60 protein-coding genes and 2 tRNA genes (1 of these 62 running past the window's edge) are annotated in these 54,404 nt (G+C 59.1%); 49 read left to right on the top strand and 13 right to left on the bottom strand.

Annotated elements, in window-relative coordinates; all coding sequences use genetic code 11:
* Both H9646_RS15055 and H9646_RS15050 read left to right on the top strand, forming a co-directional pair.
* Nucleotides 1–521, top strand: the 3' portion of a protein-coding gene (locus H9646_RS15055) for a transglutaminase-like cysteine peptidase (RefSeq protein ID WP_191724283.1). Its footprint begins 106 nt before the window's first position; only the last 521 of its 627 coding nucleotides appear in the window; the start codon falls outside the window, past its left edge; the stop codon is at nucleotides 519–521.
* Nucleotides 522–616: 95 nt separating this feature from the next.
* The gene (locus H9646_RS15050) at nucleotides 617–2,578 is read left to right on the top strand and encodes a bifunctional diguanylate cyclase/phosphodiesterase (protein WP_191724198.1); all 1,962 of its coding nucleotides are present in this window, start codon (nucleotides 617–619) and stop codon (nucleotides 2,576–2,578) included.
* Between the two features lie 217 nt (nucleotides 2,579–2,795).
* Here the strand turns inward: H9646_RS15050 and H9646_RS15045 are convergent, their stop codons facing one another.
* The 9 genes from H9646_RS15045 to H9646_RS15005 form a co-directional block, all read right to left on the bottom strand.
* Nucleotides 2,796–3,791 (bottom strand): Bug family tripartite tricarboxylate transporter substrate binding protein, encoded by a 996-nt coding sequence (locus H9646_RS15045; RefSeq protein ID WP_191724197.1) that lies wholly within the window; start codon nucleotides 3,789–3,791, stop codon nucleotides 2,796–2,798.
* 167 nt (nucleotides 3,792–3,958) lie between these two features.
* Entirely contained in the window at nucleotides 3,959–4,243 is a 285-nt protein-coding gene (gene catC, locus H9646_RS15040; protein WP_191724196.1) for a muconolactone Delta-isomerase, read from the bottom strand.
* 49 nt (nucleotides 4,244–4,292) lie between these two features.
* Complete coding sequence (locus H9646_RS15035) at nucleotides 4,293–5,633, bottom strand: short-chain fatty acid transporter (RefSeq protein WP_191724195.1); 1,341 nt, start codon at nucleotides 5,631–5,633, stop codon at nucleotides 4,293–4,295.
* 87 nt (nucleotides 5,634–5,720) lie between these two features.
* Nucleotides 5,721–6,461, bottom strand: coding sequence for an SDR family oxidoreductase (locus H9646_RS15030; RefSeq protein WP_191724194.1), 741 nt, complete (start codon nucleotides 6,459–6,461; stop codon nucleotides 5,721–5,723).
* 20 nt (nucleotides 6,462–6,481) lie between these two features.
* Complete coding sequence (locus H9646_RS15025; protein ID WP_191724193.1) at nucleotides 6,482–6,778, bottom strand: YciI family protein; 297 nt, start codon at nucleotides 6,776–6,778, stop codon at nucleotides 6,482–6,484.
* Between the two features lie 41 nt (nucleotides 6,779–6,819).
* Nucleotides 6,820–7,881: a cyclase family protein gene (locus H9646_RS15020; RefSeq protein WP_191724192.1), complete on the bottom strand. Its 1,062-nt coding sequence runs from the start codon at nucleotides 7,879–7,881 to the stop codon at nucleotides 6,820–6,822.
* 77 nt (nucleotides 7,882–7,958) lie between these two features.
* Entirely contained in the window at nucleotides 7,959–8,756 is a 798-nt protein-coding gene (gene pcaD, locus H9646_RS15015; RefSeq protein WP_191724191.1) for a 3-oxoadipate enol-lactonase, read from the bottom strand.
* A 21-nt stretch (nucleotides 8,757–8,777) separates the two neighbouring features.
* Entirely contained in the window at nucleotides 8,778–9,989 is a 1,212-nt protein-coding gene (pcaF, locus tag H9646_RS15010; protein WP_191724190.1) for a 3-oxoadipyl-CoA thiolase, read from the bottom strand.
* A 104-nt stretch (nucleotides 9,990–10,093) separates the two neighbouring features.
* Complete coding sequence (locus H9646_RS15005) at nucleotides 10,094–10,747, bottom strand: 3-oxoacid CoA-transferase subunit B (protein ID WP_191724189.1); 654 nt, start codon at nucleotides 10,745–10,747, stop codon at nucleotides 10,094–10,096.
* Here H9646_RS15005 and H9646_RS18600 point away from each other — a divergent pair.
* The gene (locus tag H9646_RS18600) at nucleotides 10,746–10,874 is read left to right on the top strand and encodes a hypothetical protein (protein WP_263598958.1); all 129 of its coding nucleotides are present in this window, start codon (nucleotides 10,746–10,748) and stop codon (nucleotides 10,872–10,874) included. The two genes, H9646_RS15005 and H9646_RS18600, sit on opposite strands and share 2 nt — an antisense overlap.
* 22 nt (nucleotides 10,875–10,896) lie before the next feature.
* Here the strand turns inward: H9646_RS18600 and H9646_RS15000 are convergent, their stop codons facing one another.
* Nucleotides 10,897–11,598, bottom strand: a complete 702-nt coding sequence (locus H9646_RS15000) for a 3-oxoacid CoA-transferase subunit A (RefSeq protein ID WP_191724188.1) — start codon at nucleotides 11,596–11,598, stop codon at nucleotides 10,897–10,899.
* Nucleotides 11,599–11,689: 91 nt separating this feature from the next.
* Here H9646_RS15000 and H9646_RS14995 point away from each other — a divergent pair, with 91 nt between their 5' ends.
* From H9646_RS14995 to H9646_RS14980, 4 genes are all read left to right on the top strand, one after another.
* Nucleotides 11,690–12,547 carry an IclR family transcriptional regulator domain-containing protein gene (locus H9646_RS14995; RefSeq protein WP_191724187.1) on the top strand — a complete coding sequence of 286 codons (858 nt, stop codon included), beginning with the start codon at nucleotides 11,690–11,692 and terminating at the stop codon, nucleotides 12,545–12,547.
* An 87-nt stretch (nucleotides 12,548–12,634) separates the two neighbouring features.
* Entirely contained in the window at nucleotides 12,635–13,339 is a 705-nt protein-coding gene (locus H9646_RS14990; protein WP_191724186.1) for a transposase, read from the top strand.
* A gap of 214 nt (nucleotides 13,340–13,553) precedes the next feature.
* Nucleotides 13,554–18,287 carry a glutamate synthase-related protein gene (locus tag H9646_RS14985; protein WP_191724185.1) on the top strand — a complete coding sequence of 1,578 codons (4,734 nt, stop codon included), beginning with the start codon at nucleotides 13,554–13,556 and terminating at the stop codon, nucleotides 18,285–18,287.
* A gap of 80 nt (nucleotides 18,288–18,367) precedes the next feature.
* Nucleotides 18,368–19,843 (top strand): glutamate synthase subunit beta, encoded by a 1,476-nt coding sequence (locus H9646_RS14980; RefSeq protein WP_191724184.1) that lies wholly within the window; start codon nucleotides 18,368–18,370, stop codon nucleotides 19,841–19,843.
* Nucleotides 19,844–20,242: 399 nt separating this feature from the next.
* Here H9646_RS14980 and H9646_RS14975 read toward each other — a convergent pair whose 3' ends face one another.
* Entirely contained in the window at nucleotides 20,243–20,665 is a 423-nt protein-coding gene (locus H9646_RS14975; protein ID WP_191724183.1) for a DUF3293 domain-containing protein, read from the bottom strand.
* 187 nt (nucleotides 20,666–20,852) lie between these two features.
* On the opposite strand from H9646_RS14975, the gene H9646_RS14970 reads away from it, so the two are divergent.
* From H9646_RS14970 to tatC, 32 genes are all read left to right on the top strand, one after another.
* Nucleotides 20,853–21,656 (top strand): amino acid ABC transporter substrate-binding protein, encoded by an 804-nt coding sequence (locus H9646_RS14970; protein WP_191724182.1) that lies wholly within the window; start codon nucleotides 20,853–20,855, stop codon nucleotides 21,654–21,656.
* Between the two features lie 139 nt (nucleotides 21,657–21,795).
* On the top strand, nucleotides 21,796–22,449 hold the full coding sequence (locus H9646_RS14965; RefSeq protein ID WP_191724181.1) for an amino acid ABC transporter permease: 654 nt from the start codon (nucleotides 21,796–21,798) through the stop codon (nucleotides 22,447–22,449).
* The gene (locus H9646_RS14960; RefSeq protein ID WP_304515599.1) at nucleotides 22,430–23,206 is read left to right on the top strand and encodes an amino acid ABC transporter ATP-binding protein; all 777 of its coding nucleotides are present in this window, start codon (nucleotides 22,430–22,432) and stop codon (nucleotides 23,204–23,206) included. Before H9646_RS14965 ends, H9646_RS14960 begins: the two co-directional genes overlap by 20 nt.
* A gap of 212 nt (nucleotides 23,207–23,418) precedes the next feature.
* Entirely contained in the window at nucleotides 23,419–24,225 is an 807-nt protein-coding gene (locus H9646_RS14955; protein WP_191724180.1) for an ABC transporter ATP-binding protein, read from the top strand.
* Nucleotides 24,222–24,998: a lipid asymmetry maintenance ABC transporter permease subunit MlaE gene (gene mlaE, locus H9646_RS14950; protein ID WP_191724179.1), complete on the top strand. Its 777-nt coding sequence runs from the start codon at nucleotides 24,222–24,224 to the stop codon at nucleotides 24,996–24,998. Before H9646_RS14955 ends, mlaE begins: the two co-directional genes overlap by 4 nt.
* Nucleotides 24,999–25,028: 30 nt before the next feature.
* Nucleotides 25,029–25,508, top strand: coding sequence for an outer membrane lipid asymmetry maintenance protein MlaD (gene mlaD, locus H9646_RS14945; protein ID WP_191724178.1), 480 nt, complete (start codon nucleotides 25,029–25,031; stop codon nucleotides 25,506–25,508).
* A gap of 23 nt (nucleotides 25,509–25,531) precedes the next feature.
* Entirely contained in the window at nucleotides 25,532–26,281 is a 750-nt protein-coding gene (locus H9646_RS14940; protein ID WP_370551175.1) for an MlaA family lipoprotein, read from the top strand.
* Between the two features lie 42 nt (nucleotides 26,282–26,323).
* Nucleotides 26,324–26,968: an MlaC/ttg2D family ABC transporter substrate-binding protein gene (locus H9646_RS14935; protein WP_225214231.1), complete on the top strand. Its 645-nt coding sequence runs from the start codon at nucleotides 26,324–26,326 to the stop codon at nucleotides 26,966–26,968.
* 9 nt (nucleotides 26,969–26,977) lie between these two features.
* On the top strand, nucleotides 26,978–27,277 hold the full coding sequence (locus H9646_RS14930) for an STAS domain-containing protein (RefSeq protein WP_191724176.1): 300 nt from the start codon (nucleotides 26,978–26,980) through the stop codon (nucleotides 27,275–27,277).
* A gap of 57 nt (nucleotides 27,278–27,334) precedes the next feature.
* Nucleotides 27,335–28,240, top strand: coding sequence for an ABC transporter ATP-binding protein (locus H9646_RS14925; protein WP_191724175.1), 906 nt, complete (start codon nucleotides 27,335–27,337; stop codon nucleotides 28,238–28,240).
* An 11-nt stretch (nucleotides 28,241–28,251) separates the two neighbouring features.
* Entirely contained in the window at nucleotides 28,252–29,007 is a 756-nt protein-coding gene (locus tag H9646_RS14920; RefSeq protein WP_191724280.1) for an ABC transporter permease, read from the top strand.
* 67 nt (nucleotides 29,008–29,074) lie between these two features.
* Nucleotides 29,075–29,317, top strand: a complete 243-nt coding sequence (locus H9646_RS14915) for a BolA family protein (protein ID WP_191724174.1) — start codon at nucleotides 29,075–29,077, stop codon at nucleotides 29,315–29,317.
* Nucleotides 29,318–29,403: 86 nt separating this feature from the next.
* On the top strand, nucleotides 29,404–30,672 hold the full coding sequence (gene murA, locus H9646_RS14910) for a UDP-N-acetylglucosamine 1-carboxyvinyltransferase (protein WP_191724173.1): 1,269 nt from the start codon (nucleotides 29,404–29,406) through the stop codon (nucleotides 30,670–30,672).
* Entirely contained in the window at nucleotides 30,669–31,319 is a 651-nt protein-coding gene (hisG, locus tag H9646_RS14905; RefSeq protein WP_191724172.1) for an ATP phosphoribosyltransferase, read from the top strand. The genes murA and hisG overlap by 4 nt, the downstream gene beginning before the upstream one ends.
* 30 nt (nucleotides 31,320–31,349) lie before the next feature.
* The gene (gene hisD / locus H9646_RS14900) at nucleotides 31,350–32,666 is read left to right on the top strand and encodes a histidinol dehydrogenase (RefSeq protein WP_191724171.1); all 1,317 of its coding nucleotides are present in this window, start codon (nucleotides 31,350–31,352) and stop codon (nucleotides 32,664–32,666) included.
* A gap of 162 nt (nucleotides 32,667–32,828) precedes the next feature.
* The gene (locus H9646_RS14895; protein ID WP_191724170.1) at nucleotides 32,829–33,701 is read left to right on the top strand and encodes a hypothetical protein; all 873 of its coding nucleotides are present in this window, start codon (nucleotides 32,829–32,831) and stop codon (nucleotides 33,699–33,701) included.
* Nucleotides 33,702–33,804: 103 nt separating this feature from the next.
* Nucleotides 33,805–34,083: a hypothetical protein gene (locus H9646_RS14890; protein ID WP_191724169.1), complete on the top strand. Its 279-nt coding sequence runs from the start codon at nucleotides 33,805–33,807 to the stop codon at nucleotides 34,081–34,083.
* A complete protein-coding gene (locus H9646_RS14885; protein ID WP_191724168.1) occupies nucleotides 34,080–34,523 on the top strand; it encodes a PIN domain-containing protein in 444 nt (147 codons plus the stop codon). Before H9646_RS14890 ends, H9646_RS14885 begins: the two co-directional genes overlap by 4 nt.
* A 54-nt stretch (nucleotides 34,524–34,577) precedes the next feature.
* Complete coding sequence (hisC, locus tag H9646_RS14880) at nucleotides 34,578–35,699, top strand: histidinol-phosphate transaminase (protein WP_191724167.1); 1,122 nt, start codon at nucleotides 34,578–34,580, stop codon at nucleotides 35,697–35,699.
* Entirely contained in the window at nucleotides 35,696–36,334 is a 639-nt protein-coding gene (hisB, locus tag H9646_RS14875) for an imidazoleglycerol-phosphate dehydratase HisB (protein ID WP_191724166.1), read from the top strand. The genes hisC and hisB overlap by 4 nt, the downstream gene beginning before the upstream one ends.
* Nucleotides 36,335–36,417: 83 nt before the next feature.
* Nucleotides 36,418–37,086: an imidazole glycerol phosphate synthase subunit HisH gene (gene hisH / locus H9646_RS14870; RefSeq protein WP_191724165.1), complete on the top strand. Its 669-nt coding sequence runs from the start codon at nucleotides 36,418–36,420 to the stop codon at nucleotides 37,084–37,086.
* Between the two features lie 71 nt (nucleotides 37,087–37,157).
* Nucleotides 37,158–37,925, top strand: a complete 768-nt coding sequence (hisA, locus tag H9646_RS14865; RefSeq protein ID WP_191724164.1) for a 1-(5-phosphoribosyl)-5-[(5-phosphoribosylamino)methylideneamino]imidazole-4-carboxamide isomerase — start codon at nucleotides 37,158–37,160, stop codon at nucleotides 37,923–37,925.
* Entirely contained in the window at nucleotides 37,922–38,773 is an 852-nt protein-coding gene (locus tag H9646_RS14860) for a D-hexose-6-phosphate mutarotase (RefSeq protein WP_191724163.1), read from the top strand. Before hisA ends, H9646_RS14860 begins: the two co-directional genes overlap by 4 nt.
* A gap of 48 nt (nucleotides 38,774–38,821) precedes the next feature.
* Nucleotides 38,822–39,622, top strand: a complete 801-nt coding sequence (gene hisF, locus H9646_RS14855) for an imidazole glycerol phosphate synthase subunit HisF (RefSeq protein ID WP_191724162.1) — start codon at nucleotides 38,822–38,824, stop codon at nucleotides 39,620–39,622.
* A 222-nt stretch (nucleotides 39,623–39,844) separates the two neighbouring features.
* The gene (gene hisI / locus H9646_RS14850) at nucleotides 39,845–40,234 is read left to right on the top strand and encodes a phosphoribosyl-AMP cyclohydrolase (protein WP_191724161.1); all 390 of its coding nucleotides are present in this window, start codon (nucleotides 39,845–39,847) and stop codon (nucleotides 40,232–40,234) included.
* Between the two features lie 4 nt (nucleotides 40,235–40,238).
* A complete protein-coding gene (locus tag H9646_RS14845; protein ID WP_191724160.1) occupies nucleotides 40,239–40,634 on the top strand; it encodes a phosphoribosyl-ATP diphosphatase in 396 nt (131 codons plus the stop codon).
* Complete coding sequence (locus H9646_RS14840) at nucleotides 40,631–41,023, top strand: DUF4870 family protein (protein ID WP_191724159.1); 393 nt, start codon at nucleotides 40,631–40,633, stop codon at nucleotides 41,021–41,023. The genes H9646_RS14845 and H9646_RS14840 overlap by 4 nt, the downstream gene beginning before the upstream one ends.
* 18 nt (nucleotides 41,024–41,041) lie before the next feature.
* Nucleotides 41,042–42,079, top strand: a complete 1,038-nt coding sequence (locus H9646_RS14835; protein ID WP_191724158.1) for a patatin-like phospholipase family protein — start codon at nucleotides 41,042–41,044, stop codon at nucleotides 42,077–42,079.
* A gap of 57 nt (nucleotides 42,080–42,136) precedes the next feature.
* Nucleotides 42,137–42,514, top strand: coding sequence for a histidine triad nucleotide-binding protein (locus H9646_RS14830; protein ID WP_191724157.1), 378 nt, complete (start codon nucleotides 42,137–42,139; stop codon nucleotides 42,512–42,514).
* 104 nt (nucleotides 42,515–42,618) lie between these two features.
* Complete coding sequence (tatA, locus tag H9646_RS14825) at nucleotides 42,619–42,855, top strand: Sec-independent protein translocase subunit TatA (RefSeq protein ID WP_191724156.1); 237 nt, start codon at nucleotides 42,619–42,621, stop codon at nucleotides 42,853–42,855.
* Between the two features lie 40 nt (nucleotides 42,856–42,895).
* Nucleotides 42,896–43,390 carry a Sec-independent protein translocase protein TatB gene (gene tatB / locus H9646_RS14820; protein ID WP_191724155.1) on the top strand — a complete coding sequence of 165 codons (495 nt, stop codon included), beginning with the start codon at nucleotides 42,896–42,898 and terminating at the stop codon, nucleotides 43,388–43,390.
* Nucleotides 43,391–43,493: 103 nt separating this feature from the next.
* Entirely contained in the window at nucleotides 43,494–44,282 is a 789-nt protein-coding gene (tatC, locus tag H9646_RS14815; RefSeq protein ID WP_191724154.1) for a twin-arginine translocase subunit TatC, read from the top strand.
* Between the two features lie 298 nt (nucleotides 44,283–44,580).
* Here the strand turns inward: tatC and H9646_RS14810 are convergent, their stop codons facing one another.
* On the bottom strand, nucleotides 44,581–45,729 hold the full coding sequence (locus H9646_RS14810; RefSeq protein WP_191724153.1) for a S1C family serine protease: 1,149 nt from the start codon (nucleotides 45,727–45,729) through the stop codon (nucleotides 44,581–44,583).
* A 369-nt stretch (nucleotides 45,730–46,098) separates the two neighbouring features.
* On the opposite strand from H9646_RS14810, the gene H9646_RS14805 reads away from it, so the two are divergent.
* From H9646_RS14805 to pdxA, 3 genes are all read left to right on the top strand, one after another.
* Nucleotides 46,099–47,427, top strand: a complete 1,329-nt coding sequence (locus tag H9646_RS14805) for an MFS transporter (protein ID WP_191724152.1) — start codon at nucleotides 46,099–46,101, stop codon at nucleotides 47,425–47,427.
* Between the two features lie 99 nt (nucleotides 47,428–47,526).
* The gene (locus tag H9646_RS14800) at nucleotides 47,527–48,276 is read left to right on the top strand and encodes a Nif3-like dinuclear metal center hexameric protein (protein WP_191724151.1); all 750 of its coding nucleotides are present in this window, start codon (nucleotides 47,527–47,529) and stop codon (nucleotides 48,274–48,276) included.
* Between the two features lie 48 nt (nucleotides 48,277–48,324).
* Complete coding sequence (gene pdxA / locus H9646_RS14795) at nucleotides 48,325–49,374, top strand: 4-hydroxythreonine-4-phosphate dehydrogenase PdxA (protein WP_191724150.1); 1,050 nt, start codon at nucleotides 48,325–48,327, stop codon at nucleotides 49,372–49,374.
* A gap of 77 nt (nucleotides 49,375–49,451) precedes the next feature.
* Here the strand turns inward: pdxA and mscL are convergent, their stop codons facing one another.
* Nucleotides 49,452–49,880, bottom strand: a complete 429-nt coding sequence (gene mscL, locus H9646_RS14790; RefSeq protein WP_191724149.1) for a large conductance mechanosensitive channel protein MscL — start codon at nucleotides 49,878–49,880, stop codon at nucleotides 49,452–49,454.
* A 147-nt stretch (nucleotides 49,881–50,027) separates the two neighbouring features.
* On the opposite strand from mscL, the gene petA reads away from it, so the two are divergent.
* From petA to H9646_RS14755, 7 genes are all read left to right on the top strand, one after another.
* A complete protein-coding gene (petA, locus tag H9646_RS14785) occupies nucleotides 50,028–50,624 on the top strand; it encodes a ubiquinol-cytochrome c reductase iron-sulfur subunit (protein WP_191724148.1) in 597 nt (198 codons plus the stop codon).
* A gap of 15 nt (nucleotides 50,625–50,639) precedes the next feature.
* The gene (locus H9646_RS14780; RefSeq protein ID WP_191724147.1) at nucleotides 50,640–52,055 is read left to right on the top strand and encodes a cytochrome b; all 1,416 of its coding nucleotides are present in this window, start codon (nucleotides 50,640–50,642) and stop codon (nucleotides 52,053–52,055) included.
* 17 nt (nucleotides 52,056–52,072) lie between these two features.
* Entirely contained in the window at nucleotides 52,073–52,831 is a 759-nt protein-coding gene (locus H9646_RS14775; protein WP_191724146.1) for a cytochrome c1, read from the top strand.
* Nucleotides 52,832–52,938: 107 nt separating this feature from the next.
* Complete coding sequence (locus tag H9646_RS14770) at nucleotides 52,939–53,550, top strand: glutathione S-transferase N-terminal domain-containing protein (RefSeq protein ID WP_054067369.1); 612 nt, start codon at nucleotides 52,939–52,941, stop codon at nucleotides 53,548–53,550.
* Between the two features lie 49 nt (nucleotides 53,551–53,599).
* A complete protein-coding gene (locus H9646_RS14765; protein ID WP_191724145.1) occupies nucleotides 53,600–54,139 on the top strand; it encodes a ClpXP protease specificity-enhancing factor in 540 nt (179 codons plus the stop codon).
* A 49-nt stretch (nucleotides 54,140–54,188) separates the two neighbouring features.
* Nucleotides 54,189–54,264: transfer RNA gene (locus tag H9646_RS14760), tRNA-Thr, on the top strand.
* A 65-nt stretch (nucleotides 54,265–54,329) separates the two neighbouring features.
* A tRNA-Thr gene (locus H9646_RS14755) sits at nucleotides 54,330–54,402 on the top strand.
* The last annotated feature ends 2 nt before the right edge of the window (nucleotides 54,403–54,404 follow it).

Below are 54,404 nucleotides of genomic sequence, written 5' to 3'. Positions count from 1 at the left end.
CGTGGCTGGATATGCTTAAAGCACAGTCGGGGCTTTCTGTTGCGCAGCAAGTGCAGGCAGTCAATGATTTCTGGAATCAGCAATTGATGGCATCCGAAGACATGCTGATTTGGAAAGAGGCCGATTACTGGGCCACGCCTTTAGAGAGCCTTGGCAAGGGGGCCGGGGACTGTGAAGACTTTGTGATTGGCAAGTTCTTTTCACTGACGCATCTGGGTGTACCTCCTCAGCAGATGCGGCTGATTTATGTGCGTGCACGTATCGGCGGGATGGGCAGCACGCAAAGCATTGCGCACATGGTTCTGGGCTTTTATGCAACCCCGCAGGCTGATCCGCAGGTGCTGGACAACCTGGTCAGCAGCATTCAGCTGGCCAGCCAGCGCACAGATTTAAGCCCTGTGTTCAGCTTCAATACGCAGGGTATCTATGTTCGGGGGGAGCGTTCTGCCCCCTCAGACCGTATCAATCGCTGGCAAGATTTGCTGCAAAAAATGCGAAAAGAAGGGTCGGATGCATTATGAAAAAGCAATCCACAACTCCAAAGTGGCCGTGCAATCGAGCTGCATGTTCATGCACGATGTACGGTGCCGGCGTATTTTCTGAAAGGCACTAAGCCATGTCGTTACTCAAACAGCTTTTACTGAGTGTGTCAGTGGCGGTGGTCGGTATTTTGCTGGGCACACTGGCTTTCAGCATTGGTGGCGCGCGCAGCTACCTGTCGGAGCAATTGCAAAATCAGAGCGAGAACGCTGCCTCTTCGCTGGCTTTGTCGCTGTCTCAGCCTGCGGCCCAAGACCCGGTCACGCGGGAGTTGCTGATGGCTGCCTTGTTTGATACGGGACAGTTTTCCGCCATTCGGTTGCTAGGGCCTGATGAAAAAACACTGTTTGAGCGTGAGAAAAAAACACTGGATGTAGCAGGCCGCGCACCAGAGTGGTTTGCGCGTTTGCTGCCTTTGCCCAAGCCTGTGGCTGAGCGTTCCATCAGTGATGGCTGGCGGCAAGTGGGCACGCTGAGTGTGGCGGTAGACAACCGTTTTGCGATGGACGATTTGTGGTCAAGCAGCAGCAAGATGACAGCCCTGATTGTGGTGGCTGGCGCGGTGTGGGCGTGCTTTGTGGGCATGTTGCTGCGCTGGTTCCGGCGCGTATTGCATGACGAAGTGGAGGCGCAGGTGCAGAGCATTGGCACCAGCCAGTCCCAGGATGCAAAGGTAGGTGCTTCGCGGGTGGCCGAGCTGGCCTCAGTGTCTCACGCCATTGAAGATGCACGCGTGCGTGTCACCCAGGCTTCCAATGCGCAGACACAGCGCATTGAAAGTCTGGAGCTGGAGACCAACAGTGACCCCGTCACGCAGTTGCCCAACCGTAAATACTTCGTCAACGAGCTGCAAAAAGCGCTGCAGACCAGTGTGGATGCACAAGGGCACGTGCTGATCATGCGCCAGCGCGACCTGCAGGCAATGAACAGCAGCCATTCTCGCGAGCAGGTGGATGCCTGGCTGAGCAGCGTGTGGCAGCAGGTGCGGAAATTACTGGCTGACAACGCACAAGTGCCTGCGCAGCTGGCACGCCTGAATGGCAGTGATTTTGCGGTGCTGCTGCCTGGAAATCTGGGGCCTGAAGGCATGCACATGGTGCAAAAGCTGCGCCATTTGCTGCAGTCGCAAAGCATGGCTTTGAACGATACCCAATGGTCGCGCGGCGCGTTTGCGCTGACGGCCTACACCGCCGCAGACAGCGTGACCGATGTGCTCTCGCGTCTGGATCAGGGCGTGATGCAGGCTGAAAGTGCAGGCCATGGCGATGTGGAATATGCCGAGCAGGCACCCTACCCTGGCGCGGTGATTGCAGGCGAGGGCCGCTGGCAGCAACTGCTGGGCAAGGCCTTGCAGGCCCCAAGGCAGTTGCAGATTGCAGTGCAAGCCTTTACCAGTGCCTCGCTGATAGGCACTGATGTACGACACGAAGCCTCGCTGGAGCTGCATGAGGACGATGGCCGTGTGCTGGGCGGGCCGCTGTTTTTGCCAGCGGTCGTGCGTCTGGGAATGTCGGGCGATTACGATTTGCAGGCCGTCTCGCTGGGCTTGCAGTGGCTGGCCCAGCATGCTGGGCAGGTGCTGATTGTGCGGGTGTCAGTGCCTTCTTTGGAGCAGGACGATTTTGTGCCGCGCATGCAAGCTTTGCTGCACTCGCCGCAGATCCAGATGCTGGGTACGGCAGTGGAACAACTGGTGCTGGAGCTGGATGCCCATGCGCTGGAGGTCATGCCCGCGCGCGTTGCCGAGTTTTGCGCGGCCACTGCGCAGGTGCATGTCGGGGTGGGGCTGCGCAGGCTGGATCAGGCCCCCAAGGCTTTGCTGCAATTGCCCAGCTTGCCTTTGCGCTATGTGAAGCTGGGTGGCTTTTTTGCCGAGCAGTCTTTGCACAACACGGGCGTGCGCCATTTGATGGAGGCCATGATCAGCACAGCCCAGGCGCAAGCTGCGCAGGTGTACATCACCGATGCCGTGGCCCCCGAGGCGGCATCGTGGCTGCGCATCAAGGGCGCGAGCTTGCCAGCACCGCCAGCCTTTTGAGTGAATCCCTGACGGGCAGTGACAGAAGTGAAAAATATAGCTGTCAACGCTTGTGTATGCTTGTTTTTAGATACTTTTATATCTAAAAACAAGTATGGGTAAGCGCTGATAGCTATAAATTATGGGTATGTTCATAAAAAAACGCCGACCGCATTCAGCGCATCGGCGTATTAAACAGGAGAGATAACGACAGCAGCGTTAACTGCTGGACGGGCGCTTAGATCTCTGCGCCAGACTCTTTGACAACCTTGCCCCACTTGACGGCTTCAGCCTTGATGAAGGCATCGAATTCGGCAGGGGTGTCGATCACCACTTCGCCACCCTGGTCGCCAATCTTCTTGATCACGGCGGGGTCCTTGAGCACCTTGGCCAGCGAGGCATGCAGCTTGCTCAGCACGGGGGCTGGGGTGCCAGCCGGAGCCCACAGGCCAAACCATGAGGTGGCTTCGTAACCGGGCACGCCCGCTTCTGCAATAGTGGGCACGTTAGGCAGCTCGGGCGAGCGCTTGGCGGTGGTCACTGCAATAGGGCGCAGCTTGCCAGAGCGCACGTGCTGAATGGCCGAAGGCATGTTGTCAAACATGATGCCAATCTGGTTGCCCAGCAAATCGGTCACAGCGGGTGCGCTGCCCTTGTAGGGAACGTGCACCATGTCCACCTTGGCCATGGACTTGAACAGCTCGCCAGACAGGTGGATGGAGCTGCCGCTGCCCGAGGAGCCAAAGTTGACCATGCCAGGGTTGGCTTTGGCGTAAGTGATCAGCTCTTGTACGGTTTTGTACGGCTGGCTGGGGTGTGCAACCAGCAAGTTGGGCACGTTGGCCACGCGGCTCAGAGGCGCGAAGTCCTTGATCGGGTCAAAGGGCATTTTCTTGTACAGGGCCGCGTTGATGGCGTGTGTGCCAACGGTGCCCATGAACAAGGTGTAGCCATCCGCGGGCGCGCGCGCTGCGGCCTGGCCGCCGATGTTGCCACCCGCACCAGGGCGGTTGTCAATGATGACGCTTTGGCCCAGTTCGGTACCCAGCGCCTGCCCGACGATGCGGGCCAGAATGTCTGTAGTGCCACCTGCCGAGAAGGGAACAATGATGTTGATGGGTTTGTTGGGGAAAGTCTGGGCAGCGGCAGGGGCAATGCCTGTGACGGCCAAGGCAGCGGCGGCCAGCGCCTTCAAACCATTGCGGCGTGAAAAATTGCGGGTGAAATCCAACATCAGAGTCTCCTAAAAACAGATGCCATTAAGCGAAAGCACCTGCCGTGCACACGGCAGTGCGTGTGCGCTTGATAGTCCGGGCAGGTGTGGTGAGCGGGCATGCGTGGCCCGGTCATCCTGAGAGAAAAAGGTCTGGGCGCAAGCACCCAGCCTGTGAGCGTGTGCTGTTATTCCTGCACGATGGAGGAAGGGTGGTTGGCCAGCGGCGTGACCTTGATCTGCATGTACGGGAACAGGGGCAGGCTGCTGAGCATGGTGTGCAGCTCATCGTTGCTGGCGGCGTCAAAAATGCTGACGTTGGCGTATTCGCCCACCACACGCCACAGGTGGCGCCACTTGCCTTCGCGCTGCAGCTTTTGTGAATATTCTTTTTCTTCCAGCTTGATTTTGGCAACCAGATCGGCGTCCAGCGACTGGGGAATCTGAACGATCATTTCAACCATGAACAACATGTGTATTACTCCTGCGTGAGAAAGATAGGGTGTGAGGTCAGGCCGGGCTTTACAGGTGCGGCCAGATGATCATGGTGGCCGCATAAATGGCGCCCACCAGCATCATGGAGACCACGGTGTAGCCCATGATGTCTTTGAGCTTGAGCTTGGACAGCGCCAGAGCGGGCAAGATCCAGAAGGGCTGCACCAGATCGTTCCAGCCGTTGCCCAGCATGACGGACATGGCGGTCTGTGCCTGCGATGCGCCCAGTGTGGTTGCCGCATCGATCATGAAGGGGCCTTGCAGCACCCAGTGGCCGCCACCCGAAGGGGCAAAGAAGTTGATGACGAAAGAGCTGATCAGGCCCCACAGCGGCAGGGTGTCTGCGCTGGAGATGCTGACGAAGACGTGGGCAATCGATTCCACCAGACCCGAGCCATGCATGATGGCCATGATGCCGGCATAAAACGGGAACTGCAGGATGATGCCGCCGATGGTTCTGACGCCTTCGTTGACTTTTTCCACGTACTGCATGGGGGTCTTGAGCAGCAGCACACCCAGGAACAGGATGAAGAAGTTGATCATGTTCAGATCAAGGTTGCCGCCGTTGTAAAAGTGCAGGCCCACGTAGCCCATGCCGCACAGGCCAATCAGCAGGCTGAGCGCGCGGCTGTTGTTCAGGCGCGAGGCCAGGGTTTTTTCATCACCCAGCAGATCGCCGGCTCCAGCGGCAGGCTTGCTGTCTTGTGCGGCGGTGACGGGGTCCAGTTCCACCACTTTTTCACCTTGCTTGGGGTGCATGGCTGCATTGAGCAAAGGCAGAGCAATCAACACGGCCAGGCTGGTCAGCAAGATGGGCAGCGAGAAGATGGTTTCTGTCAGGGGAATCAGCCCCATGGTGCCTTCAAAGGAATGGCCTTTGGTGGAGATCAGCACCGGAATGGTGGCGGAAAAACCCAGGCTGTACATCGTGAAGCCGGTGTAGGCCGAGGCAATGATCAGCGGGTAGTGCACGCCCTTGACTTTGAGCGCCAGCTTGCGCGCCATGATGCCGCCAATGACCAGGCCAAAGCCCCAGTTCAGGTAGCTGCCCACGCAGCCCACGATGGTGGCCACGATGATGGCCTGGCGTGGCGTGTGCACATGGCTGGCAATCTTGTCCATGAAGCGATTGACGATAGGTGCTGCAGCCAGCACATAGCCCATCACCAAGATGACAGCCATCTGGGTGGTAAAGCCCAGCAAGCTCCAAAAACCCTTGCCCCAGTCCTGCACCACCAGATTCACGGGGCGGCTTTCCACGGCAAAGGCCAGCACCATGGTCAGCAGGGTGAGCATGATCGCGAAGACGAACGGGTCGGGCAGATACTTGCGCATCAGCTCCGTGAAGAACGCGGTGATTTTTGACATGGCGTTGGGCCTTGTTGTGTGAGATGTTTGTCAGAGAGTGCTAGCGCAGGCCCATATCAGGCGGGCCTGCGATAACGGTGAGAAAACTTAGACGCTGGCGACACCCACGGTCATGCCACCGCAGACGTACAGCACCTGACCGGTGACGAAACCGCTGCGCTCGTCCAGCATGTAAGACACGGTATGGGCCACGTCTTCGGGAGTGCCCACGCGCTTGACGGGCACCGACTGAATGATTTTTTGCGTGCGCGGTGCATCAGGCGGGTTGGCCTTGTCGAACAAGGCGGTGCGGATGGGGCCCGGGCCAATGGCATTGGCCGTAATGCCGTATTGGCCCAGCTCCAGCGCCCACACGCGGGTCATGCCGATCAGCCCCGCCTTGCTGGCGGCATAGGCAGTACGCAGGTCTTTGCCCAGCGCGGCGCGCGAGGACATGTTCACGATGCGTCCAAAGCCTGCAGCCTGCATGCCGGGCAGCAGCGCCTGCATGCATTGCAGGGCGCAGCGCAGGTTCAGGGACATGGCCAAGTCGAACTCGGCCAGCGTTTGCGATGCCGCGTCGTTGGGCACGACCACGCCAACGTTGTTGATCAGGCGCGTGATGGGGCCACCACGCAAAGCTTCGTTCAGCGCGCGGGCGGTATCTTGTATGTCGCTCAGGTCGGCCTGAATGGCGCCGGGAATGTGCTCGACCACGCGGTCGATGATGATGGGCTCATAGCCATCGTCGCGGCAGCGCTGGGCAGCAGCGGCACCGATGCCGGCGCCACCACCGGTGATCAGAACCCGGGGGCGAGAGACGGCAGGTGTGTGCGTAGAAGAAGTCATGGTGGGGTCTTGTGAGGAGTTCAGAGGCAGCATTTGCCGGCCAGATAGGCCTTGCGCCAGCGGGTGATGGAGACGTTGGCAAACAGCCCCGCCTGAAAGAAAGGGTCGGCTTCGATAAATTCCTGCGCGGCTTGCCGGGTGTCGAGATCGACCACGTACAGGCCGCCACCGAGGTCCTTGCCGTCGTCATCGAGCTTGGCGCCGCAGGCCAGCAGCAGGTGCTGGTGGGCAGTCAAAAAGTCCAGATGCGCGGGGCGATGGGCCTGACGCACCGCCTGGTGCTCGGGCTTGTCAAAGGTTTCGATGATGTAGGGCATGGTGGTGTCAGCAGTAGGGGCAGTGGGCAGCAGCGGGCGGACTAGACGGTGGCGATGGGCGTGACCGGTGAGGCCACCGCGCCGGGCAGGTGCAGCGGAGGAGCCGTCAGCAAGAAGTGATGGCGGTGGTGCTCGCGCAGCCATTGCGCCAGCGGCGTCAGGTGCCACAGCTCGCCCAGATGTACGCCCAGCTTGAACAGGCAGTGCTCATGCAAAGGCAGGGCAGCGCAGCACGCCGCGCCAGGTTTTGCCGGGTGTGCCTCCACGGCATAGTTGTCGGCGGCAATGGCGGCAATCTGGCTGTCGGTGATCCACTGCAGCAGCCTGTCGTCACGGCCATCCAGAACGGCACAGCTGTTGTTCAGTACTTCGGGGTCAGGCTGCTTGTGCATCTCCAGCACGCGCTGGGCGAAGCCGGTATGCAGGCACAGAATGTCGCCCGCTTCAATCTCAACGCGGTCGGTGTCGATCACGCGCTGCAGCTCGTCGTAGCCGATCAGCGTGCGGGCATCGCCGAAGTGGGCACGCAAGTCCAGCATCACGCCGCGCCCTTGCACGCCGTTGCGTGCCATGCCTTCAATACCCAGTGCCTTGGCGCAGCTGGTGCTGGCCGAGTCATCCAGACGCTCGGGAATGCCGGTGCCCTTGATGTCAGCCGGGCCAACGATGTCGATGCCTGCTGCAAAGCCGTTGTAGTACAGCGCTTCGGGCAGGCCATCGCCATTGGCGTCAAACAGGGCGCCAACGTGGGCCAGACCATCCCATTGCGTGGAGTACTGCAGCGACAAAATCGCCATGTCATCTGACAGCACATCGGTGCGTCCGGGCTCCAGGGTCTGAAGCAGGCAGTTGAAATTGACCAGCCCTTTGCGCTGCAGGGGGCGCAGCACCGGGGGCTTGCGGTTGGGGTTGAGCGCACTGCCACCCGGATAGTCCAGCGGCAGGCTCAGGGAAAAGCGCAGGCCTTCATGCACCTGTGCCACACCCTGACGCACCTTTTCAGGGGTGAGCAGGTTCAGGCGCCCCAGCTGGTCGTTCTCGCCAAAGTCTCCCCAGGTGGAGCCTTCAGGGCGCTGTTGCCAGCGTGGATTGGATGCAGTCATGCTTGTCTCTCCCATGCTCCGGTCTGCTCCTTGGCCTGTGGCTGGAGTCTTGTTGTGGACCGGTGTGTGCAAAACGGTCAGTGCTGTTTCAGGAATCCGGTCAGTGCCTGCTCGAAGGCCGCGGGGGCCTCCAGGTTGGACAGGTGCGAGGCGGGCACCGTGGCCAGTACCGAGCCCGCAATGGCTGCTTGCATTGCCTGCGCGTCGGCCACCGTGGTGACGGGGTCGTGTTCGCCAGCAATCAGCAAGACCGGGGTCGTGATGCCCGAGATGGCACTGCGCAGGTCTTCCTTGGCCAGCGCCTGGCAGCAACTGGCATAGCCTTCGGGGCTGATGCCGGCTATCCAGCCTTGGGCGGTTTGCACCATGGCAGGCTGCGCAGCGGCAAAGGTTTCAGTGAACCAGCGGCTGGGCGAAGATGCTGCCAGCGCCTGCATGGCCGCCGTACCTTGGGCACGCACCATGGCAGCGCGCTCCAGCCACGCAGATTCCACGCCAATCTTGGCAGCACTGTTGGCCACCGTGATGCTGCGCATGCGCGCAGGAGCATTCACCCCCAGCCACAGGCCGGTGAGACCACCCATGGAGATGCCGCAAAAATGGGTCTGCTCAATGTGCAGGGCATCCAAAATGGCCAGTACATCCTGACCCAGCTGCGCAAAGCTGTAGGGGCCGGGGTTGCACACGCTGCCACCGTGGCCACGGGTGTCGTAGCGCAGCACGCGCCAATTGGCAGACAGGGCGCTGGCCTGTGCGTCCCACATCTCCAGGGTCGTGCCCAGAGAGTTGGAGAGCACCAGAACCGGTGCGTCGGCGGGGCCTTGCAGGTCGATGCGGAATGTGCCTGTGGCGGTGTGCAGGGTGGTGGTGCTCATGTCAAACGCTCGCTGCAGTCTTTAAACTTTTTCCAGAATCACGGCAATGCCCTGGCCCACGCCAATGCACATGGTGCACAGTGCGTAGCGCCCGCCCAGCGTGTGCAGCTGGTTGACGGCCGTGGTTGCCAGGCGCGCACCCGATGCGCCCAGTGGGTGGCCCAGTGCAATGGCACCGCCCCACTGGTTGACGCGGGCGTCGTCATCGGCAATACCCAGATCGCGCAGCACGGCCAGGCCTTGTGCGGCGAAGGCTTCGTTCAGCTCAATCACATCCATGTCGGCCAGCGTCAGACCGGTCTGGGCCAGCACCTTGCGCACGGCGGGGGCTGGGCCAAAACCCATGATGCGCGGGGCAACGCCCGCAGTGGCCATGCCCACGACGCGTGCACGGGGCACCAGGTTGTATTGCTGGGCGGCTTCTTCGTTGGCCAGCAGCAGGGCGCAAGCGCCGTCGTTCACGCCGGAGGCATTGCCTGCGGTGACGCTGCCGTCAGGGCGTACCACGCCTTTGAGCTTGGTCAGCGCTTCCAGCGTGGTGGCGCGGGGGTGCTCGTCCTGGCTGACGATGATGGCGTCGCCCTTTTTCTGGGCAATGCTGACGTTGACGATTTCCTTGGCCAGATAACCGGCCGCAATCGCGGCAGCGGCTTTTTGCTGCGAAGCCAGCGCCATGCGGTCTTGCGCGGCACGTTCAATCTTGAAGTCGTCGGCCACGTTCTCGGCGGTTTCGGGCATGGAGTCCACACCGTATTGCGCCTTCATCAGCTTGTTCACAAAGCGCCAGCCGATGGTTGTGTCGTACACCGCGTTGTTGCGGCTGAACGCCGACTCTGCCTTGGGCATGACAAAAGGGGCGCGGCTCATGGATTCCACGCCACCGGCAATCATCAGGCGGGCTTCACCCGACTTGATGGCGCGCGCTGCAGTGCCTACGGCATCCAGACCCGAGCCGCACAGGCGGTTGATGGTGGCGCCGGGTACTTCAATCGGCAGGCCCGCCAGCAGGCTGGACATGCGCGCTACGTTGCGGTTGTCTTCACCAGCCTGGTTGGCGCAGCCGTACAGCACGTCAGCCACTGCGCTCCAGTCCACACCGGGGTTGCGTTCCATCAGTGCCTTGATGGGCAGTGCGCCCAGATCGTCGGCACGCACGCTGGACAGCGCGCCGCCGTAGCGGCCAAAGGGGGTACGGATCGCGTCGCAGATGAAAGCTTGGGGTGCAGTGCTCATGGTGGTGTCTCCGGTGACAGCGGTGCTGTATAAATTAAGAGCTGCCAGCGCTTTATTCATAAGCGCCAGTGGCTGATTGGTCTTGTATTTAAGGCGCGTGTGCTTCAGGCGCTGGCTGGTGCAATGGGCAGGCCCACAATGCTTTCCAGTGCAGCGTGCGTCAGGCCTTCGACGGTGTCGATCAGGCGCAGGCCCTGAGGCGTGCATTCCAGCGTGCACAGGTCGGTGTAGATGCGCTTGACGCAGGCCAGACCGGTCAAGGGGTAGGTGCAGGCCGAGACGACTTTGCACTCGCCCGTCTTGCTCACCAGATCCATCATCACCCAGGTCGATTTGGCGCCTACGGCCAGATCCATGGCACCGCCCACTGCGGGGATGGCACCGGGCTCGCCCGTGCTCCAGTTGGCCAGATCGCCGTTGGCAGACACCTGAAATGCGCCCAGCACGCAGATGTCCAGATGGCCGCCGCGCATCATGGCAAAGCTGTCAGCGTGGTGGAAATAGCTGCCACCGGGCAGTAGGGTGACGGGCTGCTTGCCGGCATTGGTCAGGTCGTAATCTTCCAGACCTTTGGCGGGGGCCGGGCCCATGCCGAGGATGCCGTTTTCTGAGTGCAGCACCACTTCGCGGTCAGCCGGAATGTGGTTGGCCACCAAAGTGGGCTGGCCAATGCCCAAATTGACATAGGCACCGTCGAAGATGTCCCGGGCCACGCGGGCAGCCAGTTCATCTTTGGTTCTTTTTTGATAGTTGCTCATGCTGGTATCTCCTGCATATTCAGTTGCCCGTGGCGCTGTACGCCATGAACAACCCGTGAAACTGGCGCGGCCCAAGTCACAAACACCGCGCAAGGGCCGCCCCGCCGCGCTGGTGTGTTCCCCCTGACAGGGGGAAGGCGCGCAGCGCCTCAGGGGGTGGCTTTGAAGCCTCCAGCCTGGGTGGCGACACGGGGCACTTTGACAACTTGGCTGACATAGATGCCGGGGGTGACGATGGCCTCGGGGTCCATCTCGCCCAGCTCCACCAGCTCATGCACGGTGGCAATCGTGGTCTTGGCGGCCATGGCACACACGGGGCCAAAGTTGCGCGCAGACATGCGGTAATTCAGGTTGCCCCAGCGGTCGCCCTGCTCGGCCTTGATCAGTGCCACATCGCCGTAGATGGGGTACTCCAGCACATAGTGCTTGCCATTGATCTCGCGGGTTTCCTTGCCTGCGGCCAGTTCGGTGCCGTAGGCGGTGGGGCAGAAAAAGGCACCAATGCCAGCACCGGCAGCGCGCATGCGCTCGGCCAGATTGCCTTGGGGCACCAGCTCCAGTTCAATTTTTCCGGCGCGGTACAGCTCATCAAACACCCAGCTATCGACCTGACGTGGAAAGCTGCAGATGATTTTGCGCACCTGCCCGCTCTTGAGCAGCGCAGCCAGACCGGTGTCGCCGTTGCCCGCGTTGTTGTTGACCACTGTGAGGTCACGCGCGCCGTGGGCGATCAGGCCGTCGATCAGCTCAATCGGGTTGCCTGAAGTGCCGAAGCCACCGATCAATACGGTGGCGCCATCTTGAATGCCAGACAGCGCCTGAGCGACGCTATCGGCGATTTTGTTGATCATGTATTGTCTCCATGCCGGACAGAGAGGCCAGAGCGGAATGTGCTCTGATAAAATGTTCGCTATAAGAACATTTGTTCGCTAAGAGAATTATATGGACGAGAAATTGAAAAAAGCGGCTGTAGAAACCACATCAGGGAAAACCCCAAGAGATGAAAAGAACGGGGAAACATCCACAGAAACCAAGCCCGGCGACAGTTATGTGCAGTCGTTTGCGCGGGGTCTGGAGGTGATTCGTTCGTTCAATGCCGAATCGGCGTCACAGACGCTCAGTGAAGTGGCGACCAAGACTGGATTGACCCGCGCGGGGGCGCGGCGCATCTTGCTTACGCTGCAGACGCTGGGCTATGTGCACAGCGATGGCAAGTACTTTGAGCTGGCCCCGCGCATTCTGGATCTGGGTTTTGCGTACCTGAGCTCACAGCCCCTGTGGAACCTGGCAACCCCGCTGATGGAGACGCTGGCCGAGACCTTGCAGGAGTCGTGCTCTGCCGGGGTGCTGGACGAGCTGGATGTGGTGTACGTGGCGCGGGTGCACACCCATAAAATCATGAGCACCAATCTGGGTGTGGGTTCTCGTTTGCCTGCATTCTGGACATCCATGGGCCGGGTCTTGCTGGCGGGTTTGCCGCAAGACCAGCTGCTGGCACTGCTGGCCACCTGCCCGCGCGTGGCATATACGCGCTACACGCAGCTGGAAGACCACGCCCTGCTGGCAGCCATTGACCAAGTACGCACACAGGGCTGGGCATTGATGAACCAGGAGCTGGAAGAGGGCCTGATTTCGGTGGCAGCGCCCCTGTTCAATGCCAAAGGCAATGTGGTGGCCGCCATCAACGTGTCAGGCCAGGCCAACCGTACCAACGCCCAGGAGATGCAGGCGCGCATCCTGCCGCATTTGCTGCGCACGGCGCAGGAAGTGTCGCAACTGTTGCGCACCGCACGGCGTTAATGCTCGGTGTCTATAACGGACGCAAGCTGAATCGATAATGGCTGCGCAGCGCCGCTGGAGCTGCCGCTTTTTGAGGGATCACTGCGCATGGCCCGTTTGCCCCGTCTGACATTGCCCGGTCTGCCGCACTACGTGGTGCAGCGTGGCAATAACCTACAGCCCATTTTTATGGACGGGCAGGACTATGCCTGCATGAAAGACCTGTTGCGGGAGATGGGGCGACGCTGTGGCGTGGTGCTGCATGGCTTCATCTTGCTGCCCAATCAGATGCATTTGCTGGTAACGCCAGAGACTGCCGAAAGCCTGCCGCAGTTCATGCAGTCCGTGGGGCGCACCTATGTGCGCACCTTTAACAACCGGCATGCACGCAGCGGCACCTTGTGGGAAGGGCGCTATCGCGCCACGGTGCTGGAAGCGCAAGCCTGGCTGCTGCCCGCCATGGTGGTGCTGGAAAGCCAGGCGGTCGAGCAAGGTTTGGCGGCGCGTGCGGTGGACTATGCCTGGAGCAGTGCGCGACACAACGCAGGGGTGCAAGTCGACGGGCTGCTGCGCCTGCATGCCGCGTACTGGAGCTTGGGCGATACCCCTTTTTCGCGCGAGGCAGCCTACGCCCACTTGCTAACCCGCGGGGCTAGCGAGGAGGTGAGCGAAGTGGTGCTGGGTGCGGCGCTCAAGGGCTGGGTGCTGGGTTCTGAGAGCTTTATACAGAGCCTGCAATTGCAGACCGAGCGCCGGCTTTCGCGCCAAAAGGCAGGCCGTCCGGTGGCATCGCCACCGATAAAAACCGAATAAGTCTCTTGGTTTTAAGCACTGATTTGGTGCTTTTTTTGCGCCCATTTTTCAGGCGCGTTGTTTTTATTGGGTTTTTAAATATGTCCCTAATTAATCTTTTGTTTGTTTTTGGTGCGTATAAATTGGTATCTGACCCTAATTAAATTTTCTTGCATAGGTTGATGCCGCATCGTAATCTTGCCTTCCCTGCGATAGAAATTAGAGGAATAGCGCCATGACTACGGCTGCCGAAATTACATACCTCCAAGAAAACGGTTTGTACGCCAAGAGCAATGAGCACGATGCTTGCGGTTTGGGCTTTGTGGCCCACATCAAGGGCGAAAAACGCCATGACATCGTCTTGGGCGCGCTCAAGATCCTTGAAAACATCGACCACCGCGGTGCGGTAGGTGCCGACCCCTTGATGGGTGACGGTGCAGGTATCCTGATTCAGATTCCGGACCAGCTCTACCGTGAAGAGATGGCCAAGCAGGGGGTGGAGCTGCCACCAGCTGGCGAATACGGCGTGGGCATGGTGTTTTTGCCCAAAGAACACGCTTCGCGTCTGGCGTGTGAGCAAGAGATGGAGCGCGCTATCAAGGCCGAAGGCCAGGTGCTGCTGGGCTGGCGCGATGTGCCCGTGAACCGCGATATGCCCATGTCGCCCACGGTGCGCGAGAAAGAGCCCATCCTGCGCCAGGTGTTCATTGGCCGTGGCAATGATGTGATTGTGCAGGACGCGCTGGAGCGCAAGCTGTATGTCATCCGCAAGACCGCCAGCGGCGCGATTCAGAACCTGGGGCTCAAGCACTCCAAGGAATACTACGTGCCCAGCATGAGCAGCCGTACCGTGGTGTACAAGGGCTTGCTGCTGGCTGATCAAGTGGGTGTTTACTACCTGGATTTGGCTGACCAGCGTTGCGTGTCTGCCATCGGTCTGGTGCACCAGCGCTTCTCTACCAATACCTTCCCAGAGTGGCCACTGGCCCACCCCTACCGCTATGTGGCGCACAACGGTGAAATCAACACCGTGCGTGGCAACTACAACTGGATGGTGGCGCGCGAAGGCGTGATGGCCTCTCCGGTGCTGGGTGAGGATCTGCAAAAGCTCTACCCCATCAGCTTTGCGGGCCAGTCAGATACGGCGACTTTCGACAACTGTCTGGAGTTGCTGACCATGGCGGGCTACCCCATCAGTCAGGCCGTGATGATGATGATCCCCGAGCCCTGGGAGCAGCACGAATCCATGGACGAACGCCGCCGCGCGTTTTATGAATACCACGCCGCCATGATGGAGCCGTGGGACGGCCCGGCCTCGCTGGTGTTTACCGATGGCCGCCAGATTGGTGCCACGCTGGACCGCAACGGCCTGCGCCCTTCACGCTATGTGGTGACAGAAGACGATCTGGTCATCCTGGCATCAGAAGCGGGTGTGCTGCCCATTCCCGACAGCAAGATTGTGCGCAAGTGGCGTCTGCAGCCCGGCAAGATGCTGCTGATCGATCTGGAGCAGGGCCGCATGATTGAAGACGATGAGCTCAAGGCCAACATCGTCAACACCAAGCCTTACAAGCAGTGGATTGAAAACCTGCGCATCAAGCTCGATCAGGTGGAAGTGCCTGCCGATTTTGTGGCACCCGCCAAGCCTGAACTGACACTGCTGGAGCGCCAGCAGGCGTTTGGCTTTACCCAGGAAGACATCAAGTTCCTGCTGGCCCCCATGGCCAAGAATGGCGAAGAGGGCGTGGGCTCCATGGGCAATGACAGCCCGCTGGCCGTGCTGTCCAGCAAGAACAAGCCGCTGTACAACTACTTTCGCCAGATGTTCGCGCAGGTGACCAACCCGCCGATTGACCCTATCCGCGAAGCCATTGTGATGTCGCTGGTGTCCTTTGTGGGCCCCAAGCCCAACCTGCTGGACATCAACCAGGTCAACCCTCCCATGCGTCTGGAGCTGCAGCAGCCCATCCTTGACTTTGAGGGCATGGCCAAGCTGCGCCAGATTGAAAAGTACACCCACGGCAAGTTCAAGAGCGCCACCATCGACATCACCTACCCGCTGGCGTGGGGCCGTGAAGGCGTGGAAGCCAAGCTGGCCTCGCTGTGTGCACAGGCGGTGGACGAAATCAAGGGCGGTGCCAACATCCTGATCGTCAGTGACCGCAATGTGAGCGCAACGCAGGTGGCCATTCCCGCGTTGCTGGCCATGTCGGCCATTCACCAGCATCTGGTGCGCGAAGGCTTGCGCACCACCACTGGCCTGGTGGTGGAGACGGGCACCGCCCGTGAAATTCACCACTTTGCCGTGCTGGCGGGCTACGGCGCTGAAGCCGTGCACCCCTATCTGGCCATGGAAACACTGGCCGACATGCACCAGGATCTGGGCGCAGATCTGTCGGCAGAAAAAGCCATCTATCACTACGTGAAGGCGATCGGCAAGGGGCTGTCCAAGATCATGTCCAAGATGGGCGTGTCGACCTACATGTCGTACTGCGGCGCACAGCTGTTTGAAGGCGTGGGCTTGAACACGGCCACCGTGGACAAGTACTTCACCGGCACGGCCAGCCGTGTGGAAGGTATCGGCGTGTTTGAAATTGCCGAAGAAACCATCCGCAACCACGTGGCCGCCTTCAGTGACGACCCGGTGCTGGAAACCATGCTGGACGCTGGCGGTGAATACGCCTGGCGCACCCGTGGCGAAGAGCACATGTGGACCCCTGACGCCATTGCCAAGCTGCAGCACTCGACCCGTTCGGGCAGCTTCAATACGTACAAGGAATACGCGCAGATCATCAACGACCAGACCAAGCGCCACATGACGCTGCGCGGGTTGTTCGAGTTCAAGTGCGATCCCGCCACCGCCATTGCCGTGGATGAAGTGGAAACTGCGGCGGAGATCGTCAAGCGCTTTGCCACGGGTGCCATGTCGCTGGGTTCGATCTCCACCGAAGCCCATGCCACGCTGGCTGTGGCCATGAACCGCATTGGCGGCAAGAGCAATACCGGCGAAGGCGGCGAAGACCCCAAGCGCTATCGCAACGAACTCAAGGGCATCCCGATCACCAAGGGTGAGACGCTGGCGTCCATCATTGGCAAAGAACAGGTCGAATCCGACATCCAGCTGCTGGAAGGTGACAGCCTGCGCTCCAAGATCAAGCAAGTGGCATCGGGCCGCTTTGGCGTGACGGCGGAGTACCTGGTGTCATCCGATCAAATCCAGATCAAGATGGCCCAGGGTGCCAAGCCCGGTGAAGGTGGACAGCTGCCCGGCGGCAAGGTGTCCGAGTACATCGGCATGCAGCGTTACTCGGTGCCCGGAGTGGGCCTGATTTCGCCACCTCCCCACCACGACATTTACTCGATCGAGGATCTGGCCCAACTGATCCACGACCTGAAGAACGTGGCCCCCCACGCTGACATCTCCGTCAAGCTGGTGTCTGAGGTGGGTGTGGGAACGATTGCCGCAGGCGTGGCCAAGTGCAAGAGTGACCACGTGGTCATTGCAGGGCACGACGGCGGCACGGGCGCATCGCCACTGTCGTCCATCAAGCACGCTGGTGGCCCTTGGGAAATCGGTCTGGCAGAAACCCAGCAGACACTGGTGCTCAACCGTTTGCGCGGTCGTATCCGTGTGCAGGCTGACGGCCAGATGAAAACCGGCCGCGACGTGGTGATTGGTGCGCTGCTGGGTGCTGATGAGTTCGGTTTTGCCACCGCCCCGCTGGTGGTGGAAGGCTGCATCATGATGCGCAAATGCCACCTCAACACCTGCCCTGTGGGCGTGGCCACGCAAGACCCCACACTGCGCGCCAAGTTCACCGGCAAGCCCGAGCATGTGGTCAATTACTTCTTCTTCATCGCGGAAGAAGTGCGCCAGATCATGGCCCAGCTGGGTATTCGCAAGTTTGACGACCTGATCGGCCGTACCGACCTGCTTGACACCCGCAAGGGCGTGGAGCACTGGAAAGCGCAGGGCCTGGATTTCAGCCGCCTGTTTGCGCAGCCCAACGTGCCTGCCGATGTGCCGCGCTTTCACGTCTCCAGCCAGGACCACCTGCTGGACAAGGCGCTGGATGTGAAGCTCATCGAGCGCTGCCAGCCTGCCATTCACCATGGCGAGAAGGTGCGCATCATGGAAGTGGCCAAGAACGTCAACCGCTCCGTGGGGGCCATGCTCTCTGGCGCGGTCACCAAGGCGCACCCCGAAGGGTTGCCGGACGACTCCATCCGCATCCACTTTGAAGGCACAGGCGGCCAGTCGTTTGGCGCTTTCCTGTGCAAGGGCATCACGCTCAATATCACCGGCGAGGCCAACGACTACACCGGCAAGGGGCTGTCTGGTGGCCGCGTCATCGTGCGCCCCAGCCATGAGTTCCGTGGCGTCTCCACTGCCAACACCATCGTGGGCAATACGGTGATGTTTGGCGCCACCCGCGGCGAGGCCTTCTTCTCTGGTGTCGCGGGCGAGCGCTTCGCGGTGCGCCTGTCAGGTGCTACGGCGGTGGTCGAAGGTGTGGGTGACCACGGCTGCGAGTACATGACCGGCGGTACCGTGGTGGTGCTGGGCAAGACAGGCCGCAACTTTGCGGCAGGCATGAGCGGTGGCGTGGCCTATGTGTACGACGAAGACGGCAAGTTTGCCGAGCGTTGCAACACGGCCAGCGTCAGGCTGGAAAAAGTGCTGCCTCATGACGAGTTCACTGCCAGCGTCTCGCGTGGCATCTGGCATAACGATCACAGCGATGACCAGCAACTGCGCGCACTGGTAGAGGCGCACAGCCGCTGGACAGGTTCGCCCCGTGCCCGTGATTTGCTGGACAACTGGGGCGCAGCCCGTGCCAAGTTCGTGAAGGTATTTCCCACCGAGTACCAGCGTGCGCTCGGCGAGATCTATGAACGCAAGCAAAAGGAAAAGCAAGCCGCGAAAGCGCCAGCAGCTCCTCACAAAGAAGCAGTAGCCGCTAAGTAAATCCACAAGGCCTCAGACGGTGGCGCGGCCCAGCCCGCCACCGGCACTGCCCGCGAACACAGATTGAAGGAATACACACCATGGGAAAGACCACCGGTTTTATGGAATACGAGCGCATCGAAGAAGGCTATCTGCCTGTCGCTGAGCGCTTGAAAAACTACAAAGAGTTCGTCATCGCCCTGACGCCTGAGCAGGCCAAGATTCAGGGTGCCCGCTGCATGGATTGCGGCACCCCGTTTTGTAACAGCGGCTGCCCCATCAACAACGTCATTCCAGACTTCAACGATCTGGTCTATCAGGGCGATTGGGCCAATGCCATCAAGGTGCTGCACAGCACCAACAACTTCCCCGAGTTCACGGGCCGCATCTGCCCCGCACCCTGCGAAGCCGCCTGCGTGGCCAACATTGACGATGCGCCCATTGGCATCAAGTCGATTGAGCACGCCATCATTGACCGTGCCTGGGATGAAGGCTGGGTCAAGCCGCAGTTGCCCAGGACGGTGACGGGCAAAAAAGTAGCCGTGGTGGGTGCCGGTCCTGCAGGCCTGGCAGCGGCCCAGCAACTGGTGCGCGCCGGGCATGACGTGACCCTGTTTGAAAAGAACGACCAGGTGGGCGGTCTGCTGCGCTACGGCATTCCTGACTTCAAGCTGGACAAGGCCAACATCGACCGCCGTGTGGCGCAACTGGTGGCTGAAGGCCTGAAAATTCGCACCGGCGTGCTGGTGGCGGGCAAAGATGGCCTGGGTGCTGACAGCAAGGTCACCAACTGGGCCACCGAAACCATCGCCCCTGAAACCCTGATGGCCGAGTTTGATGCCGTGCTGCTGACCGGCGGGGCCGAGCAGTCGCGCGATTTGCCTGTGCCCGGCCGTGAACTCAAGGGCGTGCACTTTGCAATGGAGTTTTTGCCCCAGCAAAACAAGGTCACGCGCGACGGTAAGCTCAAAGGCCAGATTCGAGCCGATGGCAAGCACGTGGTGGTCATTGGCGGTGGCGACACCGGCTCTGACTGCGTGGGCACCTCCAACCGCCACGGTGCGGTCAGCGTGACCCAGCTGGAGCTGATGCCCATGCCGCCCGAGCAAGAGAACAAGCCATTGGTGTGGCCGTACTGGCCGCTGAAGATGCGCACCTCGTCCAGCCACAAAGAGGGTTGCGAGCGCGAATTTGCCATTGGCACCAAGGAATTCATTGGTGAAAAGGGCCAGCTGACTGCCGTGAAGACGGTGCGCCTGCAGTGGCAAGACGGCAAGATGACCGAAGTGCCCGGTTCCGAGCAGACCATCAAGGCGGATCTGGTGTTCTTGGCCATGGGTTTTGTCTCTCCGGTGCAAACCGTACTGGATGCCTTTGGTGTGGACAAAGACCAGCGCGGCAACGTCAAGGCTTCGACCGATTTCACAGGCGGCTATGCCACCAGCGTGAACAAGCTGTTTGCGGCAGGCGACATTCGCCGGGGCCAAAGTCTGGTGGTCTGGGCCATCCGCGAAGGCCGTCAGGCTGCCCGTGCGGTTGATGAGTTCTTGATGGGTGCTTCCACACTGCCTCGTTAAGACCCGTCAGCGCCACCCTTGCCACGTCGCTGATTCGCAGCCTGTGTGCAACGCAAATCAAAGATCGGCTGGGCGTTGCTGGTGGTTTCAAGTACGCCCCACACCGCCCTGAATGCATCGTTTTTGGGCTGGCAGTGCGCGCAACGGCTCGCCCCTGTTGCTTGTCGCAGGGTGTGTGCCCCGTGCCAATGCGCGATGGGTGGCGGCGCGAGAACCACGCTGGGCAGGGGGTGTTCATCACCTCTGCAAAAAAGGGCACCCTCGGGTGCCCTTTGTGCTGGGTGAAATGAATACAGCCGCAGCAGAATTAAAAAATGAGCTACTGGCGATTTAGCTGTATAGCTTTCAGATACTTTTATATCTGAAAGCTATGTGTAGTAAGCGATGGTAGCTATTTTTTTATCGAAGCAGTATCAATTGCGGCACCATGTCTGCACCGCAGTGCACCACAGCGTTCTGATTCCATTGCTGGCCCCAGGCATGGGCGGTGGATGCTTGCATGCCCCACACCAGCACACTGTCTTCCCCGGGCCAATTGCCCAGCGGGTCGTGACCACATCCGTCCAGCCACGACCATCCTGCGCGCTGCAAGGCCTGACGCAGCTGCACCATGCGCCGTTCGTTCAAATGGTCTGGCAGCAGCTCGCCCAGAGGGTTGCAGGCCGTCAGGTAGGTGGCGCACTGCACAGCGTGGCGCTGGTAGTAAGGTGCCAAAGCAGGCTGCACCTGCCCCAGTTGTAAAAACCAGTCGCAGTCACGCAATCGGTACTGGGTGGTTTGGTAGGCCTGCAGCAGAGGCTCGGGTAAAACGGTTTCAGCCATGGCAAGTGTGTCGAAATTGCGCAGGCACGTGGTTTGCATGCGAGGTTATGGTCCAGACAGGTGGCAACTGGTGCTTGTCTGAGTGACAATAACGGATTCGGCCAGTGCGGCATACAGGACTGCGGGTTTCCCCGTGCAAAGACTGTGCCCGTGGTCAAACCGGTTTTTCCACCTCAACTTTGAAGCCATGAAAAAACGTACTCTCCTCGCATCGCTGGCCCTTACCGCCATCCTCGCTGCATGCGGCAAGTCTGAGCCCGCAGCCACTGCAACCGCCCCTGCAGCCGCTGCACCTGTTGCCGTGACCAAGATTGTGGTGGGCCTGGATGACAACTTCCCGCCCATGGGCTTTCGCGACGAGAAAAACGAGTTGGTCGGCTTTGACATTGACATGGCCCGCGAAGCCACCAAGCGTCTGGGCCTGGAAGTGCAGTTCAAGCCCATTGACTGGAGCGCCAAGGAAGCGGAACTCAATGGCAAGCGCATTGACGTGCTGTGGAATGGCCTGACCATTTTGGAGTCGCGCAAGCAGCACATTGCTTTCACCGACCCCTACATGGCCAACCGCCAAATCATCATTGTCAAAGCTGGCTCTGACATCAAGGACAAAGCAGGTCTGGCAGGCAAGGTGGTGGGCGTGCAAGAGTCTTCTTCCGCCGTGGATGCCATGAAGAAAGAGGAAGCAGTCTTCAATTCCTTCAAGGAATTCAAGCAGTTTGGTGACAACATCACCGCTTTGATGGATCTGGAAACAGGCCGTCTGGATGCCGTGGTGGTCGACGAAGTGGTGGGCCGCTTCCACGTTGCCAAGAAGGCAGACACTTACACCGTGCTGGAAGAGAACTTCGGCACCGAAGATTACGGCGTGGGCTTCCGCAAGGACGATACCGAGCTGCTGGGCAAAATGAACCAGGCCCTCAAGGACATGAAGGCCGATGGCGCAGCTGCTGAAATTTCCAAGAAATGGTTCGGTGAAAACATTGTCAAGTAAGCTTCGCGCTTGACCATACACCGGCGTGGCCCGCCTTGGCCCGCCGGTGTTTTTTTGTTGGTACAGCCTGTTGCTGTACTGCGGGGCGCTTTAGATGCCTGCGACACCCGTTCAAGCGGTCGCGCTGAAGGCTTGTTTCATGGATTACGTTATTTCCCTTCTGGGGCCGCTGTCGCATGGCGCAGTGGTCACCCTCAAGCTCTTTGCCATCACGTTGGTGCTGTCCATTCCGCTGGGTCTGGTGCTGGCGCTCGTGCGTCTGTCCCGTTTTGCGGGGTTGCGCGCTTTGGTGGGGGGCTATATCTGGCTGATGCGGGGCACACCGCTGATGCTGCAGATGCTGTTCATCTACTTTGCACTGCCCTTTGTGCCTGTCATTGGCGTGCGGTTTGACGACTTTCCTGCCGCCATCGTGGCGTTTACGCTCAATTACGCCGCCTACTTTGCTGAAATTTTCCGTGCTGGCATCCAGTCGATCGACCGGGGGCAGTACGAAGGTGCCAAGGTGCTGGGTCTGTCTTACACCCAGACCATGCGCCGCATTGTGATTCCGCAGGTGTGGCCGCGCATTTTGCCGCCGCTGTCCAACGAGACCATCACGCTGGTCAAGGACACCTCCCTGATCTACGTGCTGGCCCTCAATGACCTGCTGCGCGCCGCGCGCGGCATTGTCCAGCGCGACTTTACGACCACGCCTTTCATAGTGGCCGCTGCTTTCTATTTAGTGATGACCCTGGTGCTGACCTGGGGCTTCCAGTATCTTGAGAAACGTTATGCCAAGTACGACGCCTGATGTGATGATCTCCGCCCAGGCCATCCACAAGGCTTTTGGCGGCAATGAAGTGCTGCGCGGTGTATCGCTGGACCTGATGCGTGGCGAAGTGGTGGCCGTGATTGGCCCCTCCGGCTCGGGCAAGAGCACGTTCTTGCGCTGCCTGAACCACCTGGAGACGATCGACAGCGGCACCGTCATTGTCGAGGGCGAAGTGCTGGCGCAAAACGATGCATCAGGCAAAGCACAGTACGTCTCGGATGCGCAGATTCGCAAAATCGGACACAAGATGGGCATGGTGTTTCAGTCCTTCAATCTGTTTCCGCACCTCACCGTGCTGGAAAACATCATTGAAGCGCCCATGCTGGTGCAGAAGATCAAGCGCAGCGAGATCGTGCCCAAGGCCGAGGCTCTGCTCAAGAAAGTCGGCCTGCTGGAAAAGCGCGATGCCTATCCCAACCGTCTGTCCGGCGGGCAAAAGCAGCGCGTGGCGATTGCCCGTGCGCTGGCCATGGATCCGGACATCATGCTGTTTGATGAGCCCACCTCGGCGCTCGACCCAGAACTTACTGGCGAAGTGCTGCGCACCATGCGCGAGCTGGCACAGGACCGCATGACCATGCTGGTGGTGACCCATGAAATGGGCTTTGCCCGCGAGGTGGCCAACCGCGTGATCTTTATGGATGGCGGCAACATTGTCGAGCAGGCGACAGCCGAAGCCTTCTTTGCCAATCCGCAGCACGAGCGCACGCAGGCCTTCCTGCAAAACATGTTGTAAAAATGCTGCGACCGCGGTTGCGCGTTTTTGAGCTCAATTGGGTCTGGATGTCTGTTAAATAAGCACTTATAGCTATATTTTTCGGCAGCATGCACATCAGATGCGAAGGTAAACATACAGTTGTGTATGTTTATCTGCGCAGATAAGGGGCGCAAAGCAGGGCTTGTCTGCACAATAGTGCTTTCCCTCGATTTTTTTGAAATTTGCAACGCATGAGTATTCCTGCCCCTTTTGTGGAGCTGCGCAACGTTAGCTTTGGCTATGGTGAACGCACCATCTTGCGCGATGTCTCCCTGCAGGTGCCGCGTGGCAAGGTTACGGCGTTGATGGGCGCCTCTGGCGGTGGCAAGACGACCGTGTTGCGCCTGATTGGCGGGCAAGAGCGTGCGCAGCAAGGTCAGGTGCTGGTCAATGGCCAGGATGTGGGGCACATGGGTGCGCAGCAACTGTATGCCATGCGCCGGCGAATGGGCATGCTGTTTCAGTTTGGCGCCTTGTTTACGGACATGAGCGTGCTGGATAACGTCGCTTTTCCCTTGCGAGAGCACACCAAGCTGCCCGAAGACATGGTGCGCGACATCGTGCTCATGAAACTGCATGCCGTTGGGCTGCGTGGCGCGCGCGATTTGATGCCCAGTCAGGTCTCCGGCGGCATGGCACGCCGCGTTGCGCTGGCACGCGCTATTGCACTGGACCCTGAATTGGTGATGTATGACGAGCCCTTTGCAGGCCTGGACCCAATTTCTTTAGGCACGGCTGCGCGCTTGATCCGAACGCTCAATGATGCTTTGGGCCTGACCAGTATCTTGGTCTCTCACGATGTGGAAGAAACGCTCCATGTTGCCGATCACGTCGTGATTTTGGGGGCAGGCGGCATTGCCGCGCAGGGCACGCCTGACGAAGTGCGCCAGAACCCAGATCCTCTGGTGCAGCAATTTATTCATGCGCGTCCACAGGGGCCGGTGCCGTTTCACTATCCAGCCCCCAGCCTGGAGCAAGATTTCGGAGGTCACGCATGAAAGCAGTGGCTGCATTGGGACTGTGGACTCGCCAGCAACTGGCAGCCCTGGGGCAGGCAACTCACCTGTTTTTGCGCTTGCTGGGCATGCTCCCCGCAACGCTGGCACGCCTGCGCCTGCTGGGCGATCAAATCCACTTTCTGGGCAATTACTCGCTGGCCATCATTGCAGTTTCCGGCTTGTTCGTTGGCTTTGTATTGAGCTTGCAGGGTTATTACACCTTGCAGCGCTATGGCTCGGCCGAGGCGCTGGGCCTGCTGGTGGCTCTGTCGCTGCTGCGTGAGCTGGGCCCTGTGGTGACGGCGTTGCTGTTTGCTGGCCGTGCAGGTACCGCTTTGACGGCTGAAATCGGTTTGATGAAAGCAGGTGAGCAGCTGTCGGCCATGGAGATGATGGCCGTAGACCCTGTCAAGCGCATTCTGGCGCCCCGTTTCTGGGCTGGTTTTATCGTGATGCCATTGCTGGCAGCCGTATTCAGTGCCGTAGGCGTCATCGGAGGCTGGCTGGTGGGCGTGGTGATGATCGGGGTCGACGGTGGTGCCTTTTGGGGGCAGATGCAATCTGGCGTTGACTGGTGGTATGACCTCGGCAATGGTGTGATCAAGAGCGTGGTGTTTGGTGTGGCGGTCACCTTTGTGGCGCTTTACCAGGGTTTTACTGCCAAGCCCACCCCTGAAGGTGTTTCGCGTGCCACCACACGCACGGTGGTGGTGGCTTCGCTGGCGGTGCTGGCGCTGGACTTCTTGCTCACAGCTTCGATGTTCAGCATCTGAGGCGCACAGGTTTCAACAAGGAATTTTGTTATGCAGGCATCTAAAAACGACGTATGGGTCGGCCTCTTCGTATTGATTGGTGCTGCTGCACTGGTATTTCTGGCATTGCAGTCGGCTAATTTGCTGAGCTTGAGCTTTCAGGAAAACTACAAGATCAGCGCCCGGTTTGACAATATTGGCGGGCTTAAGCCCAAGGCAGCGGTCAAGAGCGCAGGGGTCGTGGTGGGGCGCGTGGAGGACATCACGTTTGATGACACTACTTTTCAGGCCACCGTACACATGGCGATGGAAAAGCGCTACGCCTTTCCCAAGGACAGCTCCCTCAAAATATTGACCAGTGGCCTGCTGGGCGACCAGTACATTGGTATTGAAGCCGGTGCAGACGATGTCAATTTGGCCGAAGGTGATCGCATTACGGCGACCCAGTCGGCCGTGGTGCTGGAAAATTTGATTGGTCAATTTCTCTATAGCAAAGCCGAAGACGGTGGCGCTGCAGAGGCATCGAAGTAACCACCAGCGATCAGGTAGACCCCATGATTAAAAAAAATATGCTTATTGCCTTGAGTGCCCGCAGGGCTGGTTCTGCGCTTTTGCTGGTCACTGGCATGGCGCTGGTCGGCTGTGCATCGACACAGGCGACAAACCCCCAAGACCCCTACGAGGGCTATAACCGCGCCATGACGTCGTTCAACGACTCCATGGACGATGCCGTCTTGAAGCCGGTAGCTACGGCCTACCAGACGGTGACACCCCGGCCGTTACGCACGGGCGTCAGTAATTTTTTCGGCAACCTGGGCGATCTGTGGTCCATGGTGAACCATGCCCTGCAAGGCAATGGCGAGAAAACGTACAACCACATGGTGCGTTTTACGACCAACACCGTGCTCGGCCTGGGTGGTTTGCTCGATATCGCGACAGAGATGCAGGTGGCGCGCGACAAGCAGGACTTTGGCCTGACTCTGGCGACCTGGGGCGTCAAGCCCGGGCCTTATCTGGTGCTGCCTTTCTTGGGCCCATCTACGCTGCGTGACACCGTCGCTTTGCCTGCTGACTGGTGGGGGCATCCTATGGACAGCATGCACCCCGTTTCGCATCGCAATACTTTGCTGGGTCTGCGGTTGGTAAATACACGTGCCAACTTGCTCAATGCGACCGATACGCTGGATGCCGCATCGCTGGATCGCTATGCATTGATGCGGGATTTGTACTTGAAGCAGCGTGATCCCGCCAGCCGCCAGCAAAATGATGACAACGCGGGTCGTGTTGAGAGCTTTGACGACTAAGCCGCATAGCCAAGACACGCAGTTTTGGTGCAAAAGGAAATGATGATGATGCAACGACGCACACTGGCCACACTGCTGGCTGCTAGCGCTACCCTGTGGTTGGCCGCTCCTGCATGGGCGCAGACTGCTGCCATCGAGGCGCCTGATGCCTTGGTCAAGCGCCTGTCGACGGACATTTTGGAAACGATCAAGGCCGATCCTGAGCTGCGTAACGGCAATATCACACGTATCTCTCAGGTGGTTGACACCACCGTGATGCCCTATGTGAATTTTCGACGCATGACATCAGCGGCGGTGGGGCCGCAGTGGCGCCAGGCAACGCCTGCGCAGCGCGAACGCTTGCAGCAGGAGTTCAAGCTCATGCTGATTCGGACCTACGCAGGTGCCTTGAAGCAGGTCAGCGATCAACGCATCGTCGTCAAGCCACTGCGTGCAGCGCCGGGCGACACGGACGTGCTGGTGCGGACCGAGGTTCATGGCAAGGGCGAACCTGTCCAGCTGGACTTCCGCCTGGAAAACGCCAGCGGCACAGGCTGGAAAATTTACAATCTGAACGTGCTGGGCGTGTGGATGGTAGAAACCTACCGTACCCAATTCGCGCAAGAGCTCAACAAAGGCGGTATTGACGGCTTGATCAATGCCCTGAGCAGCCGCACCATCGCGGCTGATGCCAAGGCCGGCAAGTAAAGCGACAGCATGAGCCACACCATTGCACTTCCTTCCGTATTGACTGCACAGGTCGTGGAAACGGTTCAGACGCAGTTAGTGCGCAGCATGCAGGCCGCACCGCAGGGGCAGGGCATTGTGCTGCAAGCCTCGGGTGTGCAGTCGTTTGACTCCGCTGGTTTGGCTTTGCTGCTTGCCTGCCGCCGTGCAGCGCAGGCACAGGGCCGAGTGCTGCGGGTGCAAGGCTGGACACCGAGCTTGCAGTCGCTGGCGCAGGTGTATGGCGTGATGCCTTTGCTGGATCCAGAGGCCGCCGCTGCGGTCATGTAACTGTCGCAAGCCCGTGGCGCAGGACGGGTGACCGCAGGGCTTTAGAATGTCACGCTCATGCCAGCCGTCTCTATCCAATCCCTCTCCAAAACCTACGCAACCTCCAACGGCGGTTTTCAAGCCCTCAATAACGTGAGCTTGGACATTGCTGAAGGCGAGTTTTTTGGTTTGCTAGGCCCCAATGGGGCCGGTAAAACCACGCTGATCAGTATTTTGGCGGGGCTGTCCAAGGCCACTTCGGGCCGCATTACGGTCATGGGCAAAGATGTGCACAGCGATTTTGCGGCTGCACGCAAGCAGTTGGGTGTGGTGCCGCAGGAGCTGGTGTTTGATCCGTTTTTCAATGTGCGTGAAACCCTGCGCTTGCAGTCGGGCTACTTCGGCGTCAAGAACAACGATGCATGGATTGACGAATTGCTGGAAAGTCTGGGCTTGGCCGATAAGGCGCAGGCCAATATGCGCCAGCTTTCAGGGGGCATGAAACGCCGCGTGCTGGTGGCGCAGGCGCTGGTGCATAAACCTCCAATTATTGTGCTGGATGAACCGACTGCCGGTGTCGATGTGGAGTTGCGACAAACGCTGTGGCACTTCATTGCCAAGCTCAACAAGCAGGGACACACAGTCTTGCTGACCACCCATTACCTCGAAGAGGCCGAAGCTTTGTGCAACCGCATTGCCATGCTCAAGCACGGGAGTGTGGTGGCGCTGGATGACACGTCCAATCTGCTGAAGACGGCTTCATCCAACGTGCTGCAATTCAAGACCGACCAGGCGCTGCCAGAAACACTGGCGCCCGTGGCCCGTGTGACCGGGCGTGTGGTGCAATTGCCAGCCCAGGGTCCGCACGATATCGAGTTTTTTTTGGCGACGCTGCGCGAAGCGGGCGTGGTGATGGAAGACATGGAAATTCGCCGTGCCGATCTGGAAGATGTGTTCTTGCAAGTCATGAAGGGGGCTGCATGATGTTCCCCCAGATGAAAGGCTGGACCTCGCTGTTCTATAAAGAAATTCTGCGTTTCTGGAAGGTGAGCTTTCAGACCGTGGCCGCCCCCGTGATGACGGCGGTGCTCTACCTGCTGATCTTTGGTCATGTGCTGCAAGACCATGTGCAGGTATTTGAAGGGGTGGGCTATACCGCCTTTCTGGTGCCGGGACTGGTGATGATGAGCGTGCTGCAAAACGCGTTTGCCAATAGCTCCTCCAGCCTGGTGCAAAGCAAGATCATGGGCAGCGTGGTATTCATCCTGCTCACGCCGCTGTCGCACTGGGCGTGGTTTTGCGCCTATGTCGGCTCATCGGTGGTTCGTGGTTTGGTGGTTGGGCTGGGTGTCTATATCGTGACCCTGTTCTTTACTGCGCCTGTGGCAGTCGCACCGCTGTGGATTGTGGTGTTTGCCGTCCTGGGTGCTGCGCTGCTGGGCACGCTGGGTCTGATTGCCGGCCTGTGGGCCGATAAATTTGACCAGATGGCAGCTTTCCAGAATTTCCTGATCATGCCCATGACGTTTCTGTCGGGCGTGTTCTATTCCATTCAATCCCTGCCGCCGTTCTGGCAGCAGGTCAGCCACCTGAATCCGTTTTTCTACATGATCGACGGCTTCCGGTATGGCTTCTTCGGCCAAAGCGATATTTCTCCCTGGGTGAGCCTGGGTATCGTCGGCGCAGCGTGGCTGGCCGTGAGCGCACTGGCTATCCACTTGCTGCGCATTGGCTACAAAATTCGCCATTGATGTGGCGTGCCTTTTTGGGGCGCGCTGCTTTTGACCGCAGCGCTTGCACTGCGGCACTGAGAAAACTATGACTGCTGATCAACTCCAATCCATCATCCGCGCAGGGCTGAACTGCGAGCATCTGGCCGTTGAGGGTGATGGCCGCCATTGGTATGCCACCATCGTTTCTGCGGAGTTCGAAGGCAAGCGCTTGCTGGCGCGCCAGCGGCTGGTGTATGCCACCATGGGTGAGCGCATCAAGACCGACGAGGTGCATGCCCTGTCCATGAAAACCTTCACTCCGGCAGAATGGTCTGCCAAGACTGAATAAGTCTTAAAAATAGATAGCTGTTAGCGCTTGACTCACAAGGAGTTGAGCGTGATTTCATTTAAATTTAGATTCAAGGCTCCAGCGCCATGGACAAACTCCTCATTCGCGGCGGTCGCCCTTTGCACGGCGAAGTGCTGATTTCTGGCGCCAAGAACGCCGCATTGCCAGAGCTGTGCGCAGCGCTGCTGTCTGCGCAGCCGGTCACGCTGCACAACGTTCCCCGTCTGCAAGACGTTGCCACCATGCTCAAGCTCATTCGCAACATGGGTGTGACGGCCGAGCGTGATGACAACGGCACGGTGACCTTGAACGCGGGTGCGCTGAACAACCCCGAAGCTCCGTACGAACTGGTCAAGACCATGCGCGCCTCGGTGCTGGCGCTGGGGCCGTTGCTGGCCCGTTTTGGCCATGCCAAGGTATCGTTGCCCGGTGGCTGTGCGATTGGTTCACGCCCAGTGGATCAGCACATCAAGGGTCTGCAGGCCATGGGGGCTGTCATTACCGTGGAAAACGGTTACATGAATGCCAGCCTGCCTGAGGGCTGGAAACGCCTGAAAGGCGCGCACATCACCACCGACATGGTGACTGTGACCGGCACCGAGAACTTCCTGATGGCCGCAGCGCTGGCCGAAGGCGAGACGGTGCTGGAAAACGCAGCCATGGAGCCCGAGATCACCGATCTGGCCGAAATGCTCATCAAGATGGGCGCCAGGATATCTGGCCACGGCACCAGCCGCATCACGATTGAGGGTGTAGAGGCCCTGCATGGCTGTGAGCATGCCGTGGTGGCTGACCGTATTGAAGCCGGTACGTTCCTGTGTGCGGTGGCAGCAACGGGTGGCGAGGCATTTTTGCGCCATGGCCGGGCAGACCATTTGAGCGCGGTCATCGACAAGTTGCTGGAAGCCGGTGCGCAGGTGCAGACCGAAGAGGGTGGCATCCGCGTGCGCAGCCAGGGCCGCTTGAAGGCGCAGAGCTTTCGCACCACGGAATACCCGGGCTTTCCCACCGACATGCAGGCGCAATTCATGGCGCTCAATCTGGTGGCCGAAGGCCCCAGCATGGTCACAGAAACCATTTTTGAAAACCGCTTCATGCACGTCAATGAAATGATGCGCCTGGGCGCGCGCATCACTACCGATGGCCGCGTGGCCACGGTAGAAGGTGGCGCACCGCTGTCGGGTGCCACCGTCATGGCGACCGACCTGCGCGCCTCTGCCAGCCTGGTGATTGCAGGGTTGGTGGCCAAGGGTGAAACCCTGGTGGATCGTATCTACCACCTTGACCGTGGTTACGACCGCATGGAAGCCAAGCTGCGCGGTTTGGGGGCGGACATTGAAAGAGTCTCGCAATGAGCATCACCATTGCCCTGTCCAAGGGCCGCATATTTGAAGAGACCGTTCCTTTGCTGGCTGCTGCAGGCATTGAAGTCACGGAAGACGTGGACAAATCGCGCAAGCTGATTTTTGACACTACCAACCCCGAAGTGCGCGTGGTGCTGGTGCGTGCTTCGGATGTGCCCGTGTACGTGCAGTACGGCGGTGCAGACCTGGGCGTTTCGGGTTCTGACTCGCTGATCGAGCACGGTGGCCAGGGCCTGTACCAGCCGCTGGACTTGCAGATTGCCAAATGCCGCGTGAGCGTGGCCGTGCGCAATGGCTTTGACTACGCACACGCCGTCAAGCAGGGCGCACGCCTGAAGGTGGCCACCAAGTACACAACGATTGCGCGTGAGTTTTTCGCCAACAAGGGCGTGCACGTGGACATGATCAAGCTGTACGGCTCGATGGAGCTGGCACCGCTGACGGGCATGGCCGATGCCATCGTCGATCTGGTGTCCACCGGCAACACGCTCAGAGCCAATGATCTGGTGGAGGTGGAGCCCATCATCGACATCAGCTCGCGACTGGTGGTCAATCAGGCTTCGCTCAAGCTCAAGCAAAAACCGCTGCGCCACATCATTGATGCGTTTGCGCAGGCTGTGGCCGCCAAGAACAACTAATTTTCTCCCACTGTTGAAGCAGTAAACACTATGGAAATCGCAGCAACCCCCCTTCGTCTGTCCACCGCGGATGCCAATTTCGAACATGATTTTGCGCAACGCCTGCATTGGTCAGCCGATACGGATGCGGCGATTGAGCAGCGCGTGGCCGATATCCTGGCCGATGTGCAGTCCCGTGGTGATGCTGCGGTGCTGGAGTACACGGCCCGCTTTGACGGGCTGGATGCGCCCAGCATGCAGGCGCTGGAGCTGACGCAGACAGAGTTGAAGGCTGCTTTTGACAGCCTGGGCGCTGCACAAAAGCATGCACTGCAAGCGGCCGCGCAACGTGTGCGCACCTACCACGAGGCGCAAAAGAAAGCCAACGGCGAAAGCTGGAGCTACCGTGACGAAGACGGCACCCTGCTGGGCCAGAAGGTGACGCCGCTGGACCGCGTAGGCATTTACGTGCCCGGTGGCAAGGCCGCATATCCCAGCAGCGTGCTGATGAACGCCATTCCAGCCCATGTGGCAGGTGTGCCCGAAATCATCATGGTGGTGCCCACGCCCAAGGGTGAAAAAAATCCGCTGGTGCTGGCGGCTGCCTATGTGGCGGGCGTGCACCGTGCATTCACCATTGGTGGGGCGCAGGCTGTAGCGGCTCTGGCCTATGGCACGGCCACTGTGCCCAAGGTGGACAAGATCACTGGTCCCGGTAACGCCTATGTGGCCAGCGCCAAGAAGCGCGTTTTTGGCATGGTGGGCATTGACATGATTGCCGGGCCGTCTGAAATTTTGGTGCTGGCAGATGGCACCACGCCCCCCGACTGGGTGGCGATGGATTTGTTCAGCCAGGCCGAGCATGACGAGCTGGCGCAGTCCATCTTGCTGTGTCCTGATGCTGCCTATATTGACGCCGTGCAGCAATCGATTGACCGTCTGCTGCCCGAAATGCCGCGCAAGGACATCATCGCCAAAAGCCTCAACGACCGGGGTGCACTGATTTTGACGCGCGACATGCAAGAGGCCTGTGCCATCTCCAACCGCATTGCACCCGAGCATCTGGAAGTCTCCAGCAATGATCCTCACCGGTGGGAGCCCAGCCTCAAGCATGCAGGGGCCATTTTTCTGGGTGCCTACACCAGTGAATCGCTGGGCGACTACTGCGCAGGCCCCAACCACGTGCTGCCTACTAGCGGCACGGCGCGCTTCTCGTCGCCTTTGGGGGTGTACGACTTCCAGAAACGCTCCAGCATCATTGAAGTGAGTGAAGCAGGTGCGCAGGTGCTGGGCAAGATCGCAGCCGAGCTGGCCTACGGCGAAGGCCTGCAAGGTCACGCCCGTGCAGCAGAAATGCGCCTGAAGTAAGGCGTGCCGCTGTCACTCCAGCCGCGCTCTTGAGCGCGGTTTTTTGATGGCGGGAGTCAATTAAGTGCAACCAAGTGTGGCCAGGTGGTGAATTCTGCGCAATTTGTTGAACACTGCGCACATGCCTTGGCAGCTTGCCAGGGCCCAGTAGCAGGAGGCAGCATGGTGTTGAGTTTGAGAAAGAACGTGTTCGGTCGCACCCAGCGGTGGTGTGTGGTGGGGTTCGTGTTGGGGGCTTTGCTGGGGTGTGCACCCACCATGCAGGCAGGGCGGTCTTCTGACGCAGTGAACGAGTCTTCCAGCGCCGCGACGTCTGCGCAGCAGGTACAGCGCAGTTCGCAAACCGCTGAACGCCGGCTGGCACCGCCCGCCCGTGCCTCGGCTTCTACGCTGGGCACGCAATGGGGCGAGGGGCGTGAATCCGCAGTGCGCTATGTGCCCGCCGAGCGGGTGACGCAGCAGCCGCAAGAACTGCGCCAAATTGCCTACACCGATCTGGCGAGCATTCAGCAGGCGCTGGGCCGCCGCGCCAACCAGCAACTGAATATTTTGCTGGCGGGCGGCAAAGTGGAGTGGTCGGTACTGGGCGAGCAGGAGCAAGCCTTGCCCATTTACAGCACGCGCGGTGCGCAGGACTACCGTGTAGCGGGCAAGCAAGGTGAGCGTTATGAGCTGCAGTTTGTCAATCGCAGCCAGACCCGTTATGAGGTGGTGGCCACCGTAGATGGTCTGGATGTGCTCGGTGGCCGCACCGGCAGTCAGGCAGCTGGGGGCTACATTCTGGAGCCAGGTCAGACCATGCGCATTGATGGCTTTCGCAAAAGCGCCAGTGAAGTAGCGGCCTTTCGCTTTGCCAGCAAACCCCAGGCCTATGCCGCCAACACGCCTGCGGGCGATGCGCGCAATCTGGGCGCGATGGGTGTTGCCTTGTTTGAGCTCAAGCCCACGGCACCAACACAGGCTCCCGCAGGGCCACAGGCTTTCCCGGCAGACGCAGGCAGCACGATTTATGCGCCGCCACCGGCCTACCGCTGAATCCACGCGACGCGTTTGCCCGCATCTGGACGGGAGCATGCGGAAGGCATAAATCTGGCTACACGAACTTCGTGCAACACGAAATTCGTGTAGACTAGTCCGCATGAAGAACGTCACTATCACCGTCGAAGACAGCGTGCTTGAATGGGCACGCATCGAGGCAGCGCGCCGGGGCACCAGTGTCTCGCGCATGCTGGGTGACTTTATGGCCGAGATGCAGCGCCGCGAAGATACGTATGAACGCGCCTATCTGGCGTGGCGCACCGATGAGCGCACCTGGCAAGCGGGGGGGGGCGCATCGTCCACAAAAAACGCAGCGCGCAGTGCCGCGGGCAAGCGTGCTGCAGGCCCCAAAGACTTGAACCATGAAGGTGTGGCATGAACCCGGTGTTCGTCGATACATCGGCACTGATTGCCGCAGAAGATGTGGGCCAGCCTGCCTTGTATGCCGCCGTACTCGACTGGCTGGATCTGCTGTGGCGCAGCCGCACGGGGCGTACCGGTAATCAGGCACTGGTGGAGTTTTACGACCAGGTCACCACGGGTGCTGCTCCCATGCCCCAAGGCGATGCGCGCGCTGCCATTCGCCGCTACCAGACCTGGAACCCCTGGAAAACCGATGCCGCCACGCTGGAAACCGCGTGGGCGGTGCAGGCACGCCACGCATTGCCGTTTGCAGACTGTCTGGCCGTGGCCTGTGCCCAGCACAGTGGTTGCGAGCAAATGCTGACGCTGCATCTGCCCCATGGGGCGCACTACGGTGGCGTCACCATGGTGCACCCCTTGCAGCAGGCGGCCAGCCCCGGCGCAGATGCTGCCTGAGGGCGGATGATCCAGCCACTGCATGCCTGCAAGAAATTTGAAAGTGTGAACCCCATGTCTGCTGATTCCTCGACCCAAGCCAAAGCGCTGCAACGCATCCGTGCCGACGTGCGGGCCATGCATGCCTACCATGTGCAGCCTTCGCAGGGCCTGCTCAAGATGGACACGATGGAGAACCCGTTCCGTCTGCCGCAGGCGCTGCAAAAGGCGCTGGGAGAGCGTTTGGGCGCACTGGAAATCAACCGTTACCCCGGCGAGCGCCTGGACGTTTTGAAGCAGATGCTCCAAGACTACGCCGGTGCACCTGAGGGCAGCGCGGTGCTGCTGGGCAATGGCTCGGATGAAATCATCACCTTGCTGGCGCTGGCGACCGCACAACCGGGTGCTCAGGGGCGCGCCAAGATGCTGGCGCCCATGCCCGGCTTTGTGATGTACCCCATGAGTGCGCAGTTGCAGGGGCTGGACTTTGTGCCTGTGCAACTGACAGCCGACTTTGACCTGGATGTGCCCGCCATGCTGGCCACCATAGCCGCGCAGCAGCCCGCCATTACCTATCTGGCCTACCCCAACAACCCCACCGCCACGCTGTGGGCCGAAGACAAGGTGCAGGCCGTGATTGATGCGGTCGGTGCCATTGGCGGCCTGGTGGTGATGGATGAGGCCTACCAGCCTTTTGCCAGCCGCAGCTGGATCACGCAAATGCACGCCAACCCTGCGCGCAACGCGCATGTGCTGCTGATGCGCACGCTGTCCAAGTTTGGTCTGGCCGGCGCCCGGCTGGGCTACCTGATTGGCCCGGCGGCCATCGTCAATGAGCTGGACAAGGTGCGCCCGCCCTACAACATCAGCGTGCTCAATTGCGAAACTGCGATCTTTGCGCTGGAGCATGCCGATCTGTACGCAGAGCAGGCCGCTGCCATCCGCGCTGAGCGCCAGCCCTTGATCGATGCACTGACCGCTTTGCCCGGGGTAGACAAAGTCTGGCCTTCAGAGGCCAATATGGTGCTGCTGCGCGTGCAAGATGCCGCCAGGGCGCAGGCGGCCATGAAGGAGCGCGGCGTTCTGGTCAAAAATGTCTCGGCCATGCACCCGTTGCTGGCCAATTGCCTGCGTCTGACCGTGGGCACCCGCGAAGAAAATGCCCGCATGTTGGCAGCCTTGAAGGAATCGTTATGAGCAATGCACTCGTCCCCTCCACCGCTACCGCTTCTGCTGAGAGCACCGCCCGCGTGGCCGAGGTGCAGCGCAACACCGCCGAAACCCATGTGCACGTGCGCGTGGATCTGGACGGCACGGGCAAGGCGCAGCTGCGCTCTGGCATTGGTTTTCTGGACCACATGCTCGACCAGATTGCCCGCCACGGCCTGATTGATCTGGACGTGGATTGCGAGGGTGATCTGCACATTGACGGCCACCACACGGTGGAAGACATTGGCATCACCATTGGCCAGGCCTTTGCCAAGGCCGTGGGCGACAAAAAGGGCATTCGCCGCTACGGCCACGCCTATGTGCCGCTGGACGAAGCGCTCTCGCGCGTGGTGATTGATTTTTCGGGCCGCCCCGGGCTGCACATGGACTGCAAGTTCACCGCGGGCCGCATTGGCGAGCTGGATACCCAGCTGGTGTTCGAGTTTTTCCAGGGCTTTGTGAACCACGCCGGGGTCACACTGCACATTGACAACTTGAAGGGTTTCAACGCCCACCACCAGTGCGAAACCATCTTCAAGGCGTTTGCCCGTGCCATGCGTTTTGCGCTGGAGCGCGATGAGCGCATGGCGGGTGTGATTCCGTCCACCAAAGGCAGTCTGTAAAGATGTGAGCTGCTGTCGCTTGTGTACTCTATGTTTGCAAGCGAAAGTACATTGAAACCCAGTAATAACGGGCGCTAAGTGCTATGAGTTCAGTGAACAACACCGTGGCTGTGGTCGATTACGAGATGGGCAACCTGCGCTCGGTCTCGCAAGCTGTCAAAACTGCTGCCATGGGGACGGACGTGCGTGTCATCGTCACGCAAGACCCGGCCCAGGTGCGTGCCGCCAGCCGCATCGTGCTGCCCGGGCAAGGCGCCATGCGCGACTGCATGGCCGCGCTCAAGGCCTCAGGCCTGCAAGAGGCGGTACTTGAGGCTGCAGCCACCAAGCCGCTTTTTGGCGTGTGCGTGGGCATGCAAATGCTGCTGGAGCACAGCCAAGAGGGCAATACCCCTTCGCTGGGGCTGATTCCGGGGCACGTGCAGCGCTTTGAGCTGGCAGGCCGCATGCAACCCGATGGCAGCCGCTACAAAGTGCCGCAAATGGGCTGGAACCAGGTGTTCCAGAGCTCGCCCGGTGGCGTACGCCACGCCATGTGGGATGGCATTCCTGATGGGGCGTATTTCTACTTTGTGCACAGTTTTTATGCGGTGCCGGCTGACGCAGCACATTGCGCGGCTGAGACAGATTACGGCGGACAGTTTGCATCTGCCATTGCACGCGATAAGATTTTTGCTACGCAATTCCATCCGGAAAAGAGTGCGGACCATGGCCTGGCCCTGTACCGCAACTTCTTGCACTGGAATCCGTAAGTCTCCTTTTTCTTCAACCCTGGCCACCCCTGAGTTAGTCGGCCTCCTTTAGGCAAAGCCTCTCGCACATCATGCTGCTGATTCCCGCCATCGACCTCAAAGACGGACAGTGCGTCCGCCTCAAACAAGGTGATATGGACCAGTCCACCACATTCGGTAACCCTGCTGAGATGGCCCGTCGCTGGCTGGATGCCGGGGCCCGCCGTCTGCATCTGGTGGACCTCAATGGCGCTTTTGCTGGCCAGCCCAAGAATTTGGCAGCCATCAAAGCCATCCTCAAGGAAGTCAACGGTGAGATTCCGGTCCAGCTCGGTGGTGGTATCCGCGATCTGGACACCATCGAACGCTACGTGGATGCGGGGCTGGAGTACGTCATCATTGGCACGGCTGCGGTGAAAAACCCGGGCTTTTTGCAAGATGCCTGCAGCGCCTTTGCAGGCCGGGTGATCGTCGGGCTGGACGCCAAGGACGGCAAGGTTGCCATCGACGGCTGGAGCAAGCTGACCGGCCAGGATGTGCTGGATGTGGCCAAGCGCTTTGAAGACTGGGGCGTGGAATCCATCATCTACACCGACATTGGCCGCGACGGCATGCTCTCGGGCATCAACATCGATGCCACCGTCAAGCTGGCGCAGTCGCTGAAGATTCCGGTGATCGCCTCCGGCGGTCTGGCCAGCATTCAAGACATCAGGGATCTGTGCGCTGTCGAAGACGAAGGCGTAGAAGGCGTGATCTGCGGGCGCGCCATCTATACCGGTGATCTGGATTTTGCCGAAGGCCAGAAGCTGGCAGATCAGCTCAATGGCTACGAAGACGACGACAGCGAATACCCACAATGACCGAACCCCAAGCCACGCGTGAAATCTGGCGTGGCCTAGCCTGCACCCAGATCACCTTGCCCAGCGGTGACTGTGTGCGGGTGTCTGACCTGGGCGCGCAGGTGCTGTCCTGGCAGGTGGCTGGGCATGAGCGACTGTTTTTGTCCGAATCTGCTGTGCTTGACGGCTCTGCCGCCATTCGTGGTGGTGTGCCTGTGTGCTTTCCCCAGTTCAACCAGCGTGGGCCCTTGCCCAAGCACGGGCTGGTGCGGCGCAGTGCCTGGCAATGGCGCAGCGCACAAGTGCACGGCGAGGCCATCACGGCACGCTGGCAGTGGGATGCGGCTGTGCCCTGGCACGCCGACTTTGCACACGGCGTGCGTGCCGAGGTGGCGGTCACGGTATCACCTGATACGCTGACCGTGCAACTGTCTGCCACCAACACCGGAGGCACCGCGTTTGCATTTACAGGCGCGCTGCACACCTATCTGGCCATACAGGGTGCAGACATTGCAGCCCTGAACGGGCTGGAAGGGGCGGCTTTTTGGAATGCTGCAAAAGCCTTTTCACCGGCAGTGCAAAGCGGCAGCGTGGTGCTGGGTGAAGAGGTGGACCGTGTGTATGCACGTCCACTGCAGGCGCTGGAGCTTCGGGATGCGGCAGGCAGTCTGCGCATCAGCCAGGATGCCGCCTGGCCAGACACGGTGGTATGGAACCCCGGGGCCGCGCTGTGCTCCAGCTTGCCCGATATGAACGCTGGTGACTGGATGCGCATGCTGTGCGTAGAAGCAGCGGTCATCAACCAGCCCGTGGCCCTGCACCCAGGCCAGCGCTGGCATGCGGCGCAAACTTTGCAGGTCGTGGCTTAAGGGCCGCAGCCTATATGTCTGATCTTCTTCGATAGAAAACGCTTTTTCATGCTCGCCAAACGCATCATTCCTTGTCTCGACGTGACCGGTGGCCGCGTGGTCAAAGGCGTTAATTTTCTGGAGCTGCGCGACGCAGGCGATCCGGTCGAAATTGCAGCGCGCTACAACGCGCAAGGCGCAGACGAACTGACGTTTCTGGATATCACCGCCACCAGCGATGGCCGTGATCTGATCTTGCCCATCATTGAGGCCGTGGCCGCACAGGTGTTTATTCCGCTGACGGTGGGCGGGGGCGTGCGCGCCGTAGAAGACGTACGCCGCCTGCTGAATGCGGGCGCAGACAAAACCAGTTTTAACTCTGCCGCCATTGCCAACCCTGCCACGATCAACGCCTGCAGCGACAAATATGGCGCACAGTGCATCGTGGTCGCTATTGATGCCAAGCGCCGCACGCCCGAAGAAGAGCTGCGCATTGGGCCCGGTGGCACGCCCATGGGCGCTGGCTGGGATGTATACAGCCACGGTGGCCGCAAGAATGTAGGGCTGGATGTGGTGCGCTGGGCTCAAGAGATGGCACAGCGCGGTGCGGGTGAGATTTTGCTGACCAGCATGGACAAGGATGGCACCAAGAGCGGTTTTGACTTGGCGCTGACCCGTGCCGTGGCCGATGCCGTGGGCGTGCCCGTGATCGCTTCGGGTGGTGTGGGCAACCTGGACCATCTGGCAGACGGTGTGCAGCAAGGCGGCGCAGACGCGGTGCTGGCGGCCAGCATTTTTCACTACGGTGAATACACGGTGCAGCAGGCCAAGGAACGCATGCGCGAGCGCGGCATTCCAGTGCGTCTGTGAGTGGAAAACAGCGCTTGAGGCGGCGTGGGACGCGGTTGCCGCAGCGCTGCTGCAGTATTTGGTGCAGGCACTGCGCTGCAGCTTTGCAGGTGTGCTGAGCTGGCCATTGAAGTGTCAAAGAAGTGAGCTGCTTACGCTTTATTTATAAGCATTTGCATGTGATTTATATTTGAAATCGGCTTCCAGTATGCGCTGGTAGCTATATAAAAAATCAGGACGTCTATGAGCTGGTTGGATCAAGTTCAATGGGATGCACAGGGTCTGGTGCCCGTGATTGCACAAGAGCAAAGCAGCGGCGATGTAGTGATGTTTGCGTGGATGAACCGCGAGGCATTGCAAAAAACAGCTGAACTGGGCCGTGCCGTGTACTTCAGCCGTTCGCGCAACAGGCTGTGGTTCAAGGGCGAAGAGTCAGGCCATGAGCAAACCGTGCACGAGATGCGCATTGACTGCGACAACGACGTCATCTTGCTCAAAATTACCCAGCAAGGGCACGTGCCCGGTATTGCCTGTCATACGGGACGGCACTCTTGTTTTTACAGTGTTCTGAAGGACGGGCAGTGGGCAGCCATTGATCCGGTCTTGAAAGATCCAGCATCCATCTACAAATAAAGTCATGTCTGAACACAACACCGCGTCGGTTGAAGGCGCATTGGCCCGTCTTGCTGCTGTCATTGAAAGCCGCAAGACTGCGAACGGGGGCGATCCCGATAAAAGCTATGTGGCCCGCTTGTTGCATAAAGGCCCTGATGCTTTTCTCAAGAAGATCGGGGAAGAAGCCACCGAGGTGGTGATGGCCGCCAAGGATGTGGACGCAGGCGCTGACAAAGGGAAAATCCTTTATGAAGTTGCGGACTTGTGGTTCCACACCATGATTGCGCTGTCGCACTATGGGCTGACGCCCGCTGACGTGGTGGCCGAGCTGGAGCGCCGTGAAGGCACCAGCGGTCTGGAAGAAAAAGCGTTACGCAAGGCCCAGGACCGGGCTGTGCAGGAAGGGAGATCAGAGTGAACGATGACATTATTGAAGTCCGCGCTGTCGACCAGGCCACACTCGATGGCCTCAACGCCTGGGGCTGGGTGAGCTATGTGCTGCACCTGATCGTGGCTATTACTGCGGTATTGCCCGGTGCCCAGGTCAGCGTTGCAGTGCTGTTGATCGCACTGGTGATTGACTTGGTCAAGCGCTCAGATGCCGTGGGCACATGGCACGCATCGCACTTTACATGGCGTTTGCGCAGCATGATCTGGGCAGGCATTTTGTATGTGGTGACGGCGCCGCTGTGGCTGCTGTTCTTTGTGCCAGGCTGGATCGCATGGTGCGTAATTTCCATCTGGTTCCTCTACCGCATCGTGCGCGGCATGATTGCCATGAACAAGCAGCAGCCGCTGCCGGTTTAACCCTCACGATTGCTGCCCATGACGCACCCTCCCGCTTCTGTGAAATGTCTGAATCTGGCACTGCAAGGCGGGGGATCGCACGGTGCATTTACCTGGGGTGTGCTGGATGCGCTGCTCGAAGATGGCGGCTTCCAGTTTCCCGGTATCAGCGGCACCAGTGCCGGTGCGCTCAATGCGGTGGCCGTAGCGCAGGGCTTTGCGCAGGGCGCCCTGGAGTTTCCGCAGGATCAGGCAAGCCGCCATGGCGCGTCCTGCGCCCATGCCCGCGCTGCGCTGCGCAAACTGTGGGAAGGGGTTGGCGCCATGGGCGCTTTCACCTGGGGGGTGCCAGTGGCCAACAACCCGCTGATGGGCATGATGAGCCAGTTCCTGTCGCCCTATCAGACCAATCCGCTGGACATCAATCCGCTGCGCAAACTGCTGCAGCGGACCGTAGATTTTGAGACGCTGACCCAGGCCTGGGGGCGCGATGGCATGCCCAAGCTGTTTGTCTGTGCCACGAATGTGCGCACCGGCAAGGGTGAAATATTTACCGATGCCCGCCTGAGTGCCGATGCCATCATGGCTTCTGCCTGCCTGCCCCAGCTGTACAAGGCTGTGGAGATTGACGGTGAGCGGTACTGGGATGGCGGTTTTTCCGGCAACCCTGCGCTGTACCCGCTGATCTATCGCACCGAATGCACCGATATGCTGCTGGTGCAAATCAACCCCGTGGAGCACCCAGACCTGCCAGACACTGCCAACGACATCATGGAGCGCATCAACGAGGTGACGTTCAATGCCGGCCTGCTCAGTGAACTGCGTGCGATTGATTTTGTGCGCCGCATGCTGGCCGAGGGGCGGCTGGATGCCGCACGCTACAAAAACGTGCTGATGCACCGTATCGACGGAGGCTCTGCGCTCAGCCGTTTTGGTGCTTCCAGCAAATCGCGGGTAGACATGGCTTTCTTGCTCAAATTGTTTGAGCTGGGCCGCAAGCAAGGTGAGCAATGGGTGCATGATCACCGCAGCGATGTGGGCGTTCGCCAGACGCTGCAGATTGTGGACAATCCATGACTGAGGCCCTCAGCGGCCAGATCTGACACCGACAACACCGATTTTCCAAAGCCAGCCATGACCGATCACGCACACCCTGCGCATGACCCCCACTGTATTTTCTGCAAGATCACTGCAGGCCAAATTCCCAGCAACAAGGTGTATGAAGACGAAGAACTGTTCGCCTTCCATGACATTCGTCCCGCTGCGCCTGTGCATTTCTTGATCGTGCCTAAAAAGCACATTGTCTCGCTGGCCCACGCCTGCCCGGACGATGAGGCATTGCTGGGCAAAATCATGGTGCTGGCCCCCAGGCTGGCACTGGAGCAGGGCTGCAATCCATACCCGGAAGGTGGTTTTCGCACTGTGGTGAACACGGGCGCCGAGGGTGGCCAGGAAGTCCATCACCTGCACGTGCATGTGATGGGTGGCCCCCGCCCTTGGAAGCACGGCTAAATCTGGGTGAACATACACAGCCGCACGCGCAAACTTAAGGCCATCTCTGGCGCTGTGTTGCGGCGGCACGTCTAAAATGGCTGGTATTCGTTAGGAGTAATCTCATGGGAACGTTTTCCGTTTGGCACTGGTTGATCGTGCTGGTGATCGTCGTTTTGGTGTTTGGCACCAAGAAACTCAAAAACTTGGGTGGCGATCTCGGTGGTGCAGTGAAGGGCTTCAAGGACGGTATGAAAGAAGGCGGCGCTGCTGCTGACACCACGGCTGACAAAGCCGCAGTGGCAGACCAGTCCATCGCTGACAAGACCACGATTGATGTCGACGCCAAGCAAAAGAGCTAATGGCTGAACATGGCAGCAAGCACCTGCAAGGGGCGTTGGCATGATTGATATCGGTATCTCCAAGCTGGCGCTGATTGGTGCAGTGGCCCTGGTGGTCATCGGCCCCGAAAAGCTGCCACGGGTGGCACGTACGGTGGGCACCTTGCTGGGCAAGGCGCAGCGCTATGTGTCCGACGTCAAGGCTGAAGTGAGTCGCTCCATGGAGCTGGACGAGCTCAAGAAGATGAAGGAGTCGATGGAGACTGCAGTGCACGATGTCGAAAAGTCGGTGCATTCAGCCTCCAGTGACCTGGAAAAAGACTGGCGCGATGCCACCAATTTCGAGTCTGATTTCGACAGCAACTCCAGCACACTGGCCAGCGACTACAGCAGCTACGACAGCAGCAGTACCGTCTCTCCAGCGTACAAAAATCCGGGCAAAAACTTCCGTATCAAGCGTGGGGCGGTGCCACGCTGGTACAAGGCGCGCGCCGGGGTGCGTACGCATGTGCAATCGGGCGCAGCACGTGTGGCGCGTTTCAGGCCCAAGCGTTAACGCTTAAGCCTGATGAAACAGTGCGGCGCTTTGTAATGAAGGCAGCGCTGGTGCTTTTATTTTCTTGATCCGCAGGGCCGCAGGGCCCGGTTCTTTTTTGACCATGTCCGACAAACCCTCCAAAGACGACGAGCTGGCCGGCACCGAGCAGCCCTTTGTGCAGCACCTGATGGAGCTGCGTGATCGGCTGCTGTACTGCATTTACGGCATTGCCGTGGCGGTGGCGGTTCTGGCTATCTGGCCCGGGCCCAATGGCCTGATTGACTTCATCGCGCATCCCATCAAGATGCACATGCCCCCCGATTCCAAGCTGATTGCGGTGGGTGTGTTCACGCCATTTTTTGTGCCGCTCAAGGTGCTGATGATGGTGGGCATCTTGGCCGTGCTGCCGTGGCTGATGTACCAGCTGTGGGCGTTTGTAGCACCGGGCCTGTATGTGCATGAAAAGAAGTTTGCACTGCCGCTGATTATTTTTGGCAGCTTGCTCGCTTACGTGGGTATCGCGTTTGTGCAGTTCTTTGTGCTGGACAAAATGTTTGCCTTCATTCAGGGCTTCACCCCCGACAGCGTAGCGGCCACGCCCGACATTGCCTCGTATGTAGAGGCGATTTTGTCCCTGTACCTGGCTTTTGGCATGGCGTTTCAGGTGCCCATCGTTGTGATGCTGCTGGTACGCTTTGGCATTGTGGAGATCGCTAAGCTCAAGAGCTTTCGGGGCTATTTCATTGTGCTGGCCTTCATCATTGCTGCGGTGGTCACGCCGCCCGATGTGATCTCGCAGCTGGCGCTGGCCATTCCCATGTGCTTGCTCTATGAGGTGGGCATTGTGGCTGCAGGCTGGTTTGTGAAAGCCTCTAAAAAGCCGGAAGACGCAGAGCCAGACCAAGTTTGATGCTTGCATCAGCTCACCCATAAAAAAACCCGCTGACATGCACTGTCAGCGGGTTTTTTTATGAGGGGATATTTAGAGCCGCTAACGCCACCTCTGATACGTCGTTGCTTTGCCTTGTCGTACGCCTGTACTGCCTACGGCTTCACGTCTCGTCTCAGTCGCAAATCTGCGATTTGCTAGGTGGTGTTAGCCACTCTTAATAAAAATAGCACCCAACGCTTATTTTTAGGTATTTTCAAAGTCTTTTGATTTTGAAATTCCCATATATCAAGCGCTGGATGCTCTTGTTTTTACTGGATCAACGAGGCTGGCGTGTACGCTGTGGCGTTGGGCGTTCACCGGGGGTGATGCTCAATGTCAGGCTTTCACTGCCGCGCTGAATGCCAAAGCTGGCAGGCGTGCCCGGGGGTAGTGCGGCCACTGCCGTCATCATCTCGCCGACATTGCGCATGGCCTGGTCGTTCACTTGCACGATCACATCACCGGGCAGCATGCCTGCCTTGGCAGCAGGGCCAGCCTGCAGTACGCCGGTAATGATGACGCCTTGGCGGGCTTTGACACCAAAGGTTTCAGCCAGTTCCGGTGAAAGCTCATTGGGCTCCACGCCAATCCAGCCCCGGGTGACGCGGCCGTCTTTGACCAGCCCGTCCATCACCAGTTTGGCGGTCGATACGGGGATGGCAAAGCCAATGCCCATGCTGCCGCCCGACTGCGAGTAGATGGCTGTGTTGATGCCCAGCAGATTGCCGTCCACATCGATCAGTGCGCCACCGGAGTTGCCCGGGTTGATGGCGGCATCGGTCTGAATAAAGTTTTCAAACGTATTGATACCCAGCTGGTTGCGCCCCAGGGCGCTGACAATGCCGCTGGTCACCGTCTGGCCCACGCCAAATGGGTTGCCAATGGCCAGTACGGTGTCGCCCACCACGGCGTGGTCAGAGTTGCCCAGCACAATCACGGGCAGCTTGTCCAGCTCGATCTTGAGTACGGCCAGGTCGGTGTCCGGATCGGTGCCGATGACGCGGGCTTTGGATTGACGGCCATCTGACAGCGTCACTTCAATCTGGTCTGCGCCTTCTACCACGTGGTTATTGGTCAGGATGTAGCCGTCTGGGCTGACGATTACGCCGCTGCCCAGACCGGCCTGCTGCTGCGCGCCCACATCACCAAAGAAGAACTGAAACCAGGGGTCGTTGCTGCGCGGGTGGCGCACTTCTTTGCTGGTGTTGATGCTGACCACGGCGGGCATGGCTTTTTGTGCGGCAGCGGCCAGGCTGCCAGGGGCAAATTCAGTGCGTGGCTCTGAAGGCGCTTCCAGCAAAGAAATGCCGGCACGGCTGTAGGTGGCGCCACGCTTGAGCCAGCTGGGCTGCAAAGTGGCAACGACAAAATAAGCAGCCAGCAGCACGGTGACAGCCTGGGAAAACAAAAGCCAGTAGCGCTTCATATACAGAGGAGTGAGTAGGGCAATAGGTACAGAGCGTACGCGCAAACGCACAACTGTTGCAGGCCGGATGGGCCGTCCTGTGCATGGTGTACTCAAGGTGTCGCAAACGGAGATGGGTTGCATCTATTTCGCGAAACCGCATCGTGGTTTGCGATGTTTAGCCAAAACCCTGTCAGTACAAACCCTAGAATGTTTTCCCGACTGCGCCACACTGTGTTCTCTCTTGACCTCGCTCACCCGCGCAGGTTCAGCAATGCAAAGGCTTCATCACCGTGAAGTCCTGAAGAACAGTCCAGTCTTGCCCTGACGCATCTATCCGTTGCCATGGCTCTCGCGCTGTCTGACCTTTTGAACCGGAAAGACAACCCCATGAGTAAGCATCCGAATGCACAAGCCCACCAAGTGGCGGGCGGTGCACACCATCGTCCTCTCAACCGCGAGGACTACAAGACTCTGAGCCTGTCTGCCTTGGGCGGCACACTGGAGTTTTACGATTTCGTCGTGTTCGTGTTCTTTGCGAACGTGATCGGCGCGCTATTTTTTCCAGCTGACATGCCCGAGTGGATGCGCCAGCTACAAACGCTGGGCATTTTTGCCGCCGGCTATCTGGCGCGTCCTCTGGGCGGCATCATCATTGCCCACTACGGCGACAAGATTGGCCGCAAGAAAATGTTCACGCTGTCCATCTTTTTGATGGCCGTGCCCACGCTGGTCATTGGTCTGCTGCCTACATACGCAAGCATTGGTATTGCAGCGCCGCTGCTGCTGCTGCTGATGCGCGTGCTGCAAGGTGCTGCCATTGGTGGCGAGATGCCAGGTGCCTGGGTGTTTGTGGCTGAGCACTCGCCAGCCAAGAACTACGGCCTTGCCATTGGTACGCTGACGTCGGGCATTACCGGCGGTATTTTCCTGGGCTCCATCTTTGGCGTGTGGCTCAATAGCACCTATACACAGGCTGAAATCCACGACTGGGCCTGGCGCATGCCGTTCATCGTGGGTGGTGTACTGGGCCTGGTTTCGGTGTATCTGCGCAAGTTTCTGCATGAGACGCCGCTGTTTCAGGACATGCAAAAACGCAAGGCTGCCGATGTGGAAATGCCCATCAAGACCATCTTGCGTGAGCACAAGCAAGCTTGCTGGCTGGTGGCGCTGATGACCTGGGTGCTGTCCACCGCCGTGGTGGTGGTGGTGCTGATGACGCCGTCCTACCTGCAAAAGGTATTTCACATCGCCCCAGCGGCTGCCATGATGGCCAATGCCGTGGCCACCGTAACGCTGACCATTGGCTGCGTGTTCTGGGGGTGGCTGAACGACAAGATTGGCACCAAGTGGACCATGGTGCTGGGCTGGGGCGGCATGACGGCTTCTGCCTACTTCTTTTACCTGAACCTGCCCGGCGAAGATACTTTGGTGCTGCGCTATGCGCTGGTGGGCTTCTTTGTTGGCTCTATCTCGTTGCTGCCCATTGTCGGTGTGCGCGCCTTCCCTGTGGCCGTGCGCTTTACGGGCTTGTCCTTTGCCTACAACATGGCTTATGCCGTGTTCGGTGGCCTGACTCCCATGCTGGTGTCGGTGTGGCAACAGGTCGATGTGATGGCACCGGCCCACTATGTGGCCGCCATGGGTGTGCTGGGTGCTTCCATCGGCTTTTTCTGGCCCATGGCATCGCGTGGCTGGCAGCCCAAAGTCAGGAAGTAAACAGGCCTCTGGTCTGGTCCTCGATTTCAAGGGCAGCTTCGGCTGCCTTTTTTGTGCCTGTGCGCGTTGTGGGTGTGATGGCTTGGCACAATCGAGCCCATGATCCAGCGCCAAGACCTCCTCGCCCATTTCGATGCCCTGCTGCAGCCTGAGCGTTTCAAAGACTATGGCCCCAATGGCCTGCAGGTCGAGGGCAAGACAGACATACGCCATATCGTCAGCGGTGTTACGGCTAGCAGAGCCTTGATTGAGGCCGCCATTGCCGATGGGGCTGACGCTATTTTTGTCCACCACGGGCTGTTCTGGCGTGGCATGGATGGACGCATTACCGGCTGGATGAAAGAACGCATCCGCCTGTTGCTGGCGCATGACATCAGTCTTTTTGCCTACCACCTGCCGCTGGATGCGCACCCTGAGCTGGGCAATAACGCCCAGCTGGGCGCTCGGTTGGGCGTGCAATGCGATGACACTTTTGGTGATCAGGCTCTGGGCATGCTGGGCCATGTCAGCTTCGCCAACTCCGATGCACTGGCTGCACACGTTCAGGCAGTGCTGGGCCGTCCCGTCACTTGTGTGAGTGGTGCGCCCAGCCAGCCTATCAGGCGTCTGGCATGGTGCACGGGTGGGGCCCAGGGCTTTTATGAAAGTGCCTTGGCCGCTGGCGCTGATGCGTTTGTCACCGGCGAGATTTCGGAACCACAGGCCCATCTGGCCCGTGAAACAGGCAGTACTTTTATTGCTGCAGGTCATCACGCCACAGAGCGTTATGGCGCACCTGCTGTGGCAGCGCATGCAGCGCAGCAGCTGGGTGTGTCACATCGTTTCATTGAAATTGATAATCCGGCTTAAGTTTGATAGCTGCTGGCGGTTACTGCATAAGCTTTGGAGGCCGGTTACATGAAAAATAGAAAAGCCATCGCCATTACACAAGGCGACTCAGCGGGCATTGGGCCCGAGATCATCGCCAAAGCATTTCGTGATCAGCCAGCACTGTTGCAGGGCTGCTTTGTGGCCGGTGATGTCGCAACCATGCGTCGTGGTGCCCGCGCCATCTTGCAAGCAGGAGACGGTCATTTGCCTGTGGCGGTCATTGCCTCGCCTGAGGAGGCATGGCAGGTGCCACCGCGCTGCATGCCTGTGCTGCAGGTGCCTGATATGCCTGCACCAGCAACCTGGGGGGCCGTGAGTGCAGAGGCTGGCCGGGGTGCGGCATTGAGCGTGCAATGGGCCACGCGCGCGGCACTGCATGGTGATATTGCGGCCCTGGTGACGGCGCCGCTGCACAAAGAAGCTTTGCACGCCGCTGGGGTGCGCTTTCCGGGCCATACCGAGTTGCTGCAAGCCGAGGCAGCACAGTATGCGGGGGTCAGCCTGGAGGCCATGCCGGTGCGCATGATGCTGGCCAACAATGAGTTGCGCACCGTGCTGGTGAGCATTCATGTCTCGCTGCGGCAGGCGATTGAGGCCGTGACGTATGACAACATCTTGCAGACACTGCGCATCACCCATGCGGCTTTGCAGCGCATGCTGGGCCATGTACCGCGCATTGCAGTGGCAGGCCTGAATCCGCACGCCGGGGAGGGCGGATTATTTGGCAGTGAAGAGCGCACCACCATTGCCCCCGCTGTGGCTGCTGCACGCGGGGAGGGAATGGATGTGCAGGGACCATTTGCACCCGACACAATCTTTATGCGCGCAAGAGATGTTGACGGCCACGCTGGGGAATTCGACGTGGTGTTGGCGATGTACCACGACCAAGGGTTGATCCCGATCAAGTATTTGGGTGTTGAGGAGGGGGTAAACGTGACTTTGGGCTTGCCCATGGTGCGCACCAGCCCTGACCATGGCACCGCTTTTGACATCGCTGGACAAGGTATTGCCAACGCATCCAGCCTGATTGAAGCGGTGCGCATGGCATGGCGTTTGGCTGCGCCAGCCGACCATTAAAACAAAGGCCGCCCATTCATGGAGCGGCCCGGGTGGGGTGCCAGCGGTGCATCAACCGCTGGGCGAAAGGTGTTGAATCAACGGCGCAACTGGTCGCGAATTTCACGCAGCAGCAGCACCTCTTCTGTTGCGACCTCGGGTTGCGCAGGTGCTGCAGGCGCTTCACGTTTTAAGCGGTTGATTTGCTTGATCATTATGAAAATAATGAAGGCCAGAATTACAAAATTCACAGCCACGGTGATGAAGTTGCCATAGGCGAAAACCGGAATTCCAGCCGTTTTCAGCGCCGCCAAAGTGCGCGGTGTTCCCTCAGGCACTGAGCCCAGCACTACAAACAAGTTCGAGAAATCCAGCTTGCCAAAGACCAGGCCGACCATTGGCATGATCAGGTCGTTGACGACGGAATCAACGATTTTCCCAAACGCCCCACCAATGATCACGCCAACGGCCAAATCCATCACATTGCCTTTGACCGCAAACTCACGAAACTCCTGCATCATGCCCATACACGTGCTCCACACATTGATTGAGATACGGCATATTGCGTGATCTAACGCAAGAAGCGTGTCAGACGCGTGCTTGGATTCCTGTTTTTCGCTCCGCTACAATTTCTCGATTGTCCTTATACCTAGCGATGTTTATCGAGGATCCCCATGAGCGAAACACCTGTCGACTCCAGCAAACGGACGTGGATCATCACGTCCGCCTGTGCTGGTGCGGTAGGCGGCGTGGCAGCCGCTGTACCCTTTGTGAGTACCTTTCAGCCTTCGGAAAAGGCCAAGGCCGCTGGGGCCGCAGTAGAGGTAGATATTTCCGCCCTGCAACCTGGCGAGAAGCTCACGGTTGAATGGCGCGGCAAGCCCGTGTGGATCATTCGTCGCACCAAAGAGCAGCTCGACGATCTGGCAACCCTGGACTCGCAACTGGCTGACCCGGACTCCAAGCGCAACCCTGACGAGTTCACTCCTGTTTACGCCCGCAACACCTGGCGCTCGATCAAGGAAGAGGTTCTGGTCTGCGTAGGTATCTGCACCCACTTGGGTTGCTCGCCTGTCGATAAGTTCCACACCGGTGCTCAGCCTTCGCTGCCCGCCGACTGGAAGGGCGGCTTCCTGTGCCCTTGCCACGGTTCAACCTTTGACATGGCTGGTCGCGTGTTCAAGAACAAGCCCGCTCCAGACAACCTGGAAGTGCCACCCCACATGTACCTGTCAGAGACCCAACTCCTGATCGGTGAAGACAAGGCTTGAGGGAGTTAACACAACATGGCCCACGAATTCAAAGAACTCGACCCGAATGCCTCCACCGGCGCCAAGGTGACGAACTGGTTTGAAAACCGGTTTCCATCGGCATTTGCTGGCTACAAGCAGCACATGTCGGAGTACTACGCTCCTAAAAACTTCAACTTCTGGTACATCTTCGGCTCTCTGGCACTGCTGGTGCTGGTGATCCAGATCGTGACCGGTATTTTTCTGGTCATGCACTACAAGCCAGATGCTGAAAAGGCATTCGCTTCTGTGGAATACATCATGCGTGATGTGCCCTGGGGCTGGCTGATTCGCTACATGCACTCCACAGGCGCTTCGGCCTTCTTTGTGGTGGTGTATTTGCACATGTTCCGTGGTCTTTTGTACGGTTCCTATCGCAAGCCGCGTGAGCTGGTGTGGATCTTTGGCTGTGCCATCTTCCTGGCGCTGATGGCCGAAGCCTTCATGGGCTATCTGCTGCCATGGGGCCAGATGTCGTACTGGGGTGCGCAGGTGATTGTTAACCTGTTTGCCGCCATTCCCTTCGTGGGGCCCGATCTGGCGCTGCTGATTCGTGGCGACTACGTGGTGGGTGATGCAACGCTCAACCGCTTCTTCAGCTTCCACGTGATTGCCGTGCCGCTGGTGCTGCTGGGCTTGGTGGTTGCGCACTTGCTGGCGCTGCACGATGTGGGTTCGAACAATCCTGATGGCGTGGAAATCAAGGCCCCTGGCGCGCCCAAGGATGCCAAGGGTAACCCGCTGGATGGCATTCCCTTCCACCCTTACTACACGGTGCACGACATCTTTGGCGTGGGTGTGTTCCTGTTCCTGTTCTCGGCGGTGGTGTTCTTTGCGCCTGAGTTCGGTGGCTACTTCTTGGAATACAACAACTTTATTCCTGCTGATCCGCTCAAGACGCCTGCGCACATTGCACCCGTCTGGTATTTCACGCCGTTCTATTCGATGCTGCGTGCGATCACCACGGAGATGATGTACGTGCTGGTTGCCTGCGTGGGCTTGGCTGCCGTGTTTGCGGTGTTCAAAACCAAGATGGCTGGCTTGTTCAAGCTGGTGATCGCAGGTGCTGCGGTTGTCGTCGTGGCCTTGATGCTGGGTATTGATGCCAAGTTCTGGGGTGTGGTGGTCATGGGTGGTGCGGTGGTGATCTTGTTTGGCCTGCCATGGTTTGACCTGAGCCCTGTGAAGTCCATCCGCTACCGTCCTAGCTGGCATAAATACCTGTATGCCGTGTTTGTGGTGAACTTCCTGATCTTGGGCTACCTGGGTGTGCAGCCTCCATCGCCCATCGGCGAGCGCGTTTCGCAAGTTGGCACTTTGTTCTACTTCGGCTTCTTCTTGTTGATGCCTTGGTGGAGCCAGCTGGGCACACCTAAGCCTGTGCCTGATCGCGTGACTTTCAAGCCCCACTGAGCTAGGAGACAAGAACAATGAAAAAACTAATCCTCACGCTGGTGACGGCGCTCGGCCTGGCTGGTGGCGCACTCGCTGCGGGCGGCGGCTTGGTGCCGCTGGACAAGGCACCGGTTGATACCACCAACCAAGCGTCATTGCAAAACGGTGCCAAACTGTTTGTGAACTACTGCCTGGGATGCCACTCTGCTGCATTCATGCGCTTTAACCGATTGACAGACATCGGACTGAGCGAGCAAGAGATCAAGAGCAACCTGTTGTTCACTACCGACAAGGTAGGGGACACGATGGTGGCCGCGATTGATCCCAAGCAGGCGACCAACTGGTTTGGTGCCAATCCACCTGATTTGACGGTGATTGCCCGTTCACGTGCAGGTGCAGGCGGCTCTGGTGCAGATTACCTCTACACTTTCCTGCGTACGTTCTACCGCGATGAAACCAAAGCCACAGGCTGGAACAATCTGGTGTTCCCTTCGGTGGGTATGCCACACGTGCTGTGGCAGTTGCAGGGCGAGCGCCGTGCAATCTTGGAAAATGTCGAGGTTCATGGGCAAAACACCCAAGTGTTTAAGGGCTGGGAAACCATCTCTCAAGGCACAATGAGCACACAAGAGTACGATCAGACAGTTGGTGATTTGGTCAACTTCCTGCAATGGATGGGGGAGCCAGCCCAAAATACCCGTATTCGCGTCGGTGTTGGCGTCTTGATTTTCCTGGGCATCTTTATTTTGATCGCCTGGCGATTGAATGCCGCCTTCTGGAAAGACGTCAAATAAATAGACAGCCTGTTGCCACTTTGCACCTGGGTGCAAAGCGGTCTGGTCTTGGTGGAGTGGGCGCTTTTTGAGCGTCCCACTCTTTTTGATTTTTAGGAGCTTCCGCCATGATGGTGCTTTATTCGGGAACGACTTGCCCTTATTCCCACCGTTGCCGCTTTGTGCTGTTCGAAAAGGGAATGGATTTCGAAATCCGTGACGTGGACTTGTACAACAAGCCCGAAGAGATCGCGGCCATGAATCCCTATGGCCAAGTGCCGATCTTGGTCGAACGTGATTTGATCCTGTATGAGTCGAACATCATCAATGAGTACATTGATGAGCGCTTTCCTCATCCTCAGTTGATGCCCGGTGACCCTGTCGATCGCGCACGCGTGCGTCTGTTTTTGCTGAACTTCGAAAAAGAATTGTTCGTGCACGTGAACACGCTGGAGCAGCGCAACGTCAAGGGCAATGAGAAGGAAGTTGAGAAGGCGCGTCAGCACATCCGTGACCGCCTGACGCAACTGGCACCGGTGTTCTTGAAGAACAAGTACATGCTGGGCGAGGGTTTCTCGATGCTGGACGTGGCGATTGCACCTTTGTTGTGGCGTCTGGATTACTACGGCATTGAGCTGAGCAAAAATGCTGCGCCCTTGCTGAAGTACGCTGAGCGCATTTTCTCGCGCCCTGCCTACATTGAAGCACTGACGCCTTCTGAGAAGGTGATGCGCAAGTAATTGCGTGAGTGCCTGAGTCTTCTGTTTTTGCTGTCGCTGGAATTTGTACATGAACGAGCCCACCACCACTTCAACGCGGCCGTATTTGATTCGCGCCCTCCATGAATGGTGTACGGACAATGGTCTGACGCCTTATCTGGCTGTGAAGGTCGATCGTTCAGTGCAAGTTCCTCGCGAATTTGTCAAGGATGGCGAGATTGTGCTGAACGTGGGCTATGACGCCACAGGCAATCTGCAGCTGGGCAATGAATACATTGAATTCAAGGCCCGGTTCGGTGGAAAACCGCGTGAAATCATGGTGCCTGTTGAGCGTGTGCAGGCGATCTATGCGCGTGAATCGGGACAGGGCATGTCTTTCCCCGTGGTGGACGACCTGTTGTCTGAGCTTTCTGATGCTGCGACAGATCTTGGTCTGAGTGACGCTGCGGAGGATGGGTTGTCTGAAGTGCCAGCACAGGACGATGAGCGCGCATCTCAGGTCATGCAGCTGGTCACTTCGACGACCAAAATTTCTGACTCTGGCGATGATCAGCCACGGCCACCAAGCCCGGGTGGCGGCGGTCGACCCGCTTTTAAGCGCGTGAAATAATCAGATTTCGTTTTTTGACTGCGAAACTTGTATTAGAATCGCGGTCTTCGCCGGTTTAGCTCAGTTGGTAGAGCACCCGCCTTGTAAGCGGTAGGTCGTCAGTTCGAATCCGACAACCGGCACCAATTTTGGTGCTTCTTTTTTTGTTGCATCTTGTCCCTTCAGCAGCCTCTGGCCTGCGAAGCGGATCGCCGGTTTAGCTCAGTTGGTAGAGCACCCGCCTTGTAAGCGGTAGGTCGTCAGTTCGAATCCGACAACCGGCACC

Source organism: Comamonas avium, assembly GCF_014836675.1.
In the GTDB taxonomy this organism is placed as follows: domain Bacteria; phylum Pseudomonadota; class Gammaproteobacteria; order Burkholderiales; family Burkholderiaceae_C; genus Comamonas; species Comamonas avium.
Note: the sequence above shows the minus strand (reverse complement) of the source record. Positions and strands in the feature narration are given on the sequence as shown.

What these genes read in the sequence shown, in the direction of transcription:
- H9646_RS15050 (WP_191724198.1), top strand. Translation starts at nt 617, where the DNA reads ATGTCGTTACTCAAACAGCTTTTACTGAGTGTGTCAGTGGCGGTGGTC.
- H9646_RS15045 (WP_191724197.1), bottom strand. Translation starts at nt 3,791, where the DNA reads ATGTTGGATTTCACCCGCAATTTTTCACGCCGCAATGGTTTGAAGGCG.
- catC (WP_191724196.1), bottom strand. Translation starts at nt 4,243, where the DNA reads ATGTTGTTCATGGTTGAAATGATCGTTCAGATTCCCCAGTCGCTGGAC.
- H9646_RS15035 (WP_191724195.1), bottom strand. Translation starts at nt 5,633, where the DNA reads ATGTCAAAAATCACCGCGTTCTTCACGGAGCTGATGCGCAAGTATCTG.
- H9646_RS15030 (WP_191724194.1), bottom strand. Translation starts at nt 6,461, where the DNA reads ATGACTTCTTCTACGCACACACCTGCCGTCTCTCGCCCCCGGGTTCTG.
- H9646_RS15025 (WP_191724193.1), bottom strand. Translation starts at nt 6,778, where the DNA reads ATGCCCTACATCATCGAAACCTTTGACAAGCCCGAGCACCAGGCGGTG.
- H9646_RS15020 (WP_191724192.1), bottom strand. Translation starts at nt 7,881, where the DNA reads ATGACTGCATCCAATCCACGCTGGCAACAGCGCCCTGAAGGCTCCACC.
- pcaD (WP_191724191.1), bottom strand. Translation starts at nt 8,756, where the DNA reads ATGAGCACCACCACCCTGCACACCGCCACAGGCACATTCCGCATCGAC.
- pcaF (WP_191724190.1), bottom strand. Translation starts at nt 9,989, where the DNA reads ATGAGCACTGCACCCCAAGCTTTCATCTGCGACGCGATCCGTACCCCC.
- H9646_RS18600 (WP_263598958.1), top strand. Translation starts at nt 10,746, where the DNA reads ATGCTGGTATCTCCTGCATATTCAGTTGCCCGTGGCGCTGTACGCCAT.
- H9646_RS15005 (WP_191724189.1), bottom strand. Translation starts at nt 10,747, where the DNA reads ATGAGCAACTATCAAAAAAGAACCAAAGATGAACTGGCTGCCCGCGTG.
- H9646_RS15000 (WP_191724188.1), bottom strand. Translation starts at nt 11,598, where the DNA reads ATGATCAACAAAATCGCCGATAGCGTCGCTCAGGCGCTGTCTGGCATT.
- H9646_RS14995 (WP_191724187.1), top strand. Translation starts at nt 11,690, where the DNA reads ATGGACGAGAAATTGAAAAAAGCGGCTGTAGAAACCACATCAGGGAAA.
- H9646_RS14990 (WP_191724186.1), top strand. Translation starts at nt 12,635, where the DNA reads ATGGCCCGTTTGCCCCGTCTGACATTGCCCGGTCTGCCGCACTACGTG.
- H9646_RS14985 (WP_191724185.1), top strand. Translation starts at nt 13,554, where the DNA reads ATGACTACGGCTGCCGAAATTACATACCTCCAAGAAAACGGTTTGTAC.
- H9646_RS14980 (WP_191724184.1), top strand. Translation starts at nt 18,368, where the DNA reads ATGGGAAAGACCACCGGTTTTATGGAATACGAGCGCATCGAAGAAGGC.
- H9646_RS14975 (WP_191724183.1), bottom strand. Translation starts at nt 20,665, where the DNA reads ATGGCTGAAACCGTTTTACCCGAGCCTCTGCTGCAGGCCTACCAAACC.
- H9646_RS14970 (WP_191724182.1), top strand. Translation starts at nt 20,853, where the DNA reads ATGAAAAAACGTACTCTCCTCGCATCGCTGGCCCTTACCGCCATCCTC.
- H9646_RS14965 (WP_191724181.1), top strand. Translation starts at nt 21,796, where the DNA reads ATGGATTACGTTATTTCCCTTCTGGGGCCGCTGTCGCATGGCGCAGTG.
- H9646_RS14960 (WP_304515599.1), top strand. Translation starts at nt 22,430, where the DNA reads ATGCCAAGTACGACGCCTGATGTGATGATCTCCGCCCAGGCCATCCAC.
- H9646_RS14955 (WP_191724180.1), top strand. Translation starts at nt 23,419, where the DNA reads ATGAGTATTCCTGCCCCTTTTGTGGAGCTGCGCAACGTTAGCTTTGGC.
- mlaE (WP_191724179.1), top strand. Translation starts at nt 24,222, where the DNA reads ATGAAAGCAGTGGCTGCATTGGGACTGTGGACTCGCCAGCAACTGGCA.
- mlaD (WP_191724178.1), top strand. Translation starts at nt 25,029, where the DNA reads ATGCAGGCATCTAAAAACGACGTATGGGTCGGCCTCTTCGTATTGATT.
- H9646_RS14940 (WP_370551175.1), top strand. Translation starts at nt 25,532, where the DNA reads ATGATTAAAAAAAATATGCTTATTGCCTTGAGTGCCCGCAGGGCTGGT.
- H9646_RS14935 (WP_225214231.1), top strand. Translation starts at nt 26,324, where the DNA reads ATGATGATGCAACGACGCACACTGGCCACACTGCTGGCTGCTAGCGCT.
- H9646_RS14930 (WP_191724176.1), top strand. Translation starts at nt 26,978, where the DNA reads ATGAGCCACACCATTGCACTTCCTTCCGTATTGACTGCACAGGTCGTG.
- H9646_RS14925 (WP_191724175.1), top strand. Translation starts at nt 27,335, where the DNA reads ATGCCAGCCGTCTCTATCCAATCCCTCTCCAAAACCTACGCAACCTCC.
- H9646_RS14920 (WP_191724280.1), top strand. Translation starts at nt 28,252, where the DNA reads ATGAAAGGCTGGACCTCGCTGTTCTATAAAGAAATTCTGCGTTTCTGG.
- H9646_RS14915 (WP_191724174.1), top strand. Translation starts at nt 29,075, where the DNA reads ATGACTGCTGATCAACTCCAATCCATCATCCGCGCAGGGCTGAACTGC.
- murA (WP_191724173.1), top strand. Translation starts at nt 29,404, where the DNA reads ATGGACAAACTCCTCATTCGCGGCGGTCGCCCTTTGCACGGCGAAGTG.
- hisG (WP_191724172.1), top strand. Translation starts at nt 30,669, where the DNA reads ATGAGCATCACCATTGCCCTGTCCAAGGGCCGCATATTTGAAGAGACC.
- hisD (WP_191724171.1), top strand. Translation starts at nt 31,350, where the DNA reads ATGGAAATCGCAGCAACCCCCCTTCGTCTGTCCACCGCGGATGCCAAT.
- H9646_RS14895 (WP_191724170.1), top strand. Translation starts at nt 32,829, where the DNA reads ATGGTGTTGAGTTTGAGAAAGAACGTGTTCGGTCGCACCCAGCGGTGG.
- H9646_RS14890 (WP_191724169.1), top strand. Translation starts at nt 33,805, where the DNA reads ATGAAGAACGTCACTATCACCGTCGAAGACAGCGTGCTTGAATGGGCA.
- H9646_RS14885 (WP_191724168.1), top strand. Translation starts at nt 34,080, where the DNA reads ATGAACCCGGTGTTCGTCGATACATCGGCACTGATTGCCGCAGAAGAT.
- hisC (WP_191724167.1), top strand. Translation starts at nt 34,578, where the DNA reads ATGTCTGCTGATTCCTCGACCCAAGCCAAAGCGCTGCAACGCATCCGT.
- hisB (WP_191724166.1), top strand. Translation starts at nt 35,696, where the DNA reads ATGAGCAATGCACTCGTCCCCTCCACCGCTACCGCTTCTGCTGAGAGC.
- hisH (WP_191724165.1), top strand. Translation starts at nt 36,418, where the DNA reads ATGAGTTCAGTGAACAACACCGTGGCTGTGGTCGATTACGAGATGGGC.
- hisA (WP_191724164.1), top strand. Translation starts at nt 37,158, where the DNA reads ATGCTGCTGATTCCCGCCATCGACCTCAAAGACGGACAGTGCGTCCGC.
- H9646_RS14860 (WP_191724163.1), top strand. Translation starts at nt 37,922, where the DNA reads ATGACCGAACCCCAAGCCACGCGTGAAATCTGGCGTGGCCTAGCCTGC.
- hisF (WP_191724162.1), top strand. Translation starts at nt 38,822, where the DNA reads ATGCTCGCCAAACGCATCATTCCTTGTCTCGACGTGACCGGTGGCCGC.
- hisI (WP_191724161.1), top strand. Translation starts at nt 39,845, where the DNA reads ATGAGCTGGTTGGATCAAGTTCAATGGGATGCACAGGGTCTGGTGCCC.
- H9646_RS14845 (WP_191724160.1), top strand. Translation starts at nt 40,239, where the DNA reads ATGTCTGAACACAACACCGCGTCGGTTGAAGGCGCATTGGCCCGTCTT.
- H9646_RS14835 (WP_191724158.1), top strand. Translation starts at nt 41,042, where the DNA reads ATGACGCACCCTCCCGCTTCTGTGAAATGTCTGAATCTGGCACTGCAA.
- H9646_RS14830 (WP_191724157.1), top strand. Translation starts at nt 42,137, where the DNA reads ATGACCGATCACGCACACCCTGCGCATGACCCCCACTGTATTTTCTGC.
- tatA (WP_191724156.1), top strand. Translation starts at nt 42,619, where the DNA reads ATGGGAACGTTTTCCGTTTGGCACTGGTTGATCGTGCTGGTGATCGTC.
- tatB (WP_191724155.1), top strand. Translation starts at nt 42,896, where the DNA reads ATGATTGATATCGGTATCTCCAAGCTGGCGCTGATTGGTGCAGTGGCC.
- tatC (WP_191724154.1), top strand. Translation starts at nt 43,494, where the DNA reads ATGTCCGACAAACCCTCCAAAGACGACGAGCTGGCCGGCACCGAGCAG.
- H9646_RS14810 (WP_191724153.1), bottom strand. Translation starts at nt 45,729, where the DNA reads ATGAAGCGCTACTGGCTTTTGTTTTCCCAGGCTGTCACCGTGCTGCTG.
- H9646_RS14805 (WP_191724152.1), top strand. Translation starts at nt 46,099, where the DNA reads ATGAGTAAGCATCCGAATGCACAAGCCCACCAAGTGGCGGGCGGTGCA.
- H9646_RS14800 (WP_191724151.1), top strand. Translation starts at nt 47,527, where the DNA reads ATGATCCAGCGCCAAGACCTCCTCGCCCATTTCGATGCCCTGCTGCAG.
- pdxA (WP_191724150.1), top strand. Translation starts at nt 48,325, where the DNA reads ATGAAAAATAGAAAAGCCATCGCCATTACACAAGGCGACTCAGCGGGC.
- mscL (WP_191724149.1), bottom strand. Translation starts at nt 49,880, where the DNA reads ATGGGCATGATGCAGGAGTTTCGTGAGTTTGCGGTCAAAGGCAATGTG.
- petA (WP_191724148.1), top strand. Translation starts at nt 50,028, where the DNA reads ATGAGCGAAACACCTGTCGACTCCAGCAAACGGACGTGGATCATCACG.
- H9646_RS14780 (WP_191724147.1), top strand. Translation starts at nt 50,640, where the DNA reads ATGGCCCACGAATTCAAAGAACTCGACCCGAATGCCTCCACCGGCGCC.
- H9646_RS14775 (WP_191724146.1), top strand. Translation starts at nt 52,073, where the DNA reads ATGAAAAAACTAATCCTCACGCTGGTGACGGCGCTCGGCCTGGCTGGT.
- H9646_RS14770 (WP_054067369.1), top strand. Translation starts at nt 52,939, where the DNA reads ATGATGGTGCTTTATTCGGGAACGACTTGCCCTTATTCCCACCGTTGC.
- H9646_RS14765 (WP_191724145.1), top strand. Translation starts at nt 53,600, where the DNA reads ATGAACGAGCCCACCACCACTTCAACGCGGCCGTATTTGATTCGCGCC.